57 protein-coding genes, 1 tRNA gene and 2 pseudogenes (1 of these 60 only partly in view) are annotated in these 55,569 nt (G+C 72.1%); 36 read left to right on the forward strand and 24 right to left on the reverse strand.

The annotated features are described in order from the left end of the window. Positions 1 to 2: 2 nt before the first annotated feature. The 3 genes and pseudogenes from D9V37_RS03410 to hisN all read right to left on the reverse strand — a co-directional run. Positions 3 to 353, reverse strand: a pseudogene (locus D9V37_RS03410) (FKBP-type peptidyl-prolyl cis-trans isomerase); the annotation flags it as partial. Positions 354 to 668: 315 nt separating this feature from the next. Beyond that, positions 669 to 1,100 carry a CBS domain-containing protein gene (locus D9V37_RS03415; RefSeq protein WP_121804670.1) on the reverse strand — a complete coding sequence of 144 codons (432 nt, stop codon included), beginning with the start codon at positions 1,098 to 1,100 and terminating at the stop codon, positions 669 to 671. Positions 1,101 to 1,165: 65 nt separating this feature from the next. After that, positions 1,166 to 2,035 (reverse strand): histidinol-phosphatase, encoded by an 870-nt coding sequence (gene hisN, locus D9V37_RS03420; protein WP_121804671.1) that lies wholly within the window; start codon positions 2,033 to 2,035, stop codon positions 1,166 to 1,168. Positions 2,036 to 2,109: 74 nt separating this feature from the next. On the opposite strand from hisN, the gene D9V37_RS03425 reads away from it, so the two are divergent. Then, positions 2,110 to 2,589 (forward strand): DUF2231 domain-containing protein, encoded by a 480-nt coding sequence (locus tag D9V37_RS03425; protein ID WP_121804672.1) that lies wholly within the window; start codon positions 2,110 to 2,112, stop codon positions 2,587 to 2,589. Between the two features lie 36 nt (positions 2,590 to 2,625). Here the strand turns inward: D9V37_RS03425 and rsgA are convergent, their stop codons facing one another. Both rsgA and aroA read right to left on the reverse strand, forming a co-directional pair. Next, positions 2,626 to 3,645, reverse strand: a complete 1,020-nt coding sequence (gene rsgA / locus D9V37_RS03430; RefSeq protein WP_198412338.1) for a ribosome small subunit-dependent GTPase A — start codon at positions 3,643 to 3,645, stop codon at positions 2,626 to 2,628. Beyond that, positions 3,645 to 4,901: a 3-phosphoshikimate 1-carboxyvinyltransferase gene (gene aroA, locus D9V37_RS03435; protein WP_121804673.1), complete on the reverse strand. Its 1,257-nt coding sequence runs from the start codon at positions 4,899 to 4,901 to the stop codon at positions 3,645 to 3,647. Before aroA ends, rsgA begins: the two co-directional genes overlap by 1 nt. A 69-nt stretch (positions 4,902 to 4,970) precedes the next feature. Between aroA and D9V37_RS03440 the strand changes: the two genes are divergently transcribed. Then, on the forward strand, positions 4,971 to 5,546 hold the full coding sequence (locus D9V37_RS03440) for an ArsR/SmtB family transcription factor (protein WP_121804674.1): 576 nt from the start codon (positions 4,971 to 4,973) through the stop codon (positions 5,544 to 5,546). Continuing rightward, positions 5,543 to 6,748 (forward strand): MFS transporter, encoded by a 1,206-nt coding sequence (locus D9V37_RS03445; protein ID WP_121804675.1) that lies wholly within the window; start codon positions 5,543 to 5,545, stop codon positions 6,746 to 6,748. The genes D9V37_RS03440 and D9V37_RS03445 overlap by 4 nt, the downstream gene beginning before the upstream one ends. Here the strand turns inward: D9V37_RS03445 and D9V37_RS03450 are convergent. Next, complete coding sequence (locus tag D9V37_RS03450; RefSeq protein WP_121804676.1) at positions 6,735 to 7,265, reverse strand: DoxX family protein; 531 nt, start codon at positions 7,263 to 7,265, stop codon at positions 6,735 to 6,737. The genes D9V37_RS03445 and D9V37_RS03450 overlap by 14 nt on opposite strands. Before the next feature lie 16 nt (positions 7,266 to 7,281). On the opposite strand from D9V37_RS03450, the gene D9V37_RS03455 reads away from it, so the two are divergent. The 4 genes from D9V37_RS03455 (at position 7,282) to rsrA (ending at position 9,724) form a co-directional block, all read left to right on the forward strand. Then, entirely contained in the window at positions 7,282 to 8,124 is an 843-nt protein-coding gene (locus D9V37_RS03455) for an SOS response-associated peptidase (protein ID WP_332835736.1), read from the forward strand. Beyond that, the gene (locus D9V37_RS03460) at positions 8,117 to 8,722 is read left to right on the forward strand and encodes an alpha/beta hydrolase family protein (protein ID WP_121804677.1); all 606 of its coding nucleotides are present in this window, start codon (positions 8,117 to 8,119) and stop codon (positions 8,720 to 8,722) included. The genes D9V37_RS03455 and D9V37_RS03460 overlap by 8 nt, the downstream gene beginning before the upstream one ends. Before the next feature lie 97 nt (positions 8,723 to 8,819). After that, positions 8,820 to 9,470: a sigma-70 family RNA polymerase sigma factor gene (locus D9V37_RS03465; RefSeq protein WP_121804963.1), complete on the forward strand. Its 651-nt coding sequence runs from the start codon at positions 8,820 to 8,822 to the stop codon at positions 9,468 to 9,470. Continuing rightward, the gene (gene rsrA, locus D9V37_RS03470; RefSeq protein WP_121804678.1) at positions 9,467 to 9,724 is read left to right on the forward strand and encodes a mycothiol system anti-sigma-R factor; all 258 of its coding nucleotides are present in this window, start codon (positions 9,467 to 9,469) and stop codon (positions 9,722 to 9,724) included. The genes D9V37_RS03465 and rsrA overlap by 4 nt, the downstream gene beginning before the upstream one ends. Before the next feature lie 71 nt (positions 9,725 to 9,795). Here the strand turns inward: rsrA and D9V37_RS20970 are convergent, their stop codons facing one another. Further along, complete coding sequence (locus D9V37_RS20970; RefSeq protein ID WP_370291352.1) at positions 9,796 to 9,870, reverse strand: 50S ribosomal protein bL37; 75 nt, start codon at positions 9,868 to 9,870, stop codon at positions 9,796 to 9,798. A gap of 46 nt (positions 9,871 to 9,916) precedes the next feature. Here D9V37_RS20970 and D9V37_RS03475 point away from each other — a divergent pair, with 46 nt between their 5' ends. Next, on the forward strand, positions 9,917 to 10,312 hold the full coding sequence (locus tag D9V37_RS03475; protein ID WP_232524712.1) for a thioesterase family protein: 396 nt from the start codon (positions 9,917 to 9,919) through the stop codon (positions 10,310 to 10,312). On the opposite strand, the gene D9V37_RS03480 is transcribed toward D9V37_RS03475, so the two are convergent. Beyond that, positions 10,296 to 10,799, reverse strand: a complete 504-nt coding sequence (locus tag D9V37_RS03480; protein WP_121804680.1) for a GNAT family N-acetyltransferase — start codon at positions 10,797 to 10,799, stop codon at positions 10,296 to 10,298. The genes D9V37_RS03475 and D9V37_RS03480 overlap by 17 nt on opposite strands. Before the next feature lie 54 nt (positions 10,800 to 10,853). Between D9V37_RS03480 and D9V37_RS03485 the strand changes: the two genes are divergently transcribed. Then, complete coding sequence (locus tag D9V37_RS03485) at positions 10,854 to 12,335, forward strand: sensor histidine kinase (protein WP_121804681.1); 1,482 nt, start codon at positions 10,854 to 10,856, stop codon at positions 12,333 to 12,335. A 109-nt stretch (positions 12,336 to 12,444) separates the two neighbouring features. Here the strand turns inward: D9V37_RS03485 and D9V37_RS03490 are convergent, their stop codons facing one another. Then, entirely contained in the window at positions 12,445 to 12,699 is a 255-nt protein-coding gene (locus D9V37_RS03490; RefSeq protein WP_121804682.1) for a WhiB family transcriptional regulator, read from the reverse strand. 240 nt (positions 12,700 to 12,939) lie between these two features. Between D9V37_RS03490 and D9V37_RS03495 the strand changes: the two genes are divergently transcribed. Further along, the gene (locus D9V37_RS03495; RefSeq protein WP_121804683.1) at positions 12,940 to 13,341 is read left to right on the forward strand and encodes a hypothetical protein; all 402 of its coding nucleotides are present in this window, start codon (positions 12,940 to 12,942) and stop codon (positions 13,339 to 13,341) included. A gap of 22 nt (positions 13,342 to 13,363) precedes the next feature. Here the strand turns inward: D9V37_RS03495 and D9V37_RS03500 are convergent, their stop codons facing one another. The 3 genes from D9V37_RS03500 to sodN form a co-directional block, all read right to left on the reverse strand. Beyond that, complete coding sequence (locus D9V37_RS03500) at positions 13,364 to 14,179, reverse strand: RNA polymerase sigma factor SigF (RefSeq protein ID WP_121804684.1); 816 nt, start codon at positions 14,177 to 14,179, stop codon at positions 13,364 to 13,366. Next, complete coding sequence (locus tag D9V37_RS03505; protein ID WP_121804685.1) at positions 14,176 to 14,553, reverse strand: ATP-binding protein; 378 nt, start codon at positions 14,551 to 14,553, stop codon at positions 14,176 to 14,178. Before D9V37_RS03505 ends, D9V37_RS03500 begins: the two co-directional genes overlap by 4 nt. A gap of 369 nt (positions 14,554 to 14,922) precedes the next feature. Then, positions 14,923 to 15,318, reverse strand: a complete 396-nt coding sequence (sodN, locus tag D9V37_RS03510; RefSeq protein ID WP_121804686.1) for a superoxide dismutase, Ni — start codon at positions 15,316 to 15,318, stop codon at positions 14,923 to 14,925. A gap of 90 nt (positions 15,319 to 15,408) precedes the next feature. Between sodN and D9V37_RS03515 the strand changes: the two genes are divergently transcribed. Beyond that, positions 15,409 to 15,747, forward strand: a complete 339-nt coding sequence (locus D9V37_RS03515; protein WP_232524713.1) for a S24 family peptidase — start codon at positions 15,409 to 15,411, stop codon at positions 15,745 to 15,747. 47 nt (positions 15,748 to 15,794) lie between these two features. After that, positions 15,795 to 16,910 (forward strand): NAD(P)-dependent malic enzyme, encoded by a 1,116-nt coding sequence (locus tag D9V37_RS03520; protein ID WP_121804965.1) that lies wholly within the window; start codon positions 15,795 to 15,797, stop codon positions 16,908 to 16,910. On the opposite strand, the gene D9V37_RS03525 is transcribed toward D9V37_RS03520, so the two are convergent. Further along, positions 16,827 to 18,143: an MFS transporter gene (locus D9V37_RS03525; RefSeq protein ID WP_121804966.1), complete on the reverse strand. Its 1,317-nt coding sequence runs from the start codon at positions 18,141 to 18,143 to the stop codon at positions 16,827 to 16,829. The two genes, D9V37_RS03520 and D9V37_RS03525, sit on opposite strands and share 84 nt — an antisense overlap. Before the next feature lie 66 nt (positions 18,144 to 18,209). On the opposite strand from D9V37_RS03525, the gene D9V37_RS03530 reads away from it, so the two are divergent. From D9V37_RS03530 to D9V37_RS03540, 3 genes are read left to right on the forward strand one after another with little or no spacing between them, the layout of a single operon-like run. Continuing rightward, complete coding sequence (locus tag D9V37_RS03530; RefSeq protein WP_121804687.1) at positions 18,210 to 19,181, forward strand: zinc-binding dehydrogenase; 972 nt, start codon at positions 18,210 to 18,212, stop codon at positions 19,179 to 19,181. Between the two features lie 46 nt (positions 19,182 to 19,227). Further along, positions 19,228 to 20,745, forward strand: coding sequence for a DUF2079 domain-containing protein (locus D9V37_RS03535; RefSeq protein WP_121804688.1), 1,518 nt, complete (start codon positions 19,228 to 19,230; stop codon positions 20,743 to 20,745). Positions 20,746 to 20,797: 52 nt separating this feature from the next. After that, the gene (locus D9V37_RS03540) at positions 20,798 to 22,237 is read left to right on the forward strand and encodes a DHA2 family efflux MFS transporter permease subunit (RefSeq protein WP_121804689.1); all 1,440 of its coding nucleotides are present in this window, start codon (positions 20,798 to 20,800) and stop codon (positions 22,235 to 22,237) included. Between the two features lie 5 nt (positions 22,238 to 22,242). Here the strand turns inward: D9V37_RS03540 and D9V37_RS03545 are convergent, their stop codons facing one another. From D9V37_RS03545 to D9V37_RS03585, 9 genes are all read right to left on the reverse strand, one after another. Continuing rightward, positions 22,243 to 22,884 (reverse strand): TetR family transcriptional regulator, encoded by a 642-nt coding sequence (locus D9V37_RS03545; protein WP_121804690.1) that lies wholly within the window; start codon positions 22,882 to 22,884, stop codon positions 22,243 to 22,245. Positions 22,885 to 22,910: 26 nt separating this feature from the next. Then, on the reverse strand, positions 22,911 to 23,666 hold the full coding sequence (locus D9V37_RS03550) for a hypothetical protein (protein WP_121804691.1): 756 nt from the start codon (positions 23,664 to 23,666) through the stop codon (positions 22,911 to 22,913). Between the two features lie 89 nt (positions 23,667 to 23,755). Then, a complete protein-coding gene (locus D9V37_RS03555; protein ID WP_198412339.1) occupies positions 23,756 to 24,604 on the reverse strand; it encodes an alpha/beta fold hydrolase in 849 nt (282 codons plus the stop codon). 56 nt (positions 24,605 to 24,660) lie between these two features. Then, positions 24,661 to 25,392 carry an AAA family ATPase gene (locus D9V37_RS03560; protein WP_232524714.1) on the reverse strand — a complete coding sequence of 244 codons (732 nt, stop codon included), beginning with the start codon at positions 25,390 to 25,392 and terminating at the stop codon, positions 24,661 to 24,663. A gap of 1 nt (position 25,393) precedes the next feature. Next, positions 25,394 to 25,579 (reverse strand): DUF6104 family protein, encoded by a 186-nt coding sequence (locus tag D9V37_RS03565; protein ID WP_121804693.1) that lies wholly within the window; start codon positions 25,577 to 25,579, stop codon positions 25,394 to 25,396. A 7-nt stretch (positions 25,580 to 25,586) separates the two neighbouring features. After that, complete coding sequence (locus tag D9V37_RS03570) at positions 25,587 to 29,435, reverse strand: multifunctional oxoglutarate decarboxylase/oxoglutarate dehydrogenase thiamine pyrophosphate-binding subunit/dihydrolipoyllysine-residue succinyltransferase subunit (RefSeq protein WP_456299563.1); 3,849 nt, start codon at positions 29,433 to 29,435, stop codon at positions 25,587 to 25,589. Positions 29,436 to 29,523: 88 nt separating this feature from the next. Then, on the reverse strand, positions 29,524 to 30,267 hold the full coding sequence (locus tag D9V37_RS03575; protein ID WP_121804694.1) for a C40 family peptidase: 744 nt from the start codon (positions 30,265 to 30,267) through the stop codon (positions 29,524 to 29,526). Continuing rightward, a complete protein-coding gene (locus D9V37_RS03580) occupies positions 30,261 to 31,322 on the reverse strand; it encodes a dipeptide epimerase (protein WP_121804695.1) in 1,062 nt (353 codons plus the stop codon). Before D9V37_RS03580 ends, D9V37_RS03575 begins: the two co-directional genes overlap by 7 nt. Further along, complete coding sequence (locus D9V37_RS03585) at positions 31,319 to 32,059, reverse strand: serine hydrolase (protein WP_158604366.1); 741 nt, start codon at positions 32,057 to 32,059, stop codon at positions 31,319 to 31,321. The genes D9V37_RS03580 and D9V37_RS03585 overlap by 4 nt, the downstream gene beginning before the upstream one ends. A gap of 43 nt (positions 32,060 to 32,102) precedes the next feature. Between D9V37_RS03585 and D9V37_RS03590 the strand changes: the two genes are divergently transcribed. Next, on the forward strand, positions 32,103 to 32,819 hold the full coding sequence (locus D9V37_RS03590) for an HNH endonuclease family protein (RefSeq protein ID WP_158604367.1): 717 nt from the start codon (positions 32,103 to 32,105) through the stop codon (positions 32,817 to 32,819). Here the strand turns inward: D9V37_RS03590 and D9V37_RS03595 are convergent. Further along, positions 32,810 to 35,110: a putative bifunctional diguanylate cyclase/phosphodiesterase gene (locus D9V37_RS03595; protein WP_147455856.1), complete on the reverse strand. Its 2,301-nt coding sequence runs from the start codon at positions 35,108 to 35,110 to the stop codon at positions 32,810 to 32,812. The two genes, D9V37_RS03590 and D9V37_RS03595, sit on opposite strands and share 10 nt — an antisense overlap. Before the next feature lie 174 nt (positions 35,111 to 35,284). Further along, positions 35,285 to 35,356: transfer RNA gene (locus tag D9V37_RS03600), tRNA-Arg, on the reverse strand. A gap of 295 nt (positions 35,357 to 35,651) precedes the next feature. Between D9V37_RS03600 and argS the strand changes: the two genes are divergently transcribed. The 20 genes and pseudogenes from argS to atpD form a co-directional block, all read left to right on the forward strand. Beyond that, the gene (argS, locus tag D9V37_RS03605) at positions 35,652 to 37,307 is read left to right on the forward strand and encodes an arginine--tRNA ligase (RefSeq protein WP_121804698.1); all 1,656 of its coding nucleotides are present in this window, start codon (positions 35,652 to 35,654) and stop codon (positions 37,305 to 37,307) included. Between the two features lie 4 nt (positions 37,308 to 37,311). After that, positions 37,312 to 38,709 (forward strand): diaminopimelate decarboxylase, encoded by a 1,398-nt coding sequence (gene lysA / locus D9V37_RS03610; RefSeq protein ID WP_121804699.1) that lies wholly within the window; start codon positions 37,312 to 37,314, stop codon positions 38,707 to 38,709. A gap of 23 nt (positions 38,710 to 38,732) precedes the next feature. Then, a complete protein-coding gene (locus D9V37_RS03615) occupies positions 38,733 to 40,034 on the forward strand; it encodes a homoserine dehydrogenase (protein WP_232524715.1) in 1,302 nt (433 codons plus the stop codon). After that, on the forward strand, positions 40,031 to 41,128 hold the full coding sequence (gene thrC / locus D9V37_RS03620) for a threonine synthase (RefSeq protein WP_121804701.1): 1,098 nt from the start codon (positions 40,031 to 40,033) through the stop codon (positions 41,126 to 41,128). The genes D9V37_RS03615 and thrC overlap by 4 nt, the downstream gene beginning before the upstream one ends. A gap of 7 nt (positions 41,129 to 41,135) precedes the next feature. Further along, positions 41,136 to 42,005 carry a homoserine kinase gene (thrB, locus tag D9V37_RS03625; protein WP_121804702.1) on the forward strand — a complete coding sequence of 290 codons (870 nt, stop codon included), beginning with the start codon at positions 41,136 to 41,138 and terminating at the stop codon, positions 42,003 to 42,005. 797 nt (positions 42,006 to 42,802) lie between these two features. Continuing rightward, entirely contained in the window at positions 42,803 to 43,942 is a 1,140-nt protein-coding gene (gene rho, locus D9V37_RS20615; protein ID WP_232524716.1) for a transcription termination factor Rho, read from the forward strand. A gap of 249 nt (positions 43,943 to 44,191) precedes the next feature. After that, complete coding sequence (gene rpmE / locus D9V37_RS03635) at positions 44,192 to 44,413, forward strand: 50S ribosomal protein L31 (protein WP_121804703.1); 222 nt, start codon at positions 44,192 to 44,194, stop codon at positions 44,411 to 44,413. Positions 44,414 to 44,581: 168 nt separating this feature from the next. Beyond that, a complete protein-coding gene (prfA, locus tag D9V37_RS03640) occupies positions 44,582 to 45,655 on the forward strand; it encodes a peptide chain release factor 1 (RefSeq protein WP_121804704.1) in 1,074 nt (357 codons plus the stop codon). Beyond that, on the forward strand, positions 45,648 to 46,520 hold the full coding sequence (gene prmC, locus D9V37_RS03645; RefSeq protein ID WP_121804705.1) for a peptide chain release factor N(5)-glutamine methyltransferase: 873 nt from the start codon (positions 45,648 to 45,650) through the stop codon (positions 46,518 to 46,520). The genes prfA and prmC overlap by 8 nt, the downstream gene beginning before the upstream one ends. 116 nt (positions 46,521 to 46,636) lie before the next feature. Next, positions 46,637 to 47,134, forward strand: a pseudogene (locus D9V37_RS03650) (L-threonylcarbamoyladenylate synthase); the annotation flags it as partial. 284 nt (positions 47,135 to 47,418) lie between these two features. Continuing rightward, positions 47,419 to 48,531, forward strand: coding sequence for an MraY family glycosyltransferase (locus D9V37_RS03660; RefSeq protein ID WP_121804707.1), 1,113 nt, complete (start codon positions 47,419 to 47,421; stop codon positions 48,529 to 48,531). Between the two features lie 366 nt (positions 48,532 to 48,897). Continuing rightward, entirely contained in the window at positions 48,898 to 49,140 is a 243-nt protein-coding gene (locus D9V37_RS03665; RefSeq protein ID WP_121804708.1) for an AtpZ/AtpI family protein, read from the forward strand. Between the two features lie 63 nt (positions 49,141 to 49,203). Then, the gene (locus tag D9V37_RS03670; protein ID WP_121804709.1) at positions 49,204 to 49,662 is read left to right on the forward strand and encodes a hypothetical protein; all 459 of its coding nucleotides are present in this window, start codon (positions 49,204 to 49,206) and stop codon (positions 49,660 to 49,662) included. Further along, on the forward strand, positions 49,659 to 50,453 hold the full coding sequence (gene atpB, locus D9V37_RS03675; RefSeq protein WP_121804710.1) for a F0F1 ATP synthase subunit A: 795 nt from the start codon (positions 49,659 to 49,661) through the stop codon (positions 50,451 to 50,453). The genes D9V37_RS03670 and atpB overlap by 4 nt, the downstream gene beginning before the upstream one ends. 65 nt (positions 50,454 to 50,518) lie before the next feature. Then, a complete protein-coding gene (locus tag D9V37_RS03680) occupies positions 50,519 to 50,767 on the forward strand; it encodes a F0F1 ATP synthase subunit C (protein WP_121804711.1) in 249 nt (82 codons plus the stop codon). Positions 50,768 to 50,812: 45 nt separating this feature from the next. Continuing rightward, a complete protein-coding gene (locus tag D9V37_RS03685; protein ID WP_121804712.1) occupies positions 50,813 to 51,352 on the forward strand; it encodes a F0F1 ATP synthase subunit B in 540 nt (179 codons plus the stop codon). Continuing rightward, a complete protein-coding gene (locus D9V37_RS03690) occupies positions 51,349 to 52,170 on the forward strand; it encodes a F0F1 ATP synthase subunit delta (RefSeq protein WP_121804713.1) in 822 nt (273 codons plus the stop codon). Before D9V37_RS03685 ends, D9V37_RS03690 begins: the two co-directional genes overlap by 4 nt. A 48-nt stretch (positions 52,171 to 52,218) precedes the next feature. Then, complete coding sequence (atpA, locus tag D9V37_RS03695; protein ID WP_121804714.1) at positions 52,219 to 53,856, forward strand: F0F1 ATP synthase subunit alpha; 1,638 nt, start codon at positions 52,219 to 52,221, stop codon at positions 53,854 to 53,856. A gap of 39 nt (positions 53,857 to 53,895) precedes the next feature. Then, complete coding sequence (locus D9V37_RS03700; RefSeq protein WP_121804715.1) at positions 53,896 to 54,840, forward strand: F0F1 ATP synthase subunit gamma; 945 nt, start codon at positions 53,896 to 53,898, stop codon at positions 54,838 to 54,840. Beyond that, positions 54,837 to 55,569 carry the 5' portion of a F0F1 ATP synthase subunit beta gene (gene atpD, locus D9V37_RS03705; RefSeq protein ID WP_121804716.1) on the forward strand. The gene runs 722 nt beyond the window's last position, so 733 of the gene's 1,455 nt are visible here — the first part of the coding sequence; it begins with the start codon at positions 54,837 to 54,839; its stop codon lies off the right edge, out of view. The genes D9V37_RS03700 and atpD overlap by 4 nt, the downstream gene beginning before the upstream one ends.

The following is a 55,569-nucleotide window of genomic DNA, read 5'->3' on the forward strand; positions in this document are numbered from 1 at the left end:
ACCACGAACACCAGCGCCTCACCGGGCTTGATGACACCCCCGGCCCCACGCTCGCCGTAGGCGAGGTCGGAGGGGATGAGCAGCTGACGGCGTCCGCCGACCTTCATCCCCTGCACACCCTGGTCCCAGCCGGCGATGACCTGGCCGACGCCGAGGCGGAAGGAGAGCGGGTCGCCGCGGTTGTAGGAGGCGTCGAACTCCTCGCCGGTCGAATGGGCGACGCCGACGTAGTGCACGACGACGGTGCTGCCGGACGTCGCCTCGGGGCCCTCGCCCTCGACGATGTCGGTGATCACCAGGGCCGTCGGGGCGTCGCCGCCCGGGAACTCGATCTCGGGCTTCTCTGTGCTCATGTGGGCAACACTGTCACGTCGTCTACGTGGCTCGTGCCCGGCGCTTCAGACCGACCCGCGCTTGCCGCTCGCCACGCGACCATCGCTGGCTGCTGGTTGTCTCGCCGAGATGACACGCAAGCGCCTTCGGGCTCGTACCCGGCGTTTCCGACCGACCCGCGCTTGCCGCTCGCCACGCGACTATCGCTGGCTGCTGGTTGTCTCGCCGAGACGTCGCAATCCGACGTCTCTGAGATGCGCGCTTTGCGCGAGCAGCAGAGACATCGGGTTCCGACGTCTCGGCTCCTGTGCATCAGACCTAGCTCGCTTCGCGAGCTAGGTCTGATGCACGTAGCTGTCCAGCTGATCGCGCTCGAACTCCAGCTGCCCGATCCGGCTCTTCACCACGTCGCCGATGCTGACGACGCCGACCAGCGCGTCGTCCTCGAGCACCGGCACGTGCCGGATCCGCCGCTCGGTCATCAGGGCCATCAGGTCGTCGAGGTCGTCGCCCGGGCCGCAGGAGGCGACCAGCGAGGTCATGATCTGCGAGACCGGGGCCTCGAGCACGGCGTCGCCGTCAACGAGGCGTCGCACGACGTCGCGCTCGGAGACGATGCCGGCCACCCGGCTGCCGTCGTCGGACACGACGAGCGCACCGACGTTGTGCTCCGCGAGCTGGGCGATCAGCTCGCGCACCCCGGCATCCGGGGCGATGGTGATGACCTCGCTGTCGGGCTTGGTCGCGAGCACGTCCTTGATCAACATCGGCGAACCTCCACCATTGGTCGGTTCAGACGCAGGCTAGGCCAGCGCGGGCCCCTTGAGAACCCTCAGTCGGTGTCGGTGGTGGTGCGACGGAAGGCGCTGAGCTCGTGCACCGACCCCGGTCGGCGGGCCTCGCCGCCGTCGTCGGGCAGCGAGCCGATGAAGGCCAGCGCCTGGTCGTGGAGCCGGCCGTTGCTGGCCAGGGCGTTGCCGCCGTGCGGACCGGCCTCGCCCTCCAGGGAGGTGAAGATGCCGCCGGCCTCACGGACGATGACGTCGATGGCCGCCATGTCGTGCAGCTCCAGCTCGGGCTCGGCGGCCAGGTCGACGGCGCCCTCGGCCAGCAGCATGTAGGACCAGAAGTCGCCGTAGGCGCGGGTGCGCCAGCAGCGGCGGGAGAGCGAGAGGAAGTCGTCCATCCGGCCGCGCTCGTCCCAGCCGCCGAGCGAGGAGTACGACAGCGAGGCGTCCTCGAGCCGGGTGACGTCGGAGACCTGGCAGCGGCTGGCGCGCAGGAGCGACTTGCCGGTCCAGGCACCGTCGCCCTGCGAGGCCCACCAGCGACGATTGAGCTGCGGCGCCGACACGCAGCCCACCACCACCTCGTCGTCGACCATCAGCGCGATGAGGGTGGCCCACACGGGCACGCCGCGCACGAAGTTCTTGGTCCCGTCGATCGGGTCGATCACCCACTGGCGCTGGGAGTGCCCCGACGTGCCCAGCTCCTCGCCGTGCACGGCGTCGCGGGGGCGGGCGCGCGAGAGCGTGCGGCGGATGCCCTCCTCGACCGACTGGTCGGCGTCGGTCACCGGGGTCAGGTCCGGCTTGGTCATCACGTGCAGGTCGAGCGCCTTGTACCGGGCGGTCGTCAACGAGTCCGCGTCGTCGGCCAGCACGTGCGCCAGGCGCAGATCGTCGGTGAACGTGGAGACCATGGGGCACAGGCTATGCCCGAAGGTCTCATCGTCCCTTCAGGTCGCGGTCAGCTGTGAACACCTATCGTTGAACAATGAACTTCAACGGCATTCCGCTGCACCCGCTCGTGGTCCACGCCGCTGTCGTCCTGACGCCGCTGGCCGCGCTGCTCTGCCTGGTCTTCGCCCTCGTCCCTCGCTGGCGGTGGGCGGTGCGCTGGCCGGCCCTCGTCGTGAGCGTGCTGGGCTTCGCGGCGATCTACGTCGCGTACCTCAGCGGTGAGGACCTCGAGGACCGGCTCAACATCCGCAGCGAGATGTTCGAGACCCACGAGGAGTGGGCCGAACGCCTGCGGCTGGCGATGCTGGTGCTGGCGATCGTCATGGTGGTGGCGGCCTTCGTCCTGCCGTTCCGCTCGCCGCTGACCAGCACCGGCGAGCGCGCGGCGCGGCTGGGCGTGCTGAGCATCCCGCTCGTGGTGCTGCTGGTCGTCGGCGCGCTGTTCGTGGCCTACGCGGTCTACCGCACCGGCGACGCGGGTGCCCACCTGGTCTGGGACGGCACCCCGACCTGATCGGCCCGACCAGATCGGCCCGACCAGATGGCCGGCTCAGTACGTCGGCTCGCCCCGCGACTCCAGCAGCCGACGGTAGGCCGCCACCCGGGCGGCGCTGACCACCCCGTCGGCGACCCCCTGGTCGAGCCCGCACTCGGGCTCGCTCGCGGCGTGAGTGCAGCCGCGCGGGCAGTCGTCGGTGAGCGCGTCGAGGTCGCCGAACGCCTCGATGAGGTGCTCGGGGTCGACGTGGGCCAGCCCGAACGAGCGGATCCCCGGGGTGTCGATGATCGACCCGCCGGTCGTTGAGCCGGCAGGGGGCAGCGCGAGCAGGTAGGCGCTGGTCGAGGTGTGCCGGCCACGACCGGTGACGGCGTTGACCGACCCGGTCTCGCGGCCAGCGTCGGGCACCAGGGCGTTGACCAGCGTGGACTTGCCGACCCCGGAGTGGCCCAGCAGCACGCTGGTGCGGTCGGCCAGTCGTTCGCGGATCTCATCGAGCCCGGCGCCGCCCCAGGAGGAACGCTGCGTGACCACGGACGGCACGCCGAGCGGCTCGTAGATCGCGAGCAGCTCGTCGGGGGCGGCGAGGTCGGCCTTGGTCAGGCACAGCAGCGGGTCCATGCCGGCGTCGTAGGCCGCCACCAGGGCGCGGTCGACCAGCCCCAGCCGCGGCTCCGGATCGGCGAGGGCCACCACGACGACGAGCTGGTCGGCGTTGGCCACCACCACGCGCTCCACGGGGTCGTCGTCGTCGGCCGTGCGCCGCAGCACCGTGGCGCGCTCCTCGACCTCGACGACCCGCGCCAGCGAGCCCTCGTCGCCCGAGGTGTCGCCGACCAGCCGCACCCGGTCGCCGACCACCACGCCCTGACGTCCCAGCGCCCGCGACTTCATCGCGGTCACCAGGTGGTCCTCGAGCACGCAGGTGTAGCGACCGCGGTCCACCGTGACGACCTGCGCCTCGACGGCGTCGTCGTAGCTGGGCCGCTCCTTGGTCCGGGGGCGGGTGTGGCGCCGCGGCCGCTCGTAGCTCTCGGGGTCCTCCGACCCGTAGCGACCGGTGGGCGGCACTAGCGGAACAGCCCCGACCACACCTCGGCGAAGCCGGGGAACGTCTTGCTCGTGGTGGCGACGTCCTCCACCAGCACGCCCTCGACGCCGGCGCCGAGCACGCAGCCGGCGTGGGCCATGCGGTGGTCGGCGTACGTCGCGAAGCGGCCGCCGTGCAGCGTCGCGGGCCGGATGGCCAGGCCGTCCTCGGTCTCGACGACGTCGGACCCCAGGGCCTGGAGCTCGGTGGCCAGCGCGGCCAGCCGGTCGGTCTCGTGGCCACGGATGTGGGCTACGCCGCGCAGCACCGAGGGGGAGTCGGCCAGCGCGCACAGGGCGGCGATGGCCGGGGTCAGCTCGCCGACGTCGTGCAGGTCGGCATCGAGACCGTGGATCGCCTCGCCGGCGGTGACCCGCAGGCCGTCGTCGTCGAGCGTGACCGACGCGCCCATCCGCGCGAGGAGGTCGCGCAGCTCGTCGCCGGGCTGGGTGGTGCGGTGCGGCCAGTCGCGCACGGTGACCGATCCGCCGCTGACCATGGCCAGCATCAAGAACGGTGCGGCGTTGGAGAGGTCGGGCTCGATGGCCACCTCGCGCGCGGCGATCGGCCCGGGCAGCACGCGCCACCGGTCCGGCTCGCTGTCGTCGACCTCGACCCCGCGGCGCCGCAGGCAGTCGATGGTCATCTCGATGTGCGGCAGCGAGGGCACCGGCTTGCCGTCGTGGATCACGTCGACGCCCTGGTCGTAGCGAGGCGCCGAGAGCAGCAGCGCCGAGACGAACTGGCTCGAGGCGGAGGCGTCGATCGTCACCTGGCCGCCGCGCACCGACCCGGTGCCGTGCACCGCGAAGGGCAGTGTGGGGCCGCCCTCGATCTCGACCCCGAGCCCGCGCAGCCCGCTGAGCACCTCGGCCATCGGCCTGGTGCGGGCGTGCGGGTCGCCGTCGAAGCCGACCTCGGCGCCGCTCAGCGCGGCCGTCGGCGGCACGAACCGCATGACGGTGCCGGCCAGACCACAGTCGATGCTCGCCGGCTTCGTGAAGGGTCCCGGCGTAATGGTCCAGTCCTCGCCGGCAGTGTCGACCGCCGAGCCCAGGGCAGTGAGCGCGGCCGCCATGAGCTCGGTGTCGCGCGAGCGCAGCGCCCGGCGCACCACGCCCGGCCCCTCGGCGAGGGCCGCGAGCACCAGCTCGCGGTTGGTCAGCGACTTCGACCCCGGCAGCGCCACGCTCGCGCGTACGGGAGCGGCGGCGTGGGGGGCAGGCCAGTCGGACACCTGCGAAGGGTACCGAGGAGATGTACAAGAACCCTTGTGCAACGGGCGAGGGGGTCGGAACCTGGCGGCATGAGCGAGGAGAAGGTCGGCATCGACCTGCTGGCGGCGGTGCACCACCCGGTGCGGCGGAGGATCGTGGAGTACCTCGTCTTCGAGGGACCGAGCCAGGTCGGCGCGATGGCTCGTGCGTTCGGCGAGCAGGTGGGCAGCATCAGCCACCACCTACGCATGCTGGAGCGGGCCGGGCTCGTCGAGCGCGCGCCGGAGCTGGCCACCGACGGCCGCACCAGCTGGTGGCGCTACACCGACGTGAGCGTGGCCTGGAGCGCCGACGACTTCGCCGACAGCCCGGCCGACCTTCACCGCGCCCGTGCCGCGGAGAAGCTCAACCTGGAGCATCAGGTGCGCAAGTACGTCGAGTGGAAGAACCGCGAGGCCGATCTGGGCGAGGAGTGGCGTCGGGCCGCCTTCAGCAGCGACAGCCTGGCCCGGTGCTCGGCGCCGGAGCTGCGCGACCTCCTCGACCGGCTGCGGGCGACCTTCCAGGCCTGGCGCGAGGAGGTGGTGGCCCGGGTCGACTCCGGGGACGACGAGCCGCGTGAGCCGGTCTTCTGGTTCACCCACGGCTTTCCCACGCGGCCATGACCGCGACCACCGCGGCGCCGGCCTTCTCGCGCGACCGCGTCGCCCACTCCTGGCTCGGGCTGCGCGCGGTGAGCGAGTCCGGCGACCAGGTGTGGACCATCGCCCTGGCCTGGACCGCCGTCCACGTGGCCTCGCCGGCCGCGGCCGGAGCCGTCGTCGCGGCCGGCACGCTGCCGCGAGCGGCCGTGCTGCTGCTCGGTGGCGTGGTGGCCGACCGCTACGACGCGCGCCGGGTGATGGCCGCGGCCAACCTCGCCCGGATCGGCCTGCTGGTGCTGGTGGTGGTGCGCGTGCTCACCGGGCCGCCGTCGCTGGGTGCGCTGCTGGGCGCCGCCATCGCGTTCGGCGTCACCGACGCGGTCTACGAGCCGAGCGCCTCGACCGTCGGACGACAGTTGGTGGCGCCGGCCGACATGACCGCCTACCAAGGCGTCTCGCAGACCGCGCTGCGGCTGGGCAACACGGCCGGAGCCGGCGTCGGCGGCTTCGTGGTGGCGGCCTGGGGCCTCGGCACCAGCGCCGCGCTCGACGCCGTCACGTTCGGTGCGGTCGCGGTGTTCGTCGTGGTCTGGCTGCGACCCCGCTACCCGCTGCCGCGCGCGTTGGCCGAGCCGCCGCTGCGCAGCATCGCGGGAGGGTTCGCGCACCTGCGCGACGAGCCGGTCACCCGAGCCCTGGTGCTCGGCCTCTCGGGTCTCAACCTGTTCGTCGGGCCGGCCGAGGGCGTCGGCCTGGCGCTGCGCGCCCGCGAGGAGGGCTGGGGCGCCGGGGTCGTCGGCATCCTGGTCGCGCTGGTCGGCGCCGGAGCGGCGGTGGGCGCGGTGCTCACCGCGCTGCGGCGACCGCGCCACCAGGCCCGCGCGGGGTTCGCCTGGCTGCTGCCGCAGGGTCTGGCGATCGTGCTGCTCGGCTTCGGATCGCCGGTCGTTTCGGGGGTGGCCGCCGTCGTCATCGGCCTCACTGCCGGTGCCGCCTCGACCCTGCTCAGCGCGACCTTCGCCGTCGTCGTCGACGGCAGCTACCTCGGCCGGATGTCGGCGATCCAGCGGCTCGGCGACGACGTCCTCATGCCCGCCGCCACCGTCGCCTTCGGTGCGCTGGCGGGCGGAGTCTCGGTGGCGACGCCGTTCGTCGTCTTCGGGCTGGCGATGGTCGCCTTCGTGACGGTGCCGCTCGCCAACCCGCGACTCAGAACGCTTTAGCCTTCGCCAGCTTCGTCTCCAGCGCGGCGTCGTGGGCCAGCCGCTTGGCCTCGCGACGGGCGTCCTTGGCGGCCCGGCCGGCACGCCAGGCGACGCCGGGCTTTCCCTCGGTGTCGGTGGCCGCCAGGATCAGGCCGCCGAGGATCGAGGCGTTCTTGAGGAAGTGGATGAGCTGCTGGTTGCGCTGGGCGGGGTCCTTCTCCTCCCAGAACCGGTGGCCGGCCGCCGTCGTCGGCACCACGCTGCCGGCCAGCACGAGCGACGACAGGCGCGGGAACCGGCCGGTCGCGAGCGCCAGGCCGCCGACGATCTGGGCGGCCGCGTTGATCCGCACCAGGGTCTTGGGGTCCTCGGGGATGGCGAGGTCGGGCTTGGCGTCGTGCACGGTCTCGACGAGCTTGTCGGTGACCGGCTTCGCCTGCTGGGCATGGCCCTCGGCGTGACGCAGGGCGTTGATGCCGCCGAACACGAAGGTCGAGGCCAGGAGCGGACGGGCGAGCAGACGGGTGAGGGCCATGGGTCCTTCCTACCCGATGATCGGCTTCTCAGACATGCTGGGCGGCATGTGCGGCCGCTACGCCTCGACCAGACGCCCCGAGGACCTGATCGAGGAGTTCGACGTCGAGCCGCTGCCCGAGCAGGACACCCGTCGCCTGGAGCCTGACTGGAACGTCGCGCCCACCAAGGAGGTCTACGCCGTCCTCGAGCGGCCAGCCCGGGAGTCGGACACCGGCGACGACCACGAGCAGCAGCGCCAGCTGCGCACGCTCACGTGGGGGCTGGTCCCGTTCTGGGCCAAGGACCCGAAGATCGGCAGCCGGATGATCAACGCCCGGATGGAGACGGTGGCCGAGAAGCCGGCCTACCGGCGGCCCTTCGAGCGTCGCCGCTGCGTGCTGCCCGCCGACGGCTACTACGAGTGGTACCCCACCTCGCAGACCACGAAGGCCGGCAAGCCCCGCAAGCAACCCTTCTTCATCCGCCCCACCGACGCGGGCGTGCTGGCCATGGCCGGTCTCTACGAGATCTGGCGCGACCCCGAGAAGGCCGACGACGACCCCGACCGGTTCCGGTGGACGTGCACCGTGCTGACCACCAGTGCCGAGGACTCGCTGGGCACCATCCACGAGCGGATGCCGCTCATGCTCGACCCGGCCAACGTCGATGCCTGGCTTGATCCCGATCACGGTGTCACGACGGGCGACCGCGACACCTTGCTCGGCCTGCTCACGCCGGCCGCCCCGGGCCGGCTGGAGGCCTACCCCGTCTCGAGCCTGGTCAGCAACGTCCGCAACAACGGGCCCGAGCTGGTGGCCCCCCTGCCGCTGGACGACGTCTCCCCGGAGGTGGCCGGGCAGGTGGTGGCCGGTGGCTGAGGGCCGGCTGCTCCCGACCGCTCAGGGCGACGCCCGGGTCTACGTGCACGCGGCGGACCGGCCGCACCTCACGCTGGTGCTGCAGCCCGGTGCGAGCGGCAAGCTCGACGCCGCCGACCTGCAGACCCTGGCCGCCCACCTGCCCGGTCAGGGAGTCACGGTCGTGCTGCTCGAGCCGCCCTTCGCCGTCGCCGGGAAACGCCTCGCCCCGCGACCGGTCGCGCTCGACGAGGCCTTGGCCGAGGTCGTGCCCCAGCTGGCGATCGGCACCCCGCTGGTGGTCGGCGGCCGCAGCGCGGGCGCCCGGTCGTCGTGCCGGTCCGCGCTGGCGGTCGGCGCCGTGGGCTGTCTGTGCCTGGCCTTCCCGCTGCATCCGCCGGGCAAGCCGGAGAAGTCGCGGCAGGCCGAGCTCCTCGGCGCGGGCGTGCCGACGCTGGTCGTGCAGGGCGAGCGCGACGCGTTCGGTGGACCGGGGGAGTTCCCACCGTTGCCCGCGACCACCGAGCTCGTCGCCGTTCCGGGCGCCACCCACTCCCTGGCCCGGCCCGAGGCAGTTCTCCTGGCGGTCACCTCCTGGCTACCGGGAATCAACACCTGACACCCGACGTTGCGATGGCATGCTCGCGACCCTGCTTCCCGCACCCGAGCCAGCGCTCGAGCTGGGGTCCCGGCCGCTCCACGTAGGCTGGGAGTCGATGACCGCCACCCACGATGAGCCGGCCAACACCGACGGCCGGACCTCCGACGTCCGCGAGGACGAGACCGAGGCCGAGCGCACCCTGCGCTTCGAGCAGGACGCGCTGCCCTTCCTCGACCAGCTGTACTCGGCCGCGATGCGGATGACCCGCAACCCCACCGACGCCGAGGACCTGGTCCAGGAGACCTTCGCCAAGGCGTACGCCTCGTTCCACCAGTACCGCCCGGGCACCAACCTGAAGGCCTGGCTGTACCGGATCCTGACCAACACCTTCATCAACTCCTACCGCAAGAAGCAGCGGCAGCCGCAGCAGTCGATGTCCGAGGACGTCGAGGACTGGCAGCTGCACCGCGCGGAGTCCCACACCTCCAGCGGGCTGAAGTCCGCGGAGATGTCGGCGCTGGAGCACCTGCCCGACTCGGAGGTCAAGGACGCCCTGCAGCGGCTGCCCGAGGACTTCCGGCTGGCGGTCTACCTCGCCGACGTCGAGGGTTTCCCGTACAAGGAGATCGCCGAGATCATGGAGACGCCCATCGGCACCGTGATGTCGCGGCTGCACCGCGGCCGGCGGCAGCTGCGGGAGATGCTCAGCGACTACGTGCGCGACAACTCGCTGCTCACGCCCGGCCGGGACGGAGCCTCGTCATGACCCACCCCGACTGGGAGTGCTCGGCCGTCATCGACCAGATGTTCTTCTTTCTCGACTCCGAGCTGGTCGACGCCGACCGCGACGAGATCGAGCGGCACCTGGCCGACTGCGGCCCCTGCCTGGCCAAGTACGACCTCGAGCGCACCGTGAAGTCGCTGGTGCAGCGCTCGTGCTGCGAGACCGCGCCAGACGGCCTGCGCGACCGGGTGCTGCTCTCGATCCGCCAGGTCCAGGTGCGCATCAGCGAGGACTAGCGCTCGTTCGCGGCCTCTCTACTGGCCGGGAAAGCGACGAGCCCGGAGCAGATGCTCCGGGCTCGTGTGCGTCAGGTGTTGGGACGCTTGCCGTGGTTCGCGCCCTTCTTGCGGCGCGCCCGGCGCTTGCGACCGGTCTTTCCCATCAGGTCCTCCTCGCAGGTGCAGCGTCCAGTGTCGCAGACTCGGCCCGTGCCAACCGAATCCGGGACTCCGATCCCATCCGGCCTCAGCGCCGAGCTGAGCTTCGCCGTGAACGACGACGACACCGCCGAGGCGCTCGGCTCCGGCAGTCTCCCGGTGCTGGCCACGCCCCGGCTGCTGGCCTGGTGCGAGGCCGCCACGTGCGCCGCGCTGGCCCAGGCGCTGGCTGTCGACGAGACCAGCGTCGGCACCCGGGTCTCGCTCGAGCACGTGGCGCCCAGTCCGGTCGGCCGGTCGCTGGTGGTGAGCGCCACCGTGGTGCACGTCGACGGCCGCCTGGTGCGGTTCTCGGTGGCCGCCACCCAGGACGGCCGGCTCGTCGGCTCCGGCGAGGTGACCCGCGTCGTCGTGGATGCCGAGCGGTTCCTCAGCCGGGTCTCGTGAACGCCCACAGGTCGACGCCCGGAGCGGGCGACCAGTCCCGCCCGGGGGCGCGGACGAAGCCCAGCCGCGCGTAGAGCCGGTGCGCCGCGGTCATCTGCGGCAGGGTCGAGAGCGCGGTCCGCGTAAGACCCTGCGCCGCGAAACCGTCGACGACGTGCCTGACGAGCATCTCGCCGACGCCCTGGCCGCGCGCTGCCGGCGCGACCGCGAGCATCCGGAACTCGCCCTCCTCCTCGGATGCGATCTCGCGCCACGGCGAGCCGAGCGGACAGACGGTCACGGCCCCCACGACCTCGCCCAGCGCATCCACGGCCACCAGGAGCTCGGCCTCGCGGAAGCGCGGCCCCGCGTCGCGCAGCTGCGGGCGGTAGTGGGCGTGCTCCTCGCCGACCATGAACTCCGCGTAGGCCCCCTCGGTGATGCGGCCGACCTGGTCGAGGTCGGCCTCGGTGGCCGCTCGGATGCGCACGCCGGGCTCATCCCTCATGCGCCGCACGCTACCGGCGGTTCGCTGCCGGACGGAGCGAGGACAATGTGAGGCGTGCCGTTGCTGGAGGAGCTGGTGCGCGCCCACGCCGCGCTCGATGCCGACGACGTGGCCTGGCTGCAGCGCCTGGTGGCCGACTGGCAGATCGTCGCCGACCTCTCCTTCGCCGACCTCGTGCTCTGGGTGCCGACCCGCGACAACGACGCCTACGTGGCGGTGGCGCAGATGCGGCCGGCCACCGGCCCCACGGCGTACCTGGACGACGTGATCGGGGAGGTGCTTCCCGCCGGGCGACGTCCGCTGCTGGACCGAGCCGTCGCCGAGGGACGGGTGGCGCGCGAGGGCGACCCCGAGTGGCGCGACGAGGTGCCGGTGCGGGTCGAGGCGATCCCGGTGCGCCGTGCCACCGGTGACGGCGGTCGGGTGATCGCCGTGGTGGCCCGCAACACCAACCTGCACGGCGTCCGGACCCCCAGCCGGCTGGAGCTGGCCTACCTGCAGACGGCCGGGGAGCTGGCCCAGATGGTGGCGGCGGGGGCGTTCCCGCACACCGGGCAGCGCAGCGACCACGGCGACCCGCCGCGGGTGGGCGACGGGTTCGTCCGCATCGACGCCTCGGGCCGGGTGACGTATGCAAGCCCCAACGCCCAGTCGGTCTACCGACGCCTCGGCCTCGTGGAGGACCTCGCCGGGCAGGACCTGGCCACGGTCACGCGCTCGCTGGTGCCGCCGCGGATGCGGCCCGACGAGGAGGCGATCTCGGCGGTGCTCGGCGGCCGGATGCCGCGCGACACCGAGCTGGACAACGGTCAGGCCGTGCTGATCCTGCGCTCCATCCCGCTGCGTCCGGCCGGCGACCCGACCGGGGCGGTGGTGCTGCTGCGCGACGTCACCGAGCTCCGCCGGCGCGACCGCGAGCTGGTGACCAAGGACGCGACCATCCGCGAGATCCACCACCGCGTGAAGAACAACCTGCAGACGGTGGCCGCGCTGCTACGGCTGCAGGCCCGGCGGCTCGACGTTCCCGAGGGCCGTGCGGCCCTGGAGGAGGCGGTCCGGCGGGTCGGCTCGATCGCCGTGGTGCACGAGACGCTCTCCGAGGGCGACCGGGCGGGGGAGTCGGTGGACTTCGACGAGGTGACCGACCGGCTGCGCCGCGGCGTGAGCGACCTCGGCTCGAGCGCGGGCGCGGTCCGCACCCGCCGCGAGGGCAGCTTCGGCTCGCTGGACCCCGACGTGGCCACGCCGCTGGCCATGGCGCTGACCGAGCTGCTGCAGAACGCCGTCGAGCACGGCTTCGGCCGCGAGGGCACCGGCGAGGTGGTGATCGGCGTGGAGCGCGAGCCCGACCGGGTGCAGGTGAGCGTGCGCGACGACGGCCGCGGCATCGCCGCCGACGTCGACCCGGCGACCTCGGGCAGCCTGGGACTCTCGATCGTCACGACGCTGGTGGCCGAGCTCGGCGGCACCTTGCACCTGGGCCCGGGAACCGACCGCGGCACCGTGGCCCTGATCGACGTCCCGCTCACCAGCTGAGCCCGGCATATCGGACGACGGGCGCGCGAAACCGGGTGGTTCGCGCCTGGTTCGTCCGGGGATGTTCCCCGGTTTCACCCGCCGGCCGGTGAAACCGGGTGCCGACCGCCTAGACCCCGGTCCGGACCCGCGCCCGGGCACGGCGCCGCTTGAGGGCGCGTCGCTCGTCCTCGCTCAGGCCGCCCCAGACGCCGTGGTCCTGCCCCGCCTCCAGCGCCCATGCCAGGCACTGCTCGCGCACCTCGCAGCGGCGGCACACCTGCTTGGCCTCCTCGACCTGGAGGATGGCGGGGCCGGTGCTACCGATCGGGAAGAACAGCTCCGGGTCCTCATCGAGGCACGCGGAGCGGTGGCGCCAATCCATGGCGTGGAGCTCCTGTTCGCTTGCGGTGGGCTCGTGTCGCGTACGTGAACGATTTCACGAGCATGCCCACCAGACTCGGGTCTCGAGGTGGTGGGAGGATGTCGGCCTCGGTCTGCGACCACCCGGTTCCGGGCACGTCGACAGTCACGAGCGCACGACAAGGTCCATGCTGACAACTCCGCAGGGTCCGCACAAGGCCCCCCGCCGGTCATCTCAGTCACAGCCGGTTAGGTTCGCTGCGTGGTGACGTCGCCCTTCTCGCGCTGGGACACGCCGGCCCCGCTGGCCGCGGCTGCGGCGCTGACCGCCGTGCAGGGCGTGGTCATCGTGCTGGTCGCCGTGGCCGACGCCGTCAGCGTCTCCTCCGATCGGCTGGTGATGGGGGTGACCACGGCGCTGTTCTTCGCCGCCTACGGCGTGGCCCTCATCTGGTGCGCCTGGGGCATGAACCGGCGCCGGCCGTGGTCGCGCGGCCCGGTGCTGCTGGCCGAGCTGATCTTCCTCGGCCTGGCCTGGAGCTTCCGCGCGGCGCCGACCACCTGGCTGGCCGCGGTGCTCGCGGTGGTCAGCCTGCTGATCCTCGCCGGGCTGCTGCACCCGGCCTCGCTGGCGGCGCTGAGCCGCCCCGACCCCGAAGACTGACGGGGCGCCGACCGATCCCGGGTCAGCCGGCGTCGCTGAGAGCCTCGCGCAGGTTCTCCAGCGTGCGGCTGAGCAGCCGCGAGACGTGCATCTGCGAGACGCCGATCTCGGCGGCGATCTGCGACTGGGTCATCCCGCGGAAGAACCGCAGCATGAGGATCTGCTTCTCCCGCGCGGGCAGCTGCTCGAGCAGCGGCTTGATCGACTCGCGGATCTCCACGTGCTCCAGGGCCTCGTCGTCGATGCCCATGCCGTCGAGCATCGAGTGCGAGCCGCCGTCCTCACTGGACTCGCCGGCGTCCAGCGAGAGCGTCGAGTAGGCGTTGGCCGACTCCAGGCCCTCCATCACGTCCTCGACGCTGACCTCGATCTTGGCGGCGATCTCGCGCGGCGTGGGGGAGCGGCCGAGGTCCTGGGACAGCTCGGAGGTGGCGGCGCTGATCAGCATCCGCAGCTCCTGCAGACGCCGCGGGACGCGGATCGCCCAGCCCTTGTCGCGAAAGTGCCGCTTGATCTCGCCGATGATCGTCGGGGTCGCGTAGGTGGAGAACTCCACGCCGCGCTCGGCGTCGAAGCGGTCGATCGACTTCAGCAGCCCGATGGTGCCGACCTGGACCAGGTCGTCAAAGGGCTCGCCGCGGTTGCGGAAGCGTCGCGCGCAGTGGTCGACCAGGGGAAGGTGCAGGTGCACCAGCGCCTCGCGGCACATTGCGCGGCGATCGGCGTCCGCCCCGGCGGCCCGCAGCTCCGCGAACAGGTCGAGACTCTGCTCGCGTGTGGTGCGCCGGTCCTCGGCCGCGACGGCGCCGGCGGCGACCTGGCCCCGGGTCGGGCTCATGTCAGCAGCGCCGACTTCATCGACAAGGTGATGCCCAGCGAGCCGTCGACGACCTCGGCGCTGGCCTGCGTCGTCAGCGCCGTGAGCACCTGCCAGGCGAACCCGGACTGGTCGGGTTCCGTGGCCTGGTCGCCGTCGGCGCTCACCGTGACCGAGAGCTCGCCGTTGGCCAGGTCGAACCGGGCGAACAGGTCGCCGCCGACCCGGGCCTGGTCGAGCACCATCGAGCAGGCCTCGCCCACGGCGATGCGCAGGTCCTCGATGTCGTCGAGGGTGAAGTCCAGCCGCGCGGCCAGGCCGGCGGTGGTGGTGCGCAGGACCGCGACGTAGGCGCTGTCGGCGGGCACGCGCAGCTCGACGTCGGGTCGGCTCACCGGGCAGCTCCCTGAGGTGGATGGGGCAGATGAGGAACGAGCAAGGGGGGCGGACCGTCGCTACGGCCCGCAGGACAGCGTAGAGGCGACGCGACCGATCTGCCTCGAAAGGCGCAAACCCGGCCTGATCGGAAAGAACCCGGTCCAGGAGAAAGCAAAGGGAGGAGGCGTCAAGACGGAGGGAGGAGCAGCAGTCCTGAACTCCGCGAAAGAGACGTCAAGACGGAGGGAGGAGTCCCCGCCGACGCGTGGATCCGTCCCAGCGGGACCAGTAGTCCGGAGCTTCGCTCAGGAGACGTCAAGACGGAGGGAGGAGTCCCCGCTGACGCGTGGACTCCTCCCAGCAGGACCAGCAGTCCTGAGCTCCGCTCAGGACTGCTTGGTCTCCCAGAAGATCTTGGCGATCTCGTCGATCTTGGCCAGCAGCTCGTCGGCCTTGGCCTCGTCGAGCGAGCCCTTGGTGCCGGTCGCGCCGGCCAGCTTGGTGGCCTCGTTCACGAGCTGGTGCAGCTGCGGGTACTTCTCGAAGTGCGGCGGCTTGAAGTAGTCGGTCCACAGCACCCACAGGTGGTGCTTGACCAGCTCGGAGCGCTGCTCCTTGATGAGGATGGCGCGCGTGCGGAAGTCGGGGTCGTCATTGTCGGCGAGCTTGCCGATGATGCCCTTGATGGACTCCGCCTCGATCCGGGCCTGGGCCGGGTCGTAGACACCGCACGGCAGGTCGCAGTGCGCGTGGACGTCGATGGTCTTGGCAAACAGGCGCATGCAGGTTCCTTCTCGAGATTCGGTTGAGGTCTGCTCTCACTGCGAGACGTACCCACCGGGTACGCGCCGCATGCTTGGGACACTACTCGCGTGTGGATCGGCGAGACGTTCGGGTTGGCCAGGGTGCACGGCCGCTCGATGCGGCCGACGCTGGTCGAGGGTGATCTGCTGCTGGTCCGCCACGGCGCGCGACCGGTCGTGGGCGACGTGGTGGTGGTGCGGTTCCCCGACGGCACCGTCGCGGTGAAGCGGGCGGTGCTGCACGACGCGGCGGGCTGGTGGGTCGAGCGCGACAACCCGCGGGAGGGCACCGACTCCTCCCACGTGGGCTCGATCCCCGACGCCGACGTGCTCGCGGTGGCCCTGGCCCGCGTCTGGCCGAGACCGCGGCCGCTGCGCCGTCGCCTTGTGGGACGATCCGAACCGTGACCGACCCCGCCGCCGATCCCGCGTTCGGACTGCACGAGGGCGGGAAGATGCAGATCGCCGCCACCGTGCCCCTTGCCGGGCCCGAGGACCTCTCGCTGGCCTACACCCCCGGCGTGGCCCGCGTGTGCGAGGCCATCGCCGAGGACCCGAGTCTGCATGCCCGCTACACCTGGGTGCCTCGCACCGTCGCCGTGGTGACCGACGGGTCGGCGGTGCTGGGGCTGGGCAACATCGGCCCGTACGCCGCGATGCCCGTGATGGAGGGCAAGGCGGTGCTGTTCAAGCAGTTCGGCGACGTCGACGCGATCCCGGTCTGCCTGGCCACCCAGGACGTCGAGGAGATCATCGAGACCGTCGTCCGGCTGGCGCCCAGCTTCGGCGGCATCAACCTGGAGGACATCTCCGCACCTCGGTGCTTCGAGATCGAGGACCGGCTGAAGGCGCTGCTGGACATCCCCGTCTTCCACGACGACCAGCACGGCACGGCCGTGGTCGTGCTCGCCGCGCTGACCAACGCGCTGCGGCTGACCGGGCGCGAGCCCGCGACCACCCGCGTCGTGGTGACCGGCGCCGGAGCGGCCGGCGTGGCCGTCACCCGCATCCTGCTCGCCGCCGGGCTGCGCGACATCGCGGTGGTCGACAGCAGGGCCGTGCTGCACTCCTCGCGCGAGGACATGAACCCGGTCAAGCAGGCCCTCGCCGCCCAGACCGCGGACTTGACCGGGCGCCGGGGCTCGCTGGCCGACGTCATCGCCGGCGCCGACGTGCTCATCGGGGTCTCCGGCGGCACCATCCCCGAGGAGCTCGTGGCGACCATGGCCGACGACGCGATCGTCTTCGCCCTGGCCAACCCCATCCCCGAGGTCATGCCCGAGGTCGCCCACCGCCACGCCCGCGTGGTGGCCACGGGCCGTTCGGACTTCCCCAACCAGATCAACAACGTGCTGGCCTTCCCCGGCATCTTCCGCGGCACCTTCGAGGCCGGCGCCCGGGCCATCACCGAGCCCATGAAGCTGGCCGCGGCCCAGGCCCTGGCCGACCTGGTCGGCGACGACCTCGCCGAGGCCTACGTGATCCCCTCAGCCTTCGACGACCGCGTCGGGCCGGCGGTCGCCAGCGCCGTCGCCCGTGCTGCCGCTGCCGGTGAGGTCACCGGGGCCTGACGCGCTCACCAGCCGGCCCCCGGCGCCGGGGGTGGCGCGGACCGCCAGCCAGGCCAGTCCCGCGATCACGAACCCGATGCCGCTGCCGGCGAGGAACGCGCCCTCCCAACCGATCGCGTCGATGGCGACCCCGGCCACCGGCGCGCCGAGGGCGCTCCCCAGGGTCATCGCCGAGCCGTGCCAGCCCATCGCCTCACCACGCCGCGCTGGCGGCACCAGCCCGGTGAGGTCGCCGACGGTGGCGGTGATGGTGGGGGCGCAGAAGAAGCCGGTGAGGAACAACAGCACGGCGTAGACCGCCAGCTCGGCGCCGAGGCGGTCGGCGATCGGTCGGGTGAGGACGACCATCGCCGTGGTGAGGGCGAGCAGGGCGATGAGCACGTACGACGGCGGGTGGCGCCGCAGGGTGCCGTAGACGATGCCGCCGACCGCCGAGCTGGCGCCCCACAGCGCCAGCACCCAGCCGATGGCGGAGGTGTGCCCCATCGAGCGGAGGGCGGCCACCGTGCCCAGGTCCTCGGAGGTGAGCACCACGGTGGCCGCGACGGCCACCAGGAGGACGCCGATGACGGCCGCGTCGACCCAGGCCGGCACCCCGCGCCGTCGGGGCCGCTCCGCAGGCCCGGGTTCAGATGCGGCGGGTTCGGGCTCGGGGCCGGCCAGCGAGGGGTTCTCCAGCCACAGCCACGCACCGCCGAGCACCACCAGCCCCTGGCACAGCAGCAATGCCCAGGGGGTCGGCATGGCCGTGGCGGCCAGCACGCCCAGGACGGGGCCGATCATGAACGAGACCTCGACCATGACCGAGTCGATGGAGAGCGCCGCGGTGCGCCGCTGCGCTCCGGCCGCTCCGATGAGCACGAGCCGCACGATGGAGAACTGCGGCACGGTGAACAGCCCGGCCACGGCCACCAGCACCAGCAGCACGGGGTAGGGCAGCCAGGGTGCGACCGACCAGCACAGCGCCAGCACGACCAGCGACGGCGCGACCGCGCGACGCAGCCCCACGCGGTCGAGCCGGCGGCCGCGCCAGGGGTTGCTGATGGCCAGCGCGACCGCGAAGACCGTCTCGAGCAGGCCGGCCGCGGCGTAGGAGTGGTGGAGGTGACCCACCACGTGCAGCACGAGCACGACGCCGCCGGCCCACAGCGGGATCCGGATCAGGGTGCTCACGAGCAGGATCCGGCGCACCGCGGGGATCGCCAGCAGCTCGCGGTAGGTCGTCGTACGCATCACCGCGTAGTCCACCACCCGCCACCGACGGCCACGACCCGATATCGCGGTGGCTAGGGTCGGGCCATGTTCGCCGTCTACGCCGAGTCCTTCTCCTCCGACGATCCGCTGCAGGGTCTGGTGGTGGGGGAGCGGCCCGACCCCGAGGTGCCCGAGGGCTGGACGACCGTGACCGTGAAGGCGGCCTCGCTCAACCACCACGACGTCTGGTCGCTGCGCGGGGTGGGCCTCAAGCAGGACGCACTGCCCATGATCTTGGGCTGCGATGCCGCCGGGCTCGACGAGGACGGCAACGAGGTGCTCGTGCACGCGGTGGTCAACGACCCGTCGTGGAGCGGGGAGGAGACCCTCGACCCGCGCCGCTCGCTGCTCAGTGAGCGCTACCAGGGCACGTTCGCCGAGAAGGTCGTCGTGCCGCGCCGCAACGTGGTGCCCAAGCCCGCGGGACTCAGCTTCGAGCAGGCCGCGTGCCTGCCGACGGCGTGGCTGACCGCCTACCGGATGCTGTTCGTGCAGGGCGGCTTCAAGCCCGGCGACACCGTGCTGGTCCAGGGCGCCGGCGGCGGGGTGTCCACCGCGGCCATCACCCTCGCGCGGGCCGGTGGGCTGCGGGTGCTGGCCACCAGCCGCGACCAGGCCAAGCGGCAGCGGGCGCTGGAGATCGGCGCCCACGAGGTCTTCGAGTCCGGCGCACGGCTGCCGGTAAAGGTCGACGGCGTCATCGAGACCGTCGGCAAGGCCACGTGGGGGCACTCGGTCCGCTCGCTGCGCCCGGGCGGCACGATCGTCACCTCGGGCACCACCTCCGGGCCCGACATCGACGCCGAGCTCACCCGGATCTTCTTCCTGCAGCTGCGGGTCATCGGCTCGACGATGGGCACGAGCCAGGAGCTGGCCTCGCTGGTCACCATGCTCGACGCCACGGACACCTCGCCGCTGATCGACCGGACGCTGCCGATGAGCCAGGCCCGCGACGGCTTCGCCGCCATGGCCGCCGGCGACGTCTTCGGCAAGATCGTGTTCACCAGAGACGAATAGTCTCGATTGTGCCCCTCTGGGGCGGATCGTCCGTACCGTTGGGCCGGTGACCAGCCATGTCCTGGCGCCGGCCGAGGCGGCCCCGCACCCGGACGCGATGCCCCGCGGGCCGCTCGCTCTCGCCCTGACCTTCCGTCGCGCCGTGGCCGTGCTGGCGGTGGCCACCTTCGCGCTCTACGCCGCCTGGAGCTTGCACCTGTTCGCCAACGGGACCGCCGGGTGGGACCTCGCGATCTTCGACCAGGCGGTGCGGCACTACTCCCAGTTCTCCGCGCCGACCATCCCGATCCGCGGTCCCGGCTACGTGGCGCTGGGCGACCACTTCAGCCCGGTCCTGGTGCTGGCGGTGCCGCTGTACTGGATCTGGGCCGACCCGCGCATGCTGTTGCTGCTCCAGGCCGCGCTGGTGGCGGCCTCGGTGCCGGTGGTGGCGCGCTTCGCCCGCCGTCACGCGACCCCGGGCGTGGCGCTCGCGCTGAGCGCGGCCTACGCCCTGGGTTGGCCGCTGCAGCAGCTGGCCAGCTTCGACTTCCACGAGGTGGCCTTCGCGGTCCCGCTCCTCGCCCTGGCCCTCGACGGTCTCGACCGCCGCAGCGACCGCACCCTGCTGCTGGCCTGCGTGGGCCTGTTGCTGGTGCGCGAGGACATGGGGCTGGTGGTGGCCTGCCTGGGCCTGATCCGCGCCTGCCGCGTCCGGACCGGCTGGCGCTCGCGCTCGGTGGGGGTGGGTCTGTCGGTGGTCGGGGTCCTCGCCTACGAGGTGGTGACCTCGGTGGTCATCCCACACTTCTCGGTGACCGGAACCTGGGGCTACTGGGGCTACGGCGCCATCGCACCCGACGTCCCCGGGGTGCTCGCGGTCGTGGTCGAGCACCCGCTGCGGGTGGCCGCGATGTTCGTGGACTCCCAGGTGAAGGTCTACACGCTCGTCGCGCTGTTCATCGGCTGCGTCGCGGTGCTCCGCTCGCCGTTCCTGCTCGTGGCCGCGCCGCTGCTGGCCAGCCGCTTCCTCTCCGCCCGCGAGAGCCTGTGGGTGGTGCCGTACCACTACAACTCGGTGCTGTGGCCCGTGCTCTTCGTCGGCGCACTCGACGGCGCCCGACGGCTGCCGGCGGCGCTGCGCCGGCGCGTGCTCGTCGCGACCGCCGTCGTCGGCCTGGTGCTGCCGGCCGCGGGCCTGCTAGTGGTCGGCCCCTACCCGGTGTTCAACCCGCATCCGGAGAACCGCACCTTCCTACCGCCGGCCACCGCCGACGCCCGCGCCGTGCGCAGCCTGGTGCCGGCCTCGGTGTGCGTGCAGGCCGAGCAGCACCAGGCCGTGCACCTGGTCTCCCGCGACCTGGTGACCCTGCCCGTCGACATCTCCGACCGGCCCGACTTCGTGCTGCTGGACCGCTGGGCCCCCGCTGGGGCCCAGGGGCCAACGGGGTCCAAGGGCCCCTCGGGCCGTGCCTACGAGCGCATCGCCCGGGCGGCGGGCTACGAGCAGGTCGCCCGCCACGGCCGGGTCGTGCTGCTGCGCAGTCCCGGCTACACCGGTCCGTCCGCCCGCTGCCGCCCCTGAGAGACTTCAGGCCGGGCGATGAGTTCGCGAGGCACGGCAGGTCGGTAGGGGCATGAGCGAGAACACCGGTGAGCGCAGCTACGCCGTCCTGACCTGGCTGGTCGCGGCCACCTTCGTGGTGATCCTCCAGGAGACCGTGATGGTCAACGCCATCCCGCGCCTGATGAGCGAGTTCGACGTGACCGCGCGCACGGCGCAGTGGCTCTCGACGGCGTTCATGCTGACGACCGCGGTGGTCATCCCGCTCACGGGCTGGTTCCTGCAGCGGGTCACCACACGCACCGCCTTCGCCGTGGCGATGGCCACCTTCTGCGTCGGCACCGCCGCCGCGGCGCTCGCCCCGACGTTCTGGGTGCTGCTGGCCGCCCGCATCGTGCAGGCGGGCGGTGGTGCGGTGATGGTGCCGCTGCTGATGACCACGTTGATGAGCGTGGTGGCCGAGCGCGACCGCGGCCGAGTCATGGGTCGCGTCACGCTGGCCATGTCGGTGGCGCCGGCACTCGGTCCGGCGGTCTCCGGCGTCGTCCTGCACGCCTTGTCGTGGCGCTGGATGTTCGCCCTGGTGCTGCCCGTGGCCCTCGCGACGTCGGCGGCGGGCCTGCGCCGGCTCGACCGCGGCGGCGAGGTGCGGGCGACTTCTGTGGACTGGCCGAGCGTGGCGGCCTCGGCGCTCGGTTTCGGCGGCGTGGTCTACGGGCTGAGCCAGCTCGGGGCAGACGGCGACGCCGCTGTCTCGCCGGCGGTGGCGCTCGGCGTCGGCGTGGTGGCCGTCGCGTGCTTCGTGGTGCGCCAGCTGGTGCTGCAGCGCACCGGCACCCCGCTGCTGGACCTGCGAGCGCTGCTGCGGCCCACCTTCACCGTGGCCACGACGCTGATGGCGGTCGGCTTCATGTCCATGATCGGCTCGATGATCCTGCTGCCGCTGTACCTGCAGGACGTGCGCCACCTCAGCGCCCTGCAGACGGGTCTGCTGGTGGCGCCGGGTGGTCTGCTCATGGGACTGATCGGTCCCAAGGTCGGAGCCGTGCTCGACCGGTTCGGGCCGCGGCCGCTGGTGGTGCCGGGATCGGTCGGCGTGCTGGTCGGGCTGGCCGCGTTCACCCGGGTGGACCTCGCCACCCCGATCTGGCTGCTGCTGGCCGCCCACGTGCTGCTCATGGTGAGCCTGGCCGCCGTGTTCACCCCGGCCTTCACGCTGGGGCTCGGGGCGCTGCCGGCCCACCTGTACTCCCACGGCAGCTCCATCCTGGGCACCTCGCAGCAGGTGGCCGCGGCCGCCGGCACGGCCGTCGTCGTGGCGGTGATGTCGTCTCGTGCGGCCGACCTGGCCGCCAGTGGCACCGCGCCCACAGCGGCACTGGTCGGCGGTATGCAGTGGGCCTTCGCGGTCGGGGCGATCTCGGCTCTGCTGGTGGTGGTGCTCGCCCTCGTGCTGGTCGGGCGTCGCGACGTGCGCAGTCCCGAAGGGGAGCCACAGCCGCTGGCGGCCTGAGCGCCCTAGGTGCGCGACTTCCAGTTCAGCGCCCCGACCACCAGCATCCGCAGCTGGGTGCGCGCCACGCGCACCACCTCGGCCTCGTCCTCGGCGTGGGTACGCATGATCTTCTCGGCGGTGGAGACCATCGCGGTGACGATCAGGTCGCACATGGTGAGCAGGTCGTCGCGCGACCAGCCCTCGGTGCCGGGGATGCGGGCGATGTCGTCGGCGAGCTCGCGCTGGGCCAGCGCCAGCTCGCGCCGGATCGCCTCGCGGATGGCTGCCGACCCGCCGTTGCGCTCGCGGGCGATGAAGCGGAAGTGGGCCGGCTGCCGGCGTACGTGATCGAGCAGCACGTCGACCGAGCGCGGGATGACGCCCTCCAGCGTCGCCTCGCGCCGTACGTCGCGCAGCATGGCCCGCAGTGAGACGAAGGACTCGTCCACGAGCACCAGCCCGAGCTCCTCGACGGAGTCGAAGTGGCGGTAGAAGGCGGTGGGCACGATGCCGACGTCGCGCGCGACCTGGCGCAGCGAGACCGCCACGAGCCCGCCGTCGGCGCTCAGGCGCAGCGCGGCGGCCAGGATCGCCTGGCGGGTGCGCTCCTTGCGCTCCTGCCGGCTGCCCTCGGCGCCGGCGGCCGGGCTCTGCGACGCGCTCATCGCTCCACAGTAGTAGCGCCGTCGACTCAGCAGCCGGACGTCAGGTAGGCGGAGAAGGTGAAGGGCCCCAGGTAGACCGCCTGGTCGGGGTCGATGCCCTGGCCGATCGCGGTGCTCATCGCGCTCCAGTAGCGGATGTTGATCGTGCTCACGGCGCCGCTGAAGGTGAATTTGGCGTTGCCGGCCGCCCCGGTCTCGTTGTCGACGCGGGTGTTGGTGCCGGTGGGCCGCAGCGGGTCGCTGGTGCTGGTACCCGACCCCGTGACGCTGGAGCCCTTCGCGACGCTCCAGGAGCCGTCGGAGGTGACCGCGATGGCGTCGACGAAGTCGCCGGTCGCGGAGTCGATGTCGGTCATGGTGAAGGTCAGGCCGTAGACCTTGCGGCTGAAGGAGATCGTGACGATCTGGCAGTTGTTCGGGTTGTTGAGGTACTGCTGGCCCTTCACTGTCTGGTACATGCTGAAGCCCTGCTTGCCCGTCGCGCCGACCTGGTCGGACGTGGCCGCGTAGTTCTCGGTGTCGGCGGTGTAGTTGGTCAGCTGCGAGGACATCGTCACCCTGACCGCCTCGCCGCCGGAGATGGGCACCGACGCCACTCCGGACGTGGTGGTGGACCGGGTGTAGTTCGCTCCCCAGTCGAGGTAGCCGGCGGTGAGCGAGCCGCAGGAGGCCGCGAACGCGGGCGCCGCGGCGGCTGTGGCCACGACCGGCACCGACCAGACCGCGCTGCGCACCAGTGCACGCCGACCCACGGGCAGGCGCGAGCGGTCGAGCTGGGTCATCGGCACGCCTTCCCGCCTCAGGCGCATCCACCTGCGCCGGCTCCCTCACGATAGAAGAAAACCCCCATATGCGGGCAAGAACCCCAGAACTACTCCAGGAACCGCTCCAGGGCGATCCGGGCCAGCCGCTCCGGGGCCTCATCCGGGATCCAGTGGCTCAGCCCGGGCAGCACCTCGAAGCGGTAGTCGGCGACCACGTGCTCGGCGCTCAGCTCGGCGCCGAGGCGGCCCAGGGCGACGTCGCCGTCGCTCCACACGTAGGTGGTGGGCACGCGGACCCGACGCGCCAGGCCGGACCCGCCGGTCGCGCCACGGGCGGTCAGCGGCATGGCGCGGTACCACCCCAGCGCGCCGCGCAGCGCGCCGTCGCCGACGATCTCGCGGCCGTAACGGGCCACCATCTCGCGGTCCATGCCCGAGGCGCCGAGGAAGCGACCGGCCAGCGCGGGGCGCGAGAGGGCCAGCTCGGGCAGCCACGGCAGCTGGAAGAACCCCATGTACCAGGAGCGGCGCAGCTGGTCGCGGGTGCGCAGGGCGCGGGCCATCGCCGCCGGGTGCGGCACCGAGACGGCGACCAGGCTGCGCAGCAGCTCGGGGCGCGACGCGGCGGTGGACCAGGCCGCAGCGGCGCCCCAGTCGTGACCCATCAGGTGCACCGGCCCGGCCCCGAGCCTCTCCACCAGGGCGGCCACGTCGCCCACCACCCGTCCGAGCCCGTACGCCGCGCGTCCCCGGGGCCGCGCGCCCGAGGAGTACCCGCGCTGGTCCGGGGCGAGGGTGCGCAGCCCCGCCTCGTGGAGCAGCGGTGCGACGCCGGCCCACATCGTCGCGCGCTGCGGGAAGCCGTGCAGCAGCACCACCGGGGCGCCGTCCTCGGGTCCGGCGTCGTCGACGTCGAAGGTCAGCCCGTCGTGGTCGAACCGCGTCAGTCGTGCCATGCGGACCATCCAACCCCACCGCGAACAGATGGCTCGACGAGGTCGTACCGGCTTGGCTACTCCAGCACGTGGCGGAGGTAGCGGTCGGGCGTCTGCAGGAACGCCCGCCAGTGCTGCACCAGCTCCAGGTCGTCGTAGCCGGTCTCGCGGATGCCCCACGGGCCCACCTCGAGCAGCCGCGCACCGGGCACGGCCGCCAGCAGTGGGGAGTGCGTCGCGCACACCAGCTGGGCGCCGTTGCGGGCCAGGTCGTGCATCGTGCCGATCAGCGCCATCTGGCCGCTGAACGACAGCGCTGCCTCCGGCTCGTCGAGGCAGTAGAAGCCGGGGGAGTCGAAGCGGGTGCGCAGCAGGGCGAGGAACGACTCGCCGTGGCTCATCTCGTGGAAGCTCGGGTCGTACTTCCCCGGGTTGGCCTCCAGGTAGGTGTAGAAGCCGTGCATCGACTCGGCCCGCAAGAAGAACCCCCAGCGGCTGGCTCCCGCCGAGCGCTCGAGGTCGAGCCAATGGTGCAGTGCGGACTCGCTGTCGCGCGTCGAGTAGTCGGCTCCGCGACTGCCGCCCTCGCGTGACATCCCGAAGGCGATCGCGAACGCCTCGACCAGCGTCGACTTGCCCGCACCGTTCTCGCCGTAGAGAAGCGTGATGCCGGGCGCGACGTCGAAGCCGTCGCGCAGCACCTGGTCGACCGCTGCCATGCCAGCCGGCCACGACCCGTCCGCGAGGCCGTTGGGCCGGAACCGGCGCACCGGGCGGGTGTCGAACGGCTCGCCGATGCGCCGGGCCACGTCAGTCCAGGTCGTCGTCAGGGTCGTCGAGGCGGGCCAGCCAGGTGGCCAGCCGCTCGACGGCGGTCTCGAACTCGGGGTGGACGTCGCTGAACTCGCTCAGCCGCTCGGCCAGCCACCCCAAGGTGACCTCCTCCTCGCCGCGGCGCAAGGCAAGCTCCTCGACGCCGCGGTCGGTGAAGTACACGGCCGGGCTACTCGGCGAAGGCGGCGTCGACGATGGTCTTCAGCTCCTCGACGTGACGCGAGTGCTGACCCACCGACGGCGAGCTGGATGCCGGCCGAGAGATGACCTCGACCTCGTGGTCCAGCTGCCCGAACACGTTGAGCCGGTAGTGCGGGGCCGGGCCCATGTTGAGCGGCTCGTCCTGCACCCAGCGCACGTGCCGCAGGTTCGAGAACCGGCCCAGCTCGGCCTCTAGCTCCTCGATCGGCTCGGGGTAGAGCTCCTCGACGCGGACGATCGCGGTGGTGGGGTCCTCGCCCTGTCGCTTGCCGCGCTCGACCATCAGGTCCCAGGTGATCCGGCCGCTGCACAGCAGCACCGTGGTGACCTGCTCGGGCGTCGCGACGTCGTCGCCGATGACCGGCCGGAAGGCGGTGCCCTCGGTGAAGTCCGCGGGCTTGGAGGCCGCCTCCTTGCGGCGCAGCATCGACTTCGGCGTGAACACCACCATCGGCCGGTGCGCCTGACCCAGCGCATGCTTGCGCAGCAGGTGGAAGTGGCTGGCCGGGGTGGAGGGCTGCGCCACCACGAAGGCGTCGTCGGCGGCCATCTGGAGGAACCGCTCGATGCGGGCCGAGGAGTGGTCGGGGCCCTGACCCTCGTAGCCGTGCGGTAGCAGCAGCACGACCCCGGACTCCTGGTTCCACTTGGCCTTGGAGGAGGAGATGAACTCGTCGATCACCGACTGGGCGCCGTTGACGAAGTCGCCGAACTGCGCCTCCCACAGCACCAGCGCGTCGGGCCGGGCCACGGAGTAGCCGTACTCGAAGCCCAGCGCCGCGTACTCCGAGAGCAGCGAGTCGTAGACGTAGAACTGCGCCTGGTCGTCGGTGAGGTTGGCCAGCGGCGTCCACTCGTTGGCGTTGGTGCGGTCGATGATGGTGGCGAAGCGCTGCGCGAACGTGCCGCGCCGCGAGTCCTGCCCGGCCAGCCGCACCGGGCGGCCGTCCATCAGCAGCGAGCCGAAGGCCAAGATCTCGCCGGTGGCCCAGTCGATCGGGCCCTCGGCGATGGCCGCGGCGCGACGCTGCAGCTGCGGCAGCACCTTCGGGTGCACCGTGAAGCCGTCGGGCGCGCTGACGTGGGCGTCGGCGATCCGCTTGAGGGTGTCCTGCGGGATGCAGGTGCCCTGGTCGTGATCGTCGTGGGTCTTCTCCGGGTAGTCCGGGACCGTCATCCACGTCTTGGGGGCGCTGGTGGCCTCGCGGACCTCGGTGAAGACCCGCTCGAGCTGCTGCTGGTAGTTGCGCAGCACTTCCTCGGCCTCCTCCAGCGTGATGTCGCCGCGGCCGATGAGGGACTCGGTGTAGAGCTTGCGCACCGAGCGCTTCTGCTCGATCAGGTCGTACATCAGCGGCTGGGTGAACGAGGGGTCGTCGCCCTCGTTGTGCCCGCGCCGGCGGTAGCAGACCAGGTCGATGACGACGTCCTTCTTGAACGCCTGGCGGTACTCGTAGGCCAGCCGGGCCACGCGGATGCAGGCCTCGGGGTCGTCGCCGTTGACGTGGAAGATCGGCGCCTGCACCATCCGCGCGACGTCGGTGCAGTACAGCGACGAGCGCGAGGAGGCCGGCGAGGTGGTGAAGCCGACCTGGTTGTTGATGACAACGTGGATCGTGCCGCCGGTGCGGTAACCGCGCAGCTGGGAGAGGTTCAGCGTCTCCGCGACGACGCCCTGGCCGGCGAACGCGGCATCACCGTGCACCAGCACGGGCAGCACCGGGAAGGCCTCACCCTGGTTGAGGACGTCCTGCTTGGCACGCGCGATGCCCTCGAGCACCGGGTCGACGGTCTCCAGGTGCGACGGGTTCGCCGCCACCGAGACCTTGATGCTCGAGCCCTTCTCGGAGCTGAACTCGCCCTCGGCGCCCAGGTGGTACTTGACGTCGCCGGAGCCCTGCACGGTGCGCGGGTCGATGTTGCCCTCGAACTCGCGGAAGATCTGCCCGTAGGACTTGCCCACGATGTTGGCCAGCACGTTGAGCCGGCCACGGTGGGCCATGCCGATGGTGACCTCGTCCATACCGTCGTCTGCGGCCGCCTCGCAGATCTCGTCGAGGAGCGGGACCGTGGTCTCGCCGCCCTCGAGGCTGAAGCGCTTCTGGCCGACGAACTTGGTCTGCAGGAACGTCTCGAAGGCCTCGGCCTGGTTGAGCTTGAGCAGGATCCGCAGCTGCTCCTCGCGGGGCGGTTTCACGTGCGGACGCTCGACGCGCTCCTGGATCCAGCGACGCTGCTCGGGGTCTTGGATGTGCATGTACTCGATGCCGACGGTGCGGCAGTAGGAGTCGCGCAGGATGCCGAGGATGGCGCGCATCTTCATGAAGCTGCGGTCGCCGCCGAAGGAGCCGGTGGCGAACTCTCGCTCGAGGTCCCACAGCGTCAGGCCGTGGCTCTCGATCTCCAGGTCGGGGTGGCTGCGCTGGCGGTACTCCAGCGGGTCGGTGTCGGCCATCATGTGGCCGCGCACCCGGTAGGCGTGGATCAGCTCCAAGATCCGCGCCTGCTTGGTGATCTCGTCGTCGTGGTTGGTCGCGATGTCCGCGGCCCAGCGGATCGGCTCGTACGGGATGCGCAGCGAGCGGAAGATCTCGTCGTAGAACCCGTCCTCGCCCAGCAGCAGCTGGTGGATCCGGCGCAGGAACTCACCCGAGAGCGCACCCTGGATCACCCGGTGGTCGTAGGTGGAGGTCAGCGTCATGACCTTGCTGACCGCGTTGCGTGCCAGCGTCTCGGGCGAGGCGCCCTGCAGCTCGGGCGGGTAGTCCATCGAGCCGACGCCCACGATCGCGCCCTGCCCCTGCATCAGGCGCGGCACCGAGTGGTTGGTGCCGATCGTGCCGGGGTTGGTCAGCGAGATGGTGGTGCCCTTGAAGTCGGGCGCCGTGAGCTTGTTGTCGCGGGCGCGCCGGACCAGGTCCTCGTAGGCAGTCCAGAAGTGCGCGAAGTCCATCGACTCCGCACCCTTGATGGACGGCACCACCAGCTGGCGGGTGCCGTCGGGCTTGGGCAGGTCGATGGCCAGGCCCAGGTTCACGTGCGCCGGCGTCACCAGGTTCGGCTTGCCGTCGCGCTGCTCGAAGCCGACGTTCATGTCCGGCACGTCGCGCAGCGCCTTGACCAGGGCGTAGCCGATGAGGTGGGTGAAGGACACCTTGCCGCCGCGGGCGCGGGCGAGGTGGTTGTTGATGACGATGCGGTTGTCCCAGAGCAGCTTCACCGGCACCGACCGGACGCTGGTGGCGGTGGGCACCTCCAGCGAGGCGTCCATGTTCTTCACCGTCAGCGCGGGCGCACCGCGCAGCACGGTGTACGTCGGCTCGTCGGCGGCCTCCGACGACCGCGCCGCCTGCTCCTTCGGCACGGCGTCGGCCTTGGGCGTGTGGCGGGCGGCGGGCGAGGCGCTGGCCGGGGTCTCGGACTTGGCGGGTGCCTTCGTCGGGGTCGCCGCCTCGGCCTTCTTCTCGGCCGGCTTCTGGGCAGGCTCGGTCTTCTGCTGAGCGGGAGCCTCGGTCTTCGTCGGGGCGGTCGCGGCCTTCCCGCCAGCCGCGTGACCAGCGCCGTTCCCAGCCCCGTTACCAGCCCCATTTCCGTTGCCGTTCGCAGCCGTCGCCTTGTCGCCGTTGCCCTCACGGGCCCGGAAGAACGCCGCCCATTGCGCGTCGACGCTGTCGGGGTCGCGCTGGAACTGGTCGTACATGTCGTCGACCAGCCACTCGTTGGCGCCGAAGTCGGAGAGCGCGTTGCCCCCCGAGTCGTGGCCTACGGTCTGCTGGGCTGCGGGCCGGTTGCCGTCCGTTGGGGGCACTGCGGGAATCGCCTCTTCCTCGTCTGGTGAGCGTCTTCAAGGCTAGACCCCGAGATGGCCTGTTCACAGGGCGTGTCGGGGTCTGGTCGGTCACGGTTCAGCCATCGTCGGGAATCACCCGCCCGGCGGCGACCAGGTCGGCGTGTCGGCGCGCCGACATCGGGGCGTCCTCGAGGTGGCCGTGGGCCGTCGGGTCGCCCTCCGGCGCGTGCAGCATCCGCCGCTCCCCGGTGGCGGGGTCGCACCGGCTGGTGGCGAAGCCCACGTGGTAGATCCGGCCGTCCTCGTGGGCGAAGAAGTAGAGGTCGCCCGGGCGGACGTCGTCCAGGTCGACCGGCGTCGCCGCGGCCTGCTGGTCGGGGGAGTCGCGGGGCACCACGACTCCCAGCCGACGGAAGGTCAGGTGCACCAGGCCGGAGCAGTCCAGGCCCCACGGGCTGGTGCCCGCCCACAGGTAGGGCAGGCCGAGGTGCTCGCGGGCGAGGTCGAGCGGGTTCGGCTGGGGGAGTCCGGGTTCATCACGGTGCCGTGGTGAACCGGGGCTGAGGTGGGCGCGACGCAGCCAGCCGACGTACCCACCCGGCTCGGCGCGGCCGACCACGCAGGGCTGCCACGGCAGCGCGACCTGCAGCCAGTCGCCCCGCTCCTCGAGGACCTCGGCCGGCTCGCCTCGCAGCGCCTGGGTCAGCGTCCGGCCGTGCAGGCCGAGCCGTTCGGGCGGGGTCAGCGCGCCCGTCCAGGCCGCGAGGTCGGGCACGTCGGCCACGGCGGGGGCGTCGACCTCGCGCGGGGCGTCGGGTGCGGTCCAAAGCGTGGCCACCTCGGCCGAGACGCTCAACACGGGCCCAGGCCCGGCTCGGGGGACAGGTGCACGGTGCCGGCGCCGTAGGCCAGCGGCGGCGGGTCGCCGGCCAGCCACCAGGCGGCGTCCAGGTCGCTGACGCAGGTGGTACCCACCGCCGAGACCAGGCTGGCCGCCGCCGCCACGCCGACGCCGGTCTCCATCATGGAGCCCACCATCGTGCCCATCTGGTGGGCCGTGGCGAGCTCCAGCAGTGCTCGCGCGGGCACCAGGCCGCCGGCCTTGGCGAGCTTGACGTTGACCAGGTCGGCGGCGCGCCGCTCGATCACCGCGGTGAGGTCGCGCAGCCCGAACACGGCCTCGTCGGCCATCACGGGCGTGGCGACGTGCGCGGTCACGTACGCCAGGCCGGGTAGGTCGGCGGCGGCCACCGGCTGCTCGACCAGCTCCACACCGCAGCCGGCGTCCTCGAGCGTCTCGACGACGCGCACGGCGTCCTTCGGGCTCCAGCCCTGGTTCGCGTCGAGCCGGATGGTCACCTCGGGGCCGACGGCCTCGCGCACCGCCCGCACGCGGGCGACGTCGGTGGCGGCGTCGGTACCGACCTTCAGCTTCAGCGCGGTGAAGCCCTCGGCCGTCCGCGTCGCCGCCGACGCGGCGAGGGCCTCGGCGCTGCCGGCGGCGAGCGTCACGTCGGTGGGCACCTCGAGCCGGTGGCCGCCCAGGTAGCGCACCAGCGGCACGCCCAGCCGCCGGGCCGCGAGGTCGTGGAGCGCGACGTCGACGGCGGCCTTGGCGCCGTGGTTGCCGACCACCGCCTCGCGCACCTGCTCGGTGAGGGCGTGAAGGTCGTCGGCCTCCCGGCCGATCAGCGCCTCGGCCAGCGGCCCCTCGACGCAGGCCACGATCCCCGGCAGCGACTCGCCAGTCACACGCCACACCCCGGGCGCCTCGCCGAGGCCCACCGCGCCGTCGCCGTCCTCGACCTCGACGAGCACCGAGTCGATGGTGTCCGTCCGGCGCAGCGCCGTGACGAAGGTGGTGTGCAGCCGCTCGCACACCACCCGCGTTCGGACGGCGACCACGCGGCTCATGCCGCGCTCCAGGCCGCTGCGGCGACCTGCGCCAGCAGCTCGACGTGCTGCTCGCCCGGCAGATCGGCACGGGTCAGGACGGCCAGTACCCGCGGCTCGCCCGAGGCCGGCCGCACGGTGCCGTGGTCGTGGCATACGCCCTCGAACCAACCCGGCTTGTGCGCCAGCGCCGCGTCGGCCGGCAGACCGGGGGCCATGCCGGCGTCCTCGCACGCCGCCATCAGGCCCAGCACCCGGCGGTCGACGGTGCCCAGCACCGTCGTCAGCCCGCGGGCGGTCACGACGTTGGCCCGGCCCGCCGCGGGGTCCTGGATCGGTCGCTCCACGCGGCAGCCGGTGCCCGAGTAGACCGCGTTGACGGCGTCGATCCCCACCGTCTCCAGCAGCAGGTTGGTGGCCAGGTTGCTCGAGCGCACGATGGCGCGCTCGGCCAGCCAGGCCAAGGACGCGGTGCGGCCCAGCCGCTGCCAGGGGAGCGGGTCGTTGTCGTAGTCCTCGGTGGTCTCGAAGGTGCCGCCGTCGAGGCTGGGCAGCACGGCTCGCACCTCGACCTCCTCCTCGAGGTCGCCGCGGCGGTGGAGCGCCTCGACCAGGGCCACCTTGAACGTGCTCGCCGCCGGGTGCGGCTCGTCGGCGCCGACGGACAGCAGCGTGCGTCCCTCGAGGCTGGCCAGGTGCACCGACACGCAGGCGTCGTAGGCACTCGCGAGCCCTGCGATCTGCTCCCGAGCCGACACCCGGCCGAGTCTAGGTGGGGGTGGTCGCGGGCAGGATGGGCGCGTGCGACGGCTGGCGGTGGTGATGGTCGTGCTCGCCGCACTCACCGGCTGCGCCTCCGGCGCCCGGCAGGGCGCGGACGCCTCGGGCGCCACCCGTGTCACCCGTGCGGCCTCGCCCACGCCGTCGGTGGCCGCGGCGCCGTCAGGCACCGCCGCCCGCGCCCGACGCCAGCTCGCCGCGCTCCCGGTGGTCGCGCGCCGCCCGACCACCGGATACGCACGCAGCGCCTTCGGCAGCTCCTGGCGCGACATCGACCACAACGGCTGCAACCAGCGCGACGACGTCCTGCTCCGCGACGCCGTGCCCGGCACTGTCCGGTACGCCCGGCAGGGCGCCTGCGACCACGACGTCCTGGCCGGCACCTGGCACGACCCCTACACCGGCCGCACCCTGGTCTTCGACGACCTCAAGGACCTGCACCAGGCGCAGGCCGTCCAGATCGACCACATCGTGCCGCTGGCCGAGGCATGGGCCTCGGGCGCCGACGTCTGGAGCGCCGAGCGGCGCCAGCGGTTCGCCAACTACCTGCCCGAGCTGCTCGCCGTCGACGGCCCCACCAACGCCGGCAAGGGCGACGGCGACCCCGCCGCGTGGCGGCCCCGCAAGGCCTTCCAGTGCACGTACGCGATCCGCTGGATCGCCATCAAGACCCGGTGGCACCTGGCCGCAGACCCCAGCGAGGAGGCCGCGCTGCGACAGCTGCTGGGCTACTGCTGAGCGGCGGGCTCCTGGCCGAGGGTCCGATCCAGTGCGGCGACGGACGCCTCGTAGTCCACCAGCCAGTTCTCGAACGCCGCCAACGGCATCGGGCGGGCGTGCAGGTAGCCCTGACTCTGATCGCAGCCCAGCTCGCGCAGCCGGGCCAGCGTCGCCGCGTCCTCGACGCCCTCGGCCACGACGCGCATGCCAAGGCGGTGAGCGATCTGGATCGTGCCGGCCACGATGGCCGAGGTGCGCTGGTCGTGGTCGAGGCGGCCCACGAAGCTGCGGTCCAGCTTCAGCTCGCGGGCGGGCAGCTTGTCGAGGTAGGAGAGCGAGGAGTAGCCGGTGCCGTAGTCGTCGATGCTCACCGTCACGCCGGCCTCGTCCAGCAGTCGGACCGTCCTCAAGGCCACCTCGGGGTCGCTCATCAAGGTCGTCTCGGTGATCTCCAGGGTGAGGGAGGAGCTGTCGACTCCGGCCCGGAGCAGCTCTGCCTGCACGGTCGGGACGAGCTCGGGAGTGGTCAGGCACGAAGCGGAGAGATTCACCGCCAGACTCAGCTCACGCCCGCTCCGCTGCCACCGGCGGGCCGCATCGAGGGACAGGCCCAGCACCCGGACGGTCAGCGCGGACATGAGTCCCTGCTGCTCCACGAGCGGAAGGAACTCATCCGGCGCCACCGGACCCAGCTCGGGGTGGGTCCACCGGGCCAGTGCCTCGGCGCCGCATACCCTCCCGGTCGCGATGTCGACCTGCGGCTGCAGGTGCATGCCGATGCCGGCCAGGCCGTCCGGCCGGGCGTCAGGGCCCAGTGCCAGCTGCAGCGCCTCCACGAGTGCGTGCTCGCGACGAGCGATCTGGTCCAAGGTGTCGGTGTACGCCACGATCCCGCTGCCGCTGCGCTTGGCGGTGTACATCGCGGCGTCGGCACGGCGGGTGAGCTCGACCTCCGGACGGAGGTCGCCGAGGTCCGCGGTGGTGGCCAGGCCGATGCTGGTACCCAGCCGCAGCAGCCGGCCGCCGATCTCGACCGGCTGGTGCGAGTGCTCGCGGATGTCCTCGGCGATCTCGCTGGCGTGCTCGACGCTGCAGCCGGGCAGGAGCACGGCGAACTCGTCGCCACCCATGCGCGCGAGCAGACCCTGGTCGGGCAGACAGCTGCGGAACCGGTCGGCCAGGGTCCGCAGAACGCTGTCCCCCACGTGGTGACCGAAGCGATCGTTGATGTCCTTGAAACGGTCCAGGTCGAGGACCAGCAGCACGGCCGGGTGCTGCGACGGGAGGGCGCTCAGCGCGTCGTGCAGACCGCGCCGGTTGGCTGCCGCGGTCAGCTCGTCGGTCCTGGCCTCCAACCGGGTGGTGGCCAGCTCGGTGAGGTCGCGGCACACGTGGAGCATCCGGACGGCGCCGCCGGTGCAGGCGGCTGCGGCGATCGCCACCGCCAGGGGATCTCGCTGCGGGACGAGAGCGGTGCCCACCAGGGTTGCGATACCTGCGGCGAGCACGACGACCGCGCCCAGCGCCGCCGCCTGCGTGGTGGGCGGGTGCACCTGGGCCGTGCTCGGCCGCATCCAGGAACCGCAGCCCAGGGCCACGGCGAGAAGCAGCCACGCCACGTGGCCCGCCCGCAGTGCGTCGCCCTGCGACCCCGACGCTCCGACGACGACCAGCAAGGAGGCGCCCAGACCGAGTGCACCCGACATCAGCCACATGCGCCGGTCGCGGGTCAGGCCACCCAGGGAGGCCACGGTGAGAGCCGTGCCGAACAGCACCACCAGGCTGCCGGTCTGGCCGAGCCAGAGCACGAGGTGGAACCGGCTCCAGTGGGCCATTGGGAGGTGCGCCCCGTCGACGATCAGCAGACCCGCCGAGACCACCACCCCTGCCGCACTGACGCCGTTGAGCCAGTCACCGGGGTCGGCCATGAGCGTGCGGAACCGGTTCCAGTGAATGGCGCCCTGGTAGACCAGGCCGGAGCCTGCGGCGGCACCCAGCACCAACCCCGCGCCGCCCCACCCGTCGCTGCTCGAGGTGGCGGGGATCAGCGCGTCGAGCGCAACACCCAGCCCGATCGCCGCCTGGGCCGCCCCGAAGTAGCGCCACACCACGACCTCGGCCTTGCTCGGTGGCGCCGCGGTGCCCACCAGCAGTCCCTGGACCAGGACGGCCAGGCCGGCCACGGCCGTGCCGAGCTGGCTCGCCGTCGAGTCCGAGGGGGTGCACAGGTGCCACCACATGCCCCCGGCCGCAGCTGCGACCAGGGTCGCGTGGACCCCGGCGCGGCGTGAGGCGGGCGCGGAGGGCATACCGCGATGGTGCGTGACGGGTGAGGGTTATGAGGGTTTTCGTCCGGCTTTCACCCCAAAAGTCGGGCCCGTCTCACCTCACCAGTCTCAGCCGTCACTTTCCGTACCCGGTGGGTGGCCATGGCGGCGGCGCCCGGGAAGGTCCTCCCGGGGCGAGGAGATGTCGAAGACGGGCGCCCCTGGCAGGATTCGAACCTGCGCTCCCGCCTCCGGAGGGCGGTGCTCTATCCCCTGAGCTACAGGGGCTCGGGGTGCGATGCACGAGGCTAGCCGATCGGCCTCGGTCGACGAAAACGACCGCCGAGAGGCGTCGGCGACCGGTCAGGCTGCGCTCGTACCCCGAATGGCGCGCGGGGCGACCTCCTCAACCAGTGCCCACCCGGTGGTTGAGCAGCTCCGCGAGCCCTGCGAGCGGGCGCGTCGAAACCACCCCACCGCCAACCGCGACCAGCGCCCCGTTGCACCGCCCGTGACCCGGGCGCCGACCGCGGCCGCTGTAACCCAGCGGCGCCTGCCACCCTCGCGCCCCTACCCTTGAGCGGTGACTCCCGAACAGCTCTCCGACGCCGTCGTCGGCGCGCTCACCGCCCTCGTCGCCGAGGGAGCCGTGAGCCTGCCCGAGCTTCCCGGTGCGGTGACGATCGAGCGTCCGAGAAGCAAGGAGCACGGCGACTACGCCACGAACGTCGCGCTGCAGCTGGGCAAGAAGGCGGGGCTGGCGCCGCGGGCGCTGGCCGAGCTGCTGAGCGCGAAGCTGGCCGAGGTCGACGGGGTGGAGAGCGTCGACATCGCGGGTCCGGGGTTCCTCAACATCTCCGTGGCCGCCGACGCCCAGGGCAAGGTGGCGGCCGACGTGGTGAGCGCGGGGGAGTCCTACGGCACCTCCGACGCGCTGGGCGGGGAGCGGGTGAACGTCGAGTTCATCTCCGCCAACCCCACCGGTCCGCTGCACCTGGGCCACACGCGGTGGGCCGTCGTCGGCGACGCCATCGCGCGGGTGCTCAAGGCGGCGGGCGCGAAGGTCGAGTCGGAGTTCTACATCAACGACCGTGGCGCGCAGATGGACAAGTTCGGCGAGAGCCTCGAGGCGCAGGCGCTGGGCGTCGCGGTGCCCGACGACGGGTACCACGGCGAGTACGTCGCGCACCTCGCCCAGCAGATCGTCGACGAGGTGCCGGGGATCATGGAGCTCCCCGAGGCCGAGCGGCGGGTGCGGTTCCGGGAGGACGGCTACCGGATCCAGCTGGCCGAGCAGCAGGCGCAGCTGGGCGGTTTCCGGACGCACTTCGACGTCTGGTTCTCCGAGCGGAGCCTGCACGACCGGGTGCGGGAGAACCTCGAGCGGCTGCGGTCCGAGGGCCATCTCTTCGACGCCGACGGCGCGGTCTGGATGCGGACCACCGACTACGGCGACGACAAGGACCGGGTGCTGATCCGCAGCAACGGCGAGCTGACCTACTTCGCCTCCGACACCGCCTACTACCTGGACAAGCGCTCCCGGGGGTTCGACCGGTGCATCTACCTGCTCGGCGCCGACCACCACGGCTACGTGGGCCGGCTGCGGGCGATGGCGGCCTGCGCGGGCGACGACCCCGACACCAACATCGAGGTGCTCATCGGCCAGATGGTCAAGATCCTGCAGGACGGCGAGGAGCTCAAGCTGTCCAAGCGGGCGGGCAACATCGTCGCGCTGCAGGAGCTGGTGGAGCTGATCGGCGTCGACGCGCTGCGCTACAGCCTGGGCCGCTACCCGGCGGACTCGCCGCTGACCCTCGACGTCGCGGAGATGACGAAGGCGGCCAACGACAACCCCGTCTACTACGTGCAGTACGCGCACGCCCGGACGTCGTCGATCCTGCGCAACGCCGCGGACCTGGGCATCGACACCTCCGGGCGCGACGCGGACACCGCGCTGCTCACCCATGAGCGCGAGGGCGACCTGCTGCGGGCACTCGCGGAGCTGCCGCGCGTGGTGGCCACCGCCGCGCAGCTGCGCGAGCCGCACCGGGTGGCGCGCTACCTGGAGGAGACCGCGGCCACCTACCACCGCTTCTACGACTCCTGCCGGGTGCTGCCCATGGGCGAGGAGGACGTGACCGACCTGCACCGGGCGCGGCTGCTGTTGGTCAGCGCCACGCGGCAGGTGCTGGCCAACGGCCTGGACCTGCTCGGGGTCTCCGCGCCCGAGCGGATGTGAGCCGATGAGCACCACCCACGAAGCGGGCTGGGCGCACGCCTCCGGTGCCCTGCGCGGACCGGCCTGGCTGCGCGAGCCCGGCGACCCCAACGCGCTGGTGTCGCAGCTGTGGTCGGCCACCGCGCACAAGGACGGCGGCGACCTCGTCGTCGGCGAGATGCCGGTGGCCGACCTGGTGGCCGAGCACAACACGCCGGCCTACGTGCTCGACGAGGCCGACTTCCGGCAGCGGGCGCGTGCCTTCGCGGAGGCGTTCGCCGACTTCGACGTCTACTACGCCGGCAAGGCCTTCTTGTGCACCGCCGTCGCGCGGTGGGTGGCCGAGGAGGGCCTGCACCTCGATGTCTGCAGCCCCGGCGAGCTCGCCGTGGCGCTGCGCGCGGGCTTCGACCCCGCCCGGATCGGCTACCACGGCAACAATAAGTCGCTGCCCGAGCTGCGTCGCGCCGTCGACGCCGGCGTCGGGCGGGTGATCGTCGACTCGCTGACCGAGATCGAGCGGCTCGGCGAGGCGGCGGCGTCGCTGGAGCGGCCCGTGGCGGTGCTGGTGCGGGTCACGGCGGGCGTCGAGGCCCACACCCACGAGTACATCGCCACCGCGCACGAGGACCAGAAGTTCGGCCTCTCGATCACCAGCGGCGACGCCTTCGAGGCGGTCCGCCGGGTGCTGGCCACCCCCGGGCTGGAGCTGCGGGGCCTGCACTCCCACATCGGCAGCCAGATCTTCGACGCGGCCGGCTTCGAGGTGGCGGCCCGCCGGGTGCTGGCGCTGCAGGCCCGCATCGTCGCCGAGCTCGGCGTCGAGCCGCCGGAGATGGACCTCGGCGGTGGCTTCGGCATCGCCTACACCACCCAGGACGACCCGTCGGACCCCGCGCAGCTGGCCACCGAGATGACCAAGATCGTCGGCGACGAGTGCCGCAGCCGCGGCATCGCCGTGCCGCGGCTCTCCATCGAGCCCGGGCGCGCGATCGTCGGCCCCGCGATGTGCACCGTCTACACCGTGGGCACGGTCAAGCCGGTGACTCTCGACGGGGGAGCGGTGCGCACCTACGTCTCGGTCGACGGCGGGATGAGCGACAACATCCGCACCGCCCTCTACGACGCCGACTACTCCTGCACGCTGGCCAACCGGACCAGCGACGCGCCGCCGGTGCTCGCCCGCGTGGTGGGCAAGCACTGCGAGGCCGGTGACGTGGTGGTCAAGGACGAGTTCCTGCCCGCCGACGTGCGTCCCGGCGACCTGCTCGCCGTGCCCGCGACCGGGGCCTACTGCCGCTCGATGGCGAGCAACTACAACCACGCGCTGCGGCCGCCGGTGATCGCGGTGCGCGACGGGGTGGCCCGCGTCGTGGTGCGTCGCGAGACCGAGGACGACCTGCTGGCCCTCGACGTCGGCTGAGGGATGGAACAATGAACGGCGTTATGGACCGTCCCGTGCGTGTGGCCCTGCTCGGCTGCGGCGTCGTCGGCAGCCAGGTGGTGCGCCTCATCCGCGACCAGGCCGACGACCTGGCCGCCCGCGTCGGCGCGCCCGTGGAGCTGGCCGGGGTGGCCGTGCGCCGGCTCGGGCTGCGCCGCGACGTCGAGGTGCCCGAGGAGCTGCTCACCACCGACGCGCTCGGCCTGGTCACCCGCGACGACGTGGACCTGGTGGTCGAGGTCATCGGCGGCATCGAGCCCGCGCGCGGGCTGATCCTCGCGGCGCTGGAGCACGGTGCGTCGGTCGTCACCGCCAACAAGGCGCTGCTGGCCGAGGACGGGCCGACGCTCTACGCCGCGGCCGCGGCCGCCGATCGCGACCTGTTCTACGAGGCCGCGGTGGCCGGCGCCATCCCGATCCTGCGGCCGCTGCGCGAGTCGCTGGCCGGCGACCGCGTCACCCGCGTGCTCGGCATCGTCAACGGCACCACCAACTTCATCCTCGACCGCATGGACACCCTCGGCAGCGGCTTCTCCGAGGCGCTCGACGAGGCCCAGCAGCTCGGCTACGCGGAGGCCGACCCGACCGCCGACGTCGAAGGCTTCGACGCCGCCGCGAAGGCCGCGATCCTCGCCAGCCTGGCCTTCCACACCCGCGTGGCGGCGCTCGACGTGCACCGCGAGGGCATCGCGGAGGTCACCGCGAGCGACGTCGCCTCGGCCCGCGAGATGGACTCGGTGGTGAAGCTGCTGGCCATCTGCGAGCTGATCGAGGGCCCCGACGGGCCCAGCGTCGCCGCCCGCGTGCACCCGGCGATGATCCCGCGCTCGCACCCGCTGGCCAACGTCCGCGAGGCCTACAACGCGGTCTTCGTGGAGAGCCAGGCCGCCGGTCAGCTGATGTTCTACGGCCCCGGTGCCGGCGGGGCGCCCACGGCCAGCGCCGTGCTGGGCGACCTCGTCACCGCCGCCCGCAACCGGCTCGCCGACGTCCGCGGGGCCGGGGAGTCCTCGTACGCCGACCTGCCGGTGCTCACGATGGGTCAGACCCAGACCCGCTACCACCTCCAGCTCGACGTCGACGACAAGGCCGGCGTGCTGGCCGCGGTCGCGCAGGCGTTCTCCGAGCACGGCGTGTCCATTCAGACCGTCCGCCAGGAGGGTCGCGGCGACGACGCGCAGCTGGTCGTCGTCTCCCACACCGCCTCCGACGCCGACCTCGGCGCGGTTGTCGAGGAGCTGCGCGCGATGGCCTACGTGCGCGAGGTCTCCTCGGTCATGCGGGTGGAGGGAGCAGCCGAATGACCCAGGGAGTCACGCAGCAGGCGATCGGGACGACCCACCAGTGGCGCGGCGTCATCGAGGAGTTCCGCGGCCGGCTCGACATCCCCGACGGCACGCCGACGGTGACGCTGCGCGAGGGCGGCACGCCGCTGGTCGAGAGCGGCTGGCTCTCCGAGCTGCTGGGCGCGGACGTGTGGCTCAAGGTCGAGGGCGACAACCCCACCGGCTCCTTCAAGGACCGCGGCATGACGGTCGCGCTCAGCGTCGCGGTGGGGCAGGGCGCGGAGGCGGTGGTGTGCGCCTCGACGGGCAACACCTCGGCCTCGATGGCCGCCTACGCCGCGCGGGCGAGGGTCAAGCCGCTGGTGCTGGTGCCCCAGGGCAAGATCGCCACCGGTAAGCTCGCCCAGGCGCTCATCCACGGCGCGCAGGTGATCATGGTGCGCGGCAACTTCGACGACTGCCTCACCATCTCGCGCGGCCTGGCCGAGCACTACCCGGTGGCGCTGGTGAACTCGGTGAACCCGATGCGGCTGCAGGGTCAGAAGACCGCCTCGTTCGAGGTGGTCGACTTCCTCGGCGACGCTCCCGACGTGCACGTGCTGCCGACCGGCAACGCGGGCAACATCTCGGCGTACTGGCTCGGCTACACCGAGGCGCTGGCCGACGGCTCGGCCACGAAGGCGCCGGTGATGCGCGGCTGGCAGGCGTGGGGAGCCGCGCCCCTGGTCGACGGCGCGCCGGTGAAGAACCCCGAGACGCTGGCCTCGGCCATCCGGATCGGCAACCCGGCGTCCTGGACGCTCGCGGTGAGGGCGGCCGAGGAGTCGGGCGGGACGTTCCGTAAGGTCACCGACGACCAGATCCTCGCCGCCCAGCGCTCGCTCGCCTCGCGCGACGGCGTGTTCGTGGAGCCGGCCTCGGCGGCCGGCGTGGCGGGTCTGCTGCTCGAGCGCGAGGAGGGCGCTGACCTGCGAGGCCGCACCGTCGTCGTCACGGTCACCGGTCACGGGCTCAAGGACGTCGACACCGCGCTCGCCACCTTCACCGACATCGTCGACACCGTGGTCGACGTCGACGTGGAGGCCGCCGCCCGCGCCGCGGGCCTTGAATGAACGCCGCATGAGCGCCACCGTCACCGTCCCGGCCACCAGCGCGAACCTCGGCCCGGGCTTCGACAGCCTCGGGCTGGCGCTGGACCTGCGCGACACCGTCACCGCGATCGCCTACGACGGCCCGTTGCAGATCCACGTCGAGGGCGAGGGTGCCGGCGACGTCCCGCTCACCCACGAGCACCTGGTGCACGTCGTCATGGACCGGACCTTCGCGCTGCTCGGCGTCGAGGCGCCCGGGGTGCGGCTGCACTGTCGCAACGTGGTCCCGCACGCGCGCGGGCTCGGCTCGTCGTCGGCCGCCATCGTCGCCGGTGTCCTGCTGGCCCGGGCGCTGGTCGAGGGCGGAGCCGAGAGGCTCGACGACGACGGGGCCCTCGCGCTGGCCGTCGAGCTGGAGGGGCATCCCGACAACGTGGCCCCGGCGATGCTGGGCGGCTTCACGGTGGCGGCCGGCGACACCGTCGCGCGGCTCGACGTCGACCCCCGGGTGGCCGGGGTGCTCTTCGTGCCGCCGCACGCCTTGTCGACCAAGGCCGCGCGCGACCTGCTCCCCGAGACCGTCGCCCACCGCGACGCCGCCGCGAACGCCGGACGCGCCGCGCTGCTGGTGGCGGCGCTGACCGCCCACCCCGAGCTGCTGCTGGAGGCCACCGAGGACCGGCTGCACCAGGAGTACCGGCGCCCGGCGATGCCGGAGTCGCTGGCCCTGGTCGACGAGCTGCGGGCCGACGGGGTCGCCGCCGTCGTCTCGGGAGCCGGGCCGACGGTGCTCGCCCTCACCTCGCACGACCGGGCGTCGTCGCTGGCAGCCCGGGTGCCGGCCGGCTGGCAGGTGCACACCCCGGTGATCGGCGGCCCCGGGGCGGCGCTGATCTGACGGTGCTAGCCTGACTGGCGCGTCTCGCCGGAAGGCCGACCGCCGCCACGTGCGTGCGGTGCCCCGAGCAGCGCATCTCTCCCGGCCGCCGAGCGACGCACGTCGCGGCCCGGGAAGCACCACCCGAGTGCCGCAGGCTCCTGCGCCGCGGCCGAGCCCAGGGGGAAGGAACCCCAACCAATGACTCCCAACGACACCAGCGCCACGACGTCGGACGGCAAGGGCCTGTCCGGCAAGCTCATGCCCGAGCTGCGCCAGATCGCCGCCGGGCTGGGCGTGAAGACCGCCGGCCTGAAGAAGGCCGACCTCCTCGGCGCGATCCGCGCCGCCCAATCCGGTGGCTCCTCCGGCAGCTCTTCTTCTAGCTCCTCCGGTGACCGGCAGAACGGTGACCGGCAGAACGGTGACCGGCNGCCCCGCAGCGCAGCCGCGACCGCGCGCCGGAGGCTCCGCATGCCGGCCCCGAGACGTCGGCCGCGACAGCGCCCGAGAAGGCGCCCGACAAGACGCCCGACGGCGGCGGTCAGAAGGTCGACGACCGCGCTCCGCAGCAGAAGGACCGCGACCAGCAGCCCAAGGACCGCGGCCAGCAGAACGGCCAGCAGAACGGGCAGCCCGCCGAGGAGGAGGGCGGCAGCCGCCGCAACCGGCGTCGCCGGGGCCGCGACCGCGGTGAGCGGCAGGGCACCCAGCCGAACACCGGCGGCGGCAGCAGCGGCGGTAGTGGTGGCGGGAATGGCGGAGGCGGCGGCAACAGCCGCAACCGCGAGCCCGACACCTCGATCCTCGAGGACGACGTGCTCTCGCCCTGCGCCGGCATCCTCGACGTCTTGGACAACTACGCCTTCGTGCGTACGACGGGCTACCTGCCCGGTCCCGACGACGTCTACGTCTCGCTCTCGATGGTCCGCAAGCTCGGCCTGCGCCGCGGGGACGCGATCACGGGCCAGGTACGCCAGCCCCGCGAGGGCGAGCGCAAGGAGAAGTTCAACCCGCTGGTCAAGATCGACAGCGTCAACGGCGGCGACCCGGAGGCCTCGCGCGACCGCGTCGAGTTCAGCGCGCTCACCCCGCTCTACCCCAGCGAGCGGCTGCGGATGGAGACGACGCCGGAGAACCTGATCGGCCGGGTCATCGACATCGCGGCCCCGATCGGCAAGGGTCAGCGCGGCCTGATCGTCTCCCCGGCCAAGTCGGGCAAGACCATGGTGCTGCAGGCGGTGGCCTCGGCGATCGCGGCGAACAACCCCGAGTGCCACCTGATGGTGGTGCTGGTCGACGAGCGCCCCGAGGAGGTCACCGACTTCGAGCGCTCCGTGACCGGCGAGGTGATCTCCTCGACCTTCGACCGGCCGGCCACCGACCACACCGTCGTCGCCGAGCTGGCCATCGAGCGCGCCAAGCGACTGGTCGAGCTGGGCCACGACGTGGTCGTCCTGCTCGACGGCATCACCCGGCTCGGACGCGCCTACAACCTGGCCGCGCCGGCGTCGGGCCGGATCCTCTCCGGCGGCGTGGACTCCGCTGCGCTCTACCCGCCCAAGAAGTTCTTCGGCGCCGCCCGCAACATCGAGGGCGGCGGCTCGCTGACGATCCTCGCGACCGCGCTGGTCGAGTCCGGTTCAAAGATGGACGAGGTGATCTTCGAGGAGTTCAAGGGCACCGGCAACATGGAGCTGCGCCTGCGCCGCGAGCTGGCCGACAAGCGGATCTTCCCGGCCATCGACGCCGTGCAGTCCGGCACCCGCCGCGAGGAGCTGCTGATGGGCCCCGAGGAGCTCGGGATCGTCTGGAAGCTGCGTCGGGTGCTCTCCAGCCTCGACTCGCAGCAGGCCCTCGAGCTCCTGCTGGGCCGGCTGCGCAAGACCCACAACAACTACGAGTTCCTGCGCCAGGTGGAGAAGACCACCCCGACGCCCACCGGCGTCGAGGAGTAGGACTCACCCGCTTCCCACGGTGAAGTGCCACTTCCCACAGGTCCTACGTCGTGGGGAGTGGCCGTTCACCATGCCACCATGGTGAACGGGCGCCGGGCCCCCCGGCTCGGCACGGAACAACCACCCCGCACCCGGCGTTACATCGTCGGTTTCGCGTAGCAGGTCCGGCGCGGATACCATCTTTCGCTGGCTCCGGTTCACGTCCTGATCCCAGGGCGACCCGGCGGCCGTACGCCTGAGAGGACACCCATGAAGAAGGACATCCACCCCAGCTACACGCTGACCACGGTGCGCTGCACCTGTGGCAACACGTTCCAGACGCGGAGCACGTCGGAGGCCGGCACCATCAACGCCGACGTCTGCTCGAACTGCCACCCGTTCTACACGGGCAAGCAGAAGATCCTGGACACCGGCGGCCGCGTGGCCCGGTTCGAGGCCCGGTACGCCAAGGCCAAGCAGGACAAGAAGTAGCGCTTCGACGACGCCGGTCACCACCATGGTGGGGCCGGCGTCGTCGCTTTGTCTGATCGCCAAAACTCCGCACTTGCGCCGTTGTGGCGCCACATCTGTCACAGCAGGTGCGAAAGTCTTCGCAAGTGCGCGGTTTTGGTGCCGCACACCGTCAGGAGGGTCCGCCAGATGTTCGAGGCCGTCGAGGCGCTCCGCGAGGAGCACGCCGCGCTCGAGCCGCGTCTGGCCGACCCCGCGGTGCACTCCGACCCGTCGCTGTCCAAGCGGCTCAACCAGCGCTACGCCGAGCTGAGCGCGGTGCTGCGCACGCACGCGGAGTGGCGCCAGCTCGGTGAGGACGAGGAGGCTGCTCGGGAGCTGGCGCACGAGGACGAGACGTTCGCCGCCGAGGCCGACCAGCTGCACCAGCGGCGCGACACCACCGCGGAGCGGTTGCGCGAGCTGCTGGCGCCGCGCGACCCCAACGACGCCAAGGACGCGATCCTCGAGATCAAGTCCGGCGAGGGCGGCGAGGAGTCGGCCCTGTTCGCCGGCGACCTGTTCCGGATGTACTCCCGCTACGCCGAGCAGCACGGCTGGAGGACCGAGGTGCTCGACGCCACCGAGTCGGACCTGGGCGGCTACAAGTCGGTCACCGTCGCGGTGAAGGCGAAGGGCACGCCGGACCCGGGTGAGGCGCCGTACGCGCTGCTGAAGTTCGAGGGCGGCGTGCACCGTGTGCAGCGGGTGCCGGTGACCGAGAGCCAGGGCCGGGTGCACACCAGTGCCGCCGGCGTGCTGGTGATGCCCGAGGCCGAGCAGGTCGACGTGCAGATCGAGGAGAAGGACATCCGCATCGACGTCTACCGCTCCAGCGGCCCGGGCGGACAGAGCGTCAACACCACCGACTCCGCGGTCCGGATCACGCACCTGCCCACCGGCATCGTGGCGAGCTGCCAGAACGAGAAGTCCCAGCTGCAGAACCGCGAGCAGGCGATGCGCATCCTGCGCGCACGACTGCTGGCGGCGGCGGAGGAGGAGGCGGCGGCGGAGGCCTCCGACGCCCGTCGCTCGCAGGTGCGCACGGTGGACCGCTCCGAGCGGATCCGCACCTACAACTTCCCCGAGAACCGGATCTCCGACCACCGCACCGGCTTCAAGGCCTACAACCTCGACCACGTGCTCGGCGGCGACCTCGACCCCGTGGTGCGCAGCAGCGTCGAGGCCGACCTCGAGGCCAGGCTGGCTGCGGTCGGTGACTGAGGCGCGGTCGCTGCTCCTCGCGGCCGCCAACCGGTTGCGCGAGGCCGGCGTCGCGAGCCCGGACCACGATGCCGCCGAGCTGCTCGCCCACGCGCTGGGCACGACGCGCGGCCGCCTGGCGCTGGCGGACCGGATCGACGCCGACAGCGCGAGCCGTTTCGAGGCGCTCGTCGAGCGGCGGGCTGCCCGCGAGCCGCTCCAGCACCTGACCGGCGTCGCCGGCTTCCGCTACGTCGAGCTGGCCGTGGGTCCCGGCGTCTTCGTCCCCCGTCCCGAGACCGAGCTGCTGGCCGGCTGGGCGGTCGAGTCCGCCCGCGAGGCGATGGCGGCCCGGCTGGCCGGGGCCGACCCGGTCCGGCCCGTCGTCGTCGATCTCGGCACCGGGTCGGGCGCGATCGCGCTGAGCGTCGCCACGGAGGTGGCGGAGGCCGCGGTGCACGCGGTCGAGGTCGACCCCGACGCGCACGCCTGGGCCGAGCGCAACCTGGCCGGCAGCGGAGTCGAGCTGCATCGCGGCGACCTCGCCGACGCGCTGCCCGAGCTGGACGGCACGGTCGACGTCGTGGTCAGCAACCCGCCCTACATCCCGCTGGAGGCGTGGGAGTCGGTGGCGCGCGAGGTCCGCGACCACGATCCCGCCACGGCTCTGTGGTCCGGCGACGACGGCCTCGACGCCATGCGCGCCCTGGAGCGGACGGCGGCCCGGCTGCTGCGACCCGGGGGAGTGGTGGGCGCCGAGCACGCCGATGTCCAGGGCGAGAGCGCGCCGGCGGTGTTCGCGCGCTCCGGGAGCTGGGTCGACGTCCGCGACCACACCGACCTGTCCGGGCGTGACCGCTTCGTGACCGCGCGGCTGGCACGATGAGCCCCGTGACCGAGGAGCAGCCGGACCTGTCGGACCTGCCGGAACGACCGGAGCGACCGGCCCGGTTCGACACCAGCGACGAGGACGCCCGCGAGGACGGCCTGGAGGCCGCGGCGATGGCCGTCCGTCAGGGCGAACTGATCATCTTGCCCACCGACACCGTCTACGGCCTCGGCTGCGACGCCTTCGAGCCCGACGCGGTGCAGCGGCTGCTCAACGCCAAGGGCCGCGGCCGCGACATGCCACCGCCGGTGCTGGTCTCCACCCAGACCACCCTCGACGCGCTGGCCAGCGAGGTGCCCGAGTACGCCCGCTTCCTGGTGGATGAGTTCTGGCCCGGGCCGCTCACCGTGGTGTGCACGCAGCAGGCGTCGCTGGAATGGGACCTCGGCGACACCCGCGGCACGGTGGCGGTGCGGATGCCCGACCACGACGTCGCCCTCGACCTGATCCAGCGCACCGGCCCGTTGGCGGTCAGCTCGGCCAACCTCACCGGCCGCGCCGCCGCGCTCGACGCCGACGAGGCGGTGGGGATGCTGGGCGACGAGGTCACCGCGGTGCTCGACGCCGGACGTACGCCCGGCGAGCAGCCCTCGACGATCCTCGACTGCACCGGCGAGCGGCCCCGGCTGCTGCGCGAGGGCGCGATCGACCAGGCCCGGCTGCGGGAGTTCCTGGCCGGTGTCGGGCACCCGTTGGAGGGTGACGAGGAGCCGGACGACGTCGGTGACACCGGGGACACCGACGACACCGGGGACACCGGGGACACCGGGGACACCGGGGACACNCGAGACGGACGAGACCGGCGAGACGGACGAGACTGGCGAGACGGACGAGACCGGGGACACCGACGAGGACGTCGCGGTCGACATCCTCCCCGAGGAGGAGGATCGGCCGGGTGCGTGAGTACCTCCTGGTCTTCTTGGTGGCGGGCACGGTCAGCTATCTGCTGTGCGTCGTCGCCCGGGAGCTGGCGATGCACTCCGGTGCGGTGGCGCAGGTGCGCGACCGCGACGTCCACGCCATCCCGATCCCGTACTTCGGCGGCGTCGCGATGCTCGGCGGGCTGTGGGCGGGCTACCTGCTGGCCCACCAGCTGCCGTTCCTCTCGACCGCGAGCCCGACGATCTTCCACGACGCGCGGACGGTGCTCATCGGGGGCACGATCATCTGCGCCGTCGGGGTGCTCGACGACCTGATCGAGCTCGACGCCCTGACCAAGCTGGGCGGCCAGATCGTGGCCGCGGCGTTCTTGGTGCTCAACGGGGTGCAGCTGCTGTCCTTCCGCGTGCCGGGCGGCCAGTTCGTGCTCGACCCGACCCAGGGGCTGCTGCTGACCATCGTGCTGGTGGTGGCCACCGTGAACGCCGTGAACTTCGTCGACGGTCTCGACGGGCTGGCCGGCGGCGTCATCGCGATCGGGGCGGTGGCGTTCTTCGCGTTCTCCTACAAGCTCGCCGACGTGAACGGGGAGACGCTGGCGATCACCGCCGCGCTGCTCAGCGCCGTGCTCGGCGGGGCGTGCATGGGCTTCTTGCCCCACAACTTCTCCCCGGCGCGGATCTTCATGGGCGACTCCGGCTCGATGCTGCTGGGCCTGGTGCTGGCGGGGTCCGCGGTGACGCTGACCGGCCAGTTCGCCACCGTCGACCTCGGCTCCCCGGCCAGCACGCTGCCGATGTTCCTGCCGCTGCTGCTGCCGGTCTCGATCCTGCTGGTGCCGTTCTTGGACCTGGTGCTGGCGGTGGTGCGCCGCACCCGCGCGGGCAAGATGTTCTACCAACCCGACAAGAAGCACCTGCACCACCGGCTGCTGGAGTTCGGTCACTCCCAGCGGCGAGCCGTCCTCATCATGTGGCTGTGGGCGGCGCTGATCGCCTTCGGCACCGTCTTCGCCTGCCTGTACTACTCCCAGCCGGTGACCTGGGCGGCCATCGCGGTCTGGCTCGTCGCCACCTTGGCCGCGACGTTCGTGCTGCCGCGGGTGCATCGGCCCGGCGAGCTGGTCTGACTCCTGTGCCGCAAAACACCGGTGCACCGGTGGATGACGGCAGCCGTCGAACCCCGATTTCAGCCCGCCCAGACTTTGTGCTAGTTTTCACAAGCACCCTCCGAGGTGTCGACGACGACCCCCCGACAGAACGGCCGCCGCCATGACGACCGCACCTTGCGAAGCCCGCTCAGCGGGGCTCCGGTGCGGTCCGGGCCGGCTGGGATCGGCCACATCGGGCTGTGGTAGTTTCGCCGCGTCCGGTGCTGAGTTCCGATGGCAGAACCGGTCTCTCTCGTGGTGGAGCCCTTCTGGGGCGCGGTGCGACGACCACCACGTCGCTGTTCGTGACGTTGACTCCCCGACCAAGGATTGCAGCCAGGGTGAATGGCCGATGACGACCCGAAGCCCGATCCCGGGGGCCCCGGGAGCGCCGGCCTGCGCGGACGCGACCTCATCGGGCTGGGCGGCATGCTCGTCGGCGCCGTCGTCGCCGGCCTGGTCGTCGGCTACCTCGTCGACAGCGCGGCCGGGACGGACCCGCTCTTCACGATCCTGGGCATCTTCCTCGGCATCGTCGCTGCCGTCGTCGGCTTCGTCGTCAAGGCGCGCGGCGCCCTACGTGGCTGAGCACCGCGTGGTCGAGCACCGCGTGGTCGAGGACCGCGCGGCCGAGTGCGGGGGAGGCTCGCGATGAGCCAGCCGACCACCCCGACCCCGGCCACCACCACCCCCGCCGACCGCGGTGTCGCGCATCCCGGTGAGCGGGCCAGCATCTGGCGCGTGCTGCGCGACCAGCGCAAGACGCTCTACGTGGGCGCCGCGTTCGTCGTGGCCTCGTTCTGGGTCTTCGGCCAGCTCGGCCGCTGGGGCCTGGCCGGCTGCGTGGCCGGCGGCGTCGTCCTCGGCCTGGTCAACCACCTCGCCACCGAGCTGTGGCTGCTGCGCACCATCACCTCGGGCCGCGAGATCAGCCGCAACGAGATGATCGGCGCCACCCTGGTCCGGCTGCTGGTCCTGTCGGTGGTCGCTGTCACCGTGGCCGTGGTGTTCTGGCCCGACGGCATCGGTCTGCTGCTGGGCCTGGCCATCTTCCGTCTGATCGCGCTGATGATGACCAGCGTGTCGCTGCTGAAGGAGCTGAAGTCATGAGCGTCGCTCTTGCGCCCCTGAAGGCCGAGATCGAGATCGGCAACCACGTCGAGAGGCACCTGTTCGGCCTGACGTTCAACATCGACACGATCTGGAGCACCGCCATCGCCGGCGGCCTCGTGCTGCTGCTGGGCTTCTTGGCCCGTCGCGCGCTGACCAAGAACCCCGAGGACCACGTCCCCACCAAGCTGCAGCTGTTCTGGGAGACGATCGTCGACCAGGTGAACAAGCAGGTCGAGGAGAACCTCGGGCGGGTGCACCCCTACGTCGCGCCGCTGGCGGTCTCGCTGTTCTTCTTCATCCTGTTCTGCAACTGGCTCGAGCTGCTGCCCACCGAGATCAACCACTCGCTGCACCTCACGCCGGCCCCGACCGCCGACACCAACCTGACCTACGCGCTCGCGTTGGTCACGATGATCAGCGTCTGGGCCTACGGCATCCGCCAGCAGGGCCTGGGCGGCTACCTCGGCCACTTCTTCGCCAACGGCCCGCTGCTGGCGCCGCTGAACATCCTCGAGGAGCTCATCAAGCCGGTCACGCTGGCGCTGCGGCTCTTCGGCAACATCTTCGCCGGCGGCATCATGCTCTCGCTGATCGGCTTGATCCCGCTCTACATCCTGTGGGCGCCCAACCTGCTGTGGAAGGCCTTCGACATGGCCATCGGCGGCATCCAGGCGTTCATCTTCGCGCTGCTGACCGTCTTGTACTTCTCCATGGCCGCGGGCCACGGCGAGGAGCACGACGAGCACGAGGAGCAGCACGAGCACACCCCCCAGCCAGCGGCGGCCTGAGGGCCGCTCGCACCAGAGGTAATCCCGACTGCGTCGTCCGCGACGCGCAACCAAGGAGAACAGCAATGGCAGTGAACGGATCGATCGAGCTGGCCGGCGCCTTCGTCGGCGGCGGTCTGGCCCTCGCCGGCGGTGCGATCGGTGCCGGTATCGGTGACGGTCTGGCCGGTTCGTCCTACATCCAGGGCGTCGCCCGGCAGCCCGAGGCCCAGGGCCGGCTGCAGACGATCTTCTTCTTGACGGTCGGTCTGTGTGAAGCGGTGTTCTTCATCAACCTGGCCTTCATGGCGCTGTTCGTCTTCGTCCTGGCCTGAGCCCGGAACCCGCGCCCCTAGCTGCACCAGCAAAGGACTACAGCGATGGTCATCCCCCTGGCGGAGAAGCAGAACTTCCTCGTCCCGAACGCGACGTTCTTCGTCGAGCTGCTCGCGTTCGTCCTGCTGTTCTACCTCCTCGCGCGCTACGTCATCCCGCCGATCAACAAGGCGATGACGGCGCGTCAGGAGGCGATCCGCAAGGAGTTCGCCGACGCCGAGGAGGCCAAGTCCAAGGCCAACCAGGCCGAGGAGGAGTTCCGCGCGCAGATCGCCGACGCTCGTCACGAGGCGGCGCGGATCCGCGAGGACGCCCGCGAGCAGGGTGCCCAGATCATCGCCGAGATGCGCGAGCAGGCGCAGTCCGAGGCCGCGCGGATCGTGGAGAACGGTCACGCCCAGGTGCAGGCCGAGCGCCAGCAGGCGGTCGCCTCGCTGCGCGCCGAGGTCGGCACGCTGGCCACCACCCTGGCCGGTCGCATCGTGGGCGAGTCGCTCGAGGACGACGAGCGCAGCGCGCGCGTGGTCGACCGCTTCCTGGCCGACCTGGACACGATCGAGACCTCGGAGGCCGCGGCCAAGTGATCAACCAACTGCGTGGAGCCTCGGCCGAGGCGCTGGAGGCGCTGAGCGACCAGCTCGGCACCTCCACCCTGGCCGACTCCGCCACGCTCGGTGAGGAGCTGTTCGGCCTCGCCGTGCTGTTGCGCTCCGAGGCCGGACTGCGGCGCGCGGTGACCGACCCCTCCGTCGACGCCGACGCCCGCGCCGGCATCGTCACCGCGGTCCTCACCGGCAAGATCGGCGACAAGGCGCTGGGGCTGATCACCGACGCCGTCACGCGGCGCTGGACCAGCCCCCGCGACCTTGCCGACGCCCTCGAGCGGCTGGCCGTCGTGGCCACGGTCCGCTCGGCGGGCAAGGCCGACGGGCCGAAGGTCGGCGACGAGCTGTTCTCGGTGGGCCGGCTGGTCGAGACCGAGCGCGACCTGTACTCCGCGCTCACCGACCCCGCCCGCACCGCGGCCGACCGCAGCGGCCTACTCACCGGCCTGATCGAGGCCCGGACGCTGCCGGCCACGCAGACCCTGGTGCGCCAGGCGGTGCTCACCGCGGCCTCGGGCCAGGGCAACGTCGACGGCGTGCTCGCCGACTACCAGCGCATCGCGGCCGCGGCCCAGGACGAGGTCGTCGCGGTGGTGCGCACCGCGCGCGAGCTGCGTCGCGCCGACGTCGAGCGGCTCACCACTGCGCTCGGCAAGGCCTACGCCACCACCGTCCAGCTGCACGTCGTCGTCGAGCCCGAGCTCGTCGGGGGGCTGCGCGTGGAGATCGCCGACGACGTCATCGACGGCACCGTCGTCACCCGCCTCGACGAGGCCCGCCGCAAGATCGCCGGCTGAGCACACCCCCATCAGACTTTCGAGAAACACCCGACCAGGGAGACCACGATGACCGAGCTCTCGATCCGCCCCGACGAGATCCGCGACGCGCTCGCGAAGTACGTCGACGACTACAAGCCCGCCGCGGCCAGCAAGGAGGAGGTGGGCACCGTCGCCGAGGCCGGTGACGGCATCGCCCGCGTGTCCGGCCTGCCCTCGGCCATGGCCAACGAGCTGCTGGAGTTCGAGGACGGCACCCTCGGCCTGGCGCTGAACCTCGACACCCGCGAGATCGGCGTGGTCATCCTCGGTGACTTCGAGGGCATCGAGGAGGGGCAGTCGGTGCGCCGCACCGGCGAGGTGCTCTCGGTGCCGGTCGGCGACGGCTTCATGGGCCGCGTCGTGGACCCGCTGGGCACCCCGATCGACGGCCTGGGCGACATCGAGTCCGAGGCCCGGCGCGCGCTGGAGCTGCAGGCGCCGACGGTGGTGCAGCGCAAGTCGGTGCACGAGCCGCTGGCCACCGGCATCAAGGCGATCGACTCGATGACCCCCATCGGGCGCGGTCAGCGCCAGCTGGTGATCGGCGACCGCGCGACCGGCAAGACCACCATCTGCATCGACACGATCATCAACCAGAAGCAGAACTGGGAGTCCGGCGACCCCGACAAGCAGGTGCGCTGCATCTACGTCGCCATCGGTCAGAAGGGCTCGACCATCGCCTCGGTGCGCGGCGCCCTGGAGGACGCCGGCGCGCTGGAGTACACCACCATCGTCGCCGCCCCCGCCTCGGACTCCGCGGGCTTCAAGTACCTCGCGCCCTACACCGGCTCGGCCATCGGCCAGCACTGGATGTACGACGGCAAGCACGTCCTGATCGTCTTCGACGACCTGACCAAGCAGGCCGAGGCCTACCGCGCGGTGTCGCTGCTGCTGCGCCGCCCGCCGGGCCGCGAGGCCTACCCCGGCGACGTCTTCTACCTGCACAGCCGGCTGCTCGAGCGCTGCGCGAAGCTGTCGGACGACATGGGTCACGGCTCGATGACCGGCCTGCCGATCATCGAGACCAAGGCCAACGACGTCTCGGCCTACATCCCGACCAACGTCATCTCCATCACCGACGGCCAGATCTTCCTCCAGTCCGACCTGTTCGCGGCCAACCAGCGTCCGGCCATCGACGTCGGCGTCTCGGTCTCGCGCGTCGGCGGCGCGGCGATGACCAAGGCGATGAAGGCCGTCACCGGCTCGCTGAAGGTCGACCTGGCGCAGTTCCGCGCGATGGAGGCGTTCGCGATGTTCGCCTCCGACCTCGACGCCGCCTCGCGCCAGCAGCTCGACCGCGGTCAGCGCCTGATGGCGCTGCTCAAGCAGCCGGCGTACTCGCCGTACCCGCTGCCGGAGATGACCGTCTCGCTGTGGCTGGGCACCAGCGGCAGCCTGGACAAGGTGCCCACCGACGACGTGCTCCGCTTCGAGCAGGAGTTCCTGGACTACCTCAAGCGCAGCCACGAGGGGATCCTGTCCAGCATCCGCGAGAGCCAGAAGTTCGAGGACGAGGATGGCCTCAAGGAGGCCTACGACTCCTTCCTGGACCAGTTCGAGACCTCCGACGGCGGCTCGATCAAGGCCGGCACCGACCCGCAGGCCGAGCCCACCGCCGACGACGAGCTCGAGCAGGAGCAGATCGTCAAGCAGAAGCGGGACTGACCCGATGACCAAGCAGGCCAGGAGAGGAGGGGAGCGGTAGTGGCAGTCTCGCTGCGCGAGTACCGCGCGCGGATCAAGTCGACGGAGTCGATGAAGAAGATCACGCGCGCCATGGAGCTCATCGCCGCCTCCCGCATCGTCAAGGCGCAGGCGCGGGCCCGGCAGGCCGCGCCCTACGCCCGCGAGCTGACGCGCGCGGTCTCGGCGGTGGCCACCTACACCAACGTCAAGCACCCGCTGACCACCGAGCCGGAGAACCCGCGCCGGGCGGCGGTGCTGGTGGTGACCAGCGACCGCGGCCTGGCCGGGGCCTACTCCTCCAGCGTGCTCAAGGAGGCCGAGCGCCTCAACGAGCGGCTGCGCGGGGAGGGCAAGGAGGTCGTCACCTACATCACCGGGCGCAAGGGCGAGGCCTACTACAAGTTCCGCAACCGCGACGTCGCCGACTCCTGGACGGGCTTCTCCGACCAGCCGTCCTACGACGACGCCAAGCAGGTGGGCCAGGCGCTGATCCAGGCGTTCGTCCACGGCATCGACGACGAGGACGGCCGGCCCGGCGAGGACGGCGTCCTCGGCGTGCAGGAGGTCCACCTGGTCTTCACCCAGTTCAAGTCGATGCTGGTCCAGGAGCCGCAGGCCGTCCGGCTGCTGCCGCTGGAGGTCGTGGAGGGCGAGGAGAAGCCCTCGGCCGACGAGGTGCTGCCGCTGTACGAGTTCGAGCCGTCCGCCGAGGCCGTGCTCGACGCGCTGCTGCCGCGCTACGTCGAGAGCCGCATCTTCTTCGCGCTGCTGCAGGCCTCGGCCTCCGAGCTGGCCGCTCGGCAGAAGGCGATGAAGTCGGCCACCGACAACGCCGACGAGCTGATCAAGAAGTTCACCCGGATCGCGAACCAGGCCCGCCAGGCGGGCATCACCCAAGAGATTTCCGAGATCGTCGGTGGCGTCAACGCGCTGGCCGACGCCAACGCAGGGAGCGAGCTGTGACCGCAACAGCAGAGAAGACGGCCGAGACCGGCGCCACGGGCGTCGGTCGCATCGCCCGGGTCATCGGCCCGGTCGTCGACGTGGAGTTCCCCGTCGACGCGATGCCCGACATCTACAACAAGCTCGAGACCGAGCTGACCCTGGGCGAGGACACCCGCATCCTCTCCCTCGAGGTGGCCCAGCACATCGGCGACGGCATGGTCCGCGCGATCTCGCTGCAGCCCACCGACGGCCTCGTGCGCGGTGCGCAGGTCAGGGACACCGGCGGCCCGATCTCGGTGCCGGTCGGCGACGCCACGCTGGGCCGGGTGTTCAACATGCTCGGCGAGTGCCTCAACCTCGAGGACGGCGAGGAGCTCGAGGTCAAGGAGCGGTGGGGCATCCACCGCAAGGCTCCGGCCTTCGACCAGCTGGAGTCGAAGACACAGATGTTCGAGACCGGCATCAAGGTCATCGACCTGCTGACCCCGTACGTGCAGGGCGGCAAGATCGGCCTGTTCGGCGGCGCCGGCGTCGGCAAGACGGTGCTGATCCAGGAGATGATCGCCCGCGTCGCCAAGGACCACGGTGGTGTGTCGGTGTTCGCCGGCGTCGGTGAGCGCACCCGCGAGGGCAACGACCTGATCGTGGAGATGGAGGAGGCCGGCGTCATCGGTCAGACCGCCCTGGTCTTCGGCCAGATGGACGAGCCGCCGGGCACCCGGCTGCGCGTGGCGCTCTCGGCGCTGA

This window comes from Nocardioides mangrovicus (assembly GCF_003674065.1).
GTDB classification, from domain to species: Bacteria; Actinomycetota; Actinomycetes; order Propionibacteriales; family Nocardioidaceae; genus Marmoricola; species Marmoricola mangrovicus.

Bases quoted from the DNA above. Each gene is read 5' to 3' on its own strand.
- D9V37_RS03415 (WP_121804670.1), bottom strand. From the start codon at position 1,100: ATGTTGATCAAGGACGTGCTCGCGACCAAGCCCGACAGCGAGGTCATC.
- hisN (WP_121804671.1), bottom strand. From the start codon at position 2,035: ATGGTCTCCACGTTCACCGACGATCTGCGCCTGGCGCACGTGCTGGCC.
- D9V37_RS03425 (WP_121804672.1), top strand. From the start codon at position 2,110: ATGAACTTCAACGGCATTCCGCTGCACCCGCTCGTGGTCCACGCCGCT.
- D9V37_RS03440 (WP_121804674.1), top strand. From the start codon at position 4,971: ATGAGCGAGGAGAAGGTCGGCATCGACCTGCTGGCGGCGGTGCACCAC.
- D9V37_RS03445 (WP_121804675.1), top strand. From the start codon at position 5,543: ATGACCGCGACCACCGCGGCGCCGGCCTTCTCGCGCGACCGCGTCGCC.
- D9V37_RS03450 (WP_121804676.1), bottom strand. From the start codon at position 7,265: ATGGCCCTCACCCGTCTGCTCGCCCGTCCGCTCCTGGCCTCGACCTTC.
- D9V37_RS03455 (WP_332835736.1), top strand. From the start codon at position 7,282: ATGATCGGCTTCTCAGACATGCTGGGCGGCATGTGCGGCCGCTACGCC.
- D9V37_RS03465 (WP_121804963.1), top strand. From the start codon at position 8,820: ATGACCGCCACCCACGATGAGCCGGCCAACACCGACGGCCGGACCTCC.
- rsrA (WP_121804678.1), top strand. From the start codon at position 9,467: ATGACCCACCCCGACTGGGAGTGCTCGGCCGTCATCGACCAGATGTTC.
- D9V37_RS03480 (WP_121804680.1), bottom strand. From the start codon at position 10,799: ATGAGGGATGAGCCCGGCGTGCGCATCCGAGCGGCCACCGAGGCCGAC.
- D9V37_RS03490 (WP_121804682.1), bottom strand. From the start codon at position 12,699: ATGGATTGGCGCCACCGCTCCGCGTGCCTCGATGAGGACCCGGAGCTG.
- D9V37_RS03500 (WP_121804684.1), bottom strand. From the start codon at position 14,179: ATGAGCCCGACCCGGGGCCAGGTCGCCGCCGGCGCCGTCGCGGCCGAG.
- sodN (WP_121804686.1), bottom strand. From the start codon at position 15,318: ATGCGCCTGTTTGCCAAGACCATCGACGTCCACGCGCACTGCGACCTG.
- D9V37_RS03520 (WP_121804965.1), top strand. From the start codon at position 15,795: ATGCAGATCGCCGCCACCGTGCCCCTTGCCGGGCCCGAGGACCTCTCG.
- D9V37_RS03525 (WP_121804966.1), bottom strand. From the start codon at position 18,143: ATGCGTACGACGACCTACCGCGAGCTGCTGGCGATCCCCGCGGTGCGC.
- D9V37_RS03530 (WP_121804687.1), top strand. From the start codon at position 18,210: ATGTTCGCCGTCTACGCCGAGTCCTTCTCCTCCGACGATCCGCTGCAG.
- D9V37_RS03540 (WP_121804689.1), top strand. From the start codon at position 20,798: ATGAGCGAGAACACCGGTGAGCGCAGCTACGCCGTCCTGACCTGGCTG.
- D9V37_RS03545 (WP_121804690.1), bottom strand. From the start codon at position 22,884: ATGAGCGCGTCGCAGAGCCCGGCCGCCGGCGCCGAGGGCAGCCGGCAG.
- D9V37_RS03550 (WP_121804691.1), bottom strand. From the start codon at position 23,666: ATGACCCAGCTCGACCGCTCGCGCCTGCCCGTGGGTCGGCGTGCACTG.
- D9V37_RS03555 (WP_198412339.1), bottom strand. From the start codon at position 24,604: ATGGCACGACTGACGCGGTTCGACCACGACGGGCTGACCTTCGACGTC.
- D9V37_RS03580 (WP_121804695.1), bottom strand. From the start codon at position 31,322: ATGAGCCGCGTGGTCGCCGTCCGAACGCGGGTGGTGTGCGAGCGGCTG.
- D9V37_RS03595 (WP_147455856.1), bottom strand. From the start codon at position 35,110: ATGCCCTCCGCGCCCGCCTCACGCCGCGCCGGGGTCCACGCGACCCTG.
- lysA (WP_121804699.1), top strand. From the start codon at position 37,312: ATGAGCACCACCCACGAAGCGGGCTGGGCGCACGCCTCCGGTGCCCTG.
- D9V37_RS03615 (WP_232524715.1), top strand. From the start codon at position 38,733: ATGGACCGTCCCGTGCGTGTGGCCCTGCTCGGCTGCGGCGTCGTCGGC.
- thrC (WP_121804701.1), top strand. From the start codon at position 40,031: ATGACCCAGGGAGTCACGCAGCAGGCGATCGGGACGACCCACCAGTGG.
- thrB (WP_121804702.1), top strand. From the start codon at position 41,136: ATGAGCGCCACCGTCACCGTCCCGGCCACCAGCGCGAACCTCGGCCCG.
- rpmE (WP_121804703.1), top strand. From the start codon at position 44,192: ATGAAGAAGGACATCCACCCCAGCTACACGCTGACCACGGTGCGCTGC.
- prfA (WP_121804704.1), top strand. From the start codon at position 44,582: ATGTTCGAGGCCGTCGAGGCGCTCCGCGAGGAGCACGCCGCGCTCGAG.
- D9V37_RS03665 (WP_121804708.1), top strand. From the start codon at position 48,898: ATGGCCGATGACGACCCGAAGCCCGATCCCGGGGGCCCCGGGAGCGCC.
- D9V37_RS03670 (WP_121804709.1), top strand. From the start codon at position 49,204: ATGAGCCAGCCGACCACCCCGACCCCGGCCACCACCACCCCCGCCGAC.
- atpB (WP_121804710.1), top strand. From the start codon at position 49,659: ATGAGCGTCGCTCTTGCGCCCCTGAAGGCCGAGATCGAGATCGGCAAC.
- D9V37_RS03680 (WP_121804711.1), top strand. From the start codon at position 50,519: ATGGCAGTGAACGGATCGATCGAGCTGGCCGGCGCCTTCGTCGGCGGC.
- D9V37_RS03685 (WP_121804712.1), top strand. From the start codon at position 50,813: ATGGTCATCCCCCTGGCGGAGAAGCAGAACTTCCTCGTCCCGAACGCG.
- atpA (WP_121804714.1), top strand. From the start codon at position 52,219: ATGACCGAGCTCTCGATCCGCCCCGACGAGATCCGCGACGCGCTCGCG.